Origin of the sequence: Microcoleus sp. A2-C3 (assembly GCF_036706065.1) — a bacterium.
GTDB lineage: Bacteria > Cyanobacteriota > Cyanobacteriia > Cyanobacteriales > Microcoleaceae > Microcoleus.
The window spans coordinates 26260-82125 of the sequence record NZ_JAUBVX010000013.1 but is presented as its reverse complement, the minus strand read 5'-3'; the positions used below and the strand labels follow the sequence as shown (position 1 = coordinate 82125).

The window sequence follows — 55866 nt, the reverse complement described above, 5'->3', positions numbered from 1 at the left end:
AGCAACACAAGCTTTTAAATTCAATTCCAGAGTCTCCGACGCGGGGAAAGTTTTCCTCAACGGTTCGATTTCGCGAGCAGGACAGCCCAACATTTCCATATAAGCTAGCGTCCATCCAATAGCTGCAATGTCTCCTACATAGCCTGATCCGGCGCAAAGGTGACAACCCAATTCGCCATCTGATCCGCACTCAGGACAAACCCAATTGCTGAGTTGTAAATTGAGTTGATTTGTGCGGGATGCTGATGCAATTGTTAAGGCTTTAATATGGTTTTGAACTACTTGTTTAAAACTTTGGTTGTGGTTGCTGCGGTGGTAGGAATTGTTGGGCTGCCCGATCGCACTTCCTGGCGGTTGGGGCGAAGCATGAGATGCTGTTTTGTTCTCAATTTTGACTCCAGATTCGCCCAGATTCGCCGTTAGCTGAATACCATAGTCTTTGGGTTCCGTAGTCTGAGAGTGGTTGAGTGCGCTGTTAGAATCGGGATCTGAAGTTGTAAAGGATGATTCTATGTTATCAGCAAAATCTTGCATCGAGAGGTGATGTTCGATCGCCAAAGACCAAGTTCTTTTATGCCGAAGATCGCCATATTTTCTGGCTTCGGCATCAGTAATGCCGATCGCCGCAGCCTCTTGGCGCAGCATATTGATTGAAGTCATTGTATCTGATATCATTAGTTTGTTTGCAGTTAATATACGATCGCTCGATCGACCTACAAATAAATTACCTTAAACATAGTAACCTAGGTTTCTGGAATTAGGACTATCAATGAATGCAATTTTTCCTGAGACAACGTTATCGGTGGGCGGACTAACATCATACCTGCAAGAGTTGCTGGAGGGCGATCGCCAACTGCGATCGGTTTGGCTAATCGGCGAGGTGTCCAACGTTTCCCAACACGCCAGCGGCTGCTTTTTCACTCTCTGCGATCCCGACAAAAGCGCTGCAATTCGCTGCGTGGTGTGGAATTCTCAGCGGCAAAAATTGGTGCAAATGCCCGTAAAAGGTGAGCAATTGCTGGTTTTCGGAAGCATCCGGGTGTACAAAAATCGCGGCGAGTACCAGTTGACAGTTGTGCAATCGCTACCGGCTGGGGAAGGATTGGAGGCTTTGCGGTTACAGCAATTGCGATCGCGCTTGGAAGCCGAGGGTTTCTTCGATCCCGCCAGAAAGCGCCCGATTCCCGCACACCCGCAAATTGTGGCGGTAGTGACATCGGATAGCGCTGCTGCGTGGGGGGACATTCAGCGCACTCTAGCGCAGAGATATCCGGGTTTGCGGGTGTTGCTGTCGCCGACTTTGGTGCAGGGAGATTTGGCTCCGGCTGCGATTGCTAGGGCGATCGCCCTGGTAGAATTGGACGGTAGGGCTGATGTGATAATTTTAGGACGGGGCGGCGGTTCTGCGGAAGATTTGGCTTGTTTTAATGATGAAAGAGTGGTAAGGGCGATCGCCAATTGTGCAATTCCAATTATTACAGGAATCGGACACGAAAGAGACGAATCTCTCGCCGATTTAGTAGCAGATCAACGAGCCCACACTCCGACAGCCGCAGCGGCCCAAGCTGTACCAATTTTAGCAGAGATTTACTCGGAACACCAGCAAAGAATGCTAAATTTAGCAAGTGTTGTAAAAGCCAGATTTCAGACAGAATCAGAGCATTTGCAACTGTTACAAAACCGACTAAAACGGTTGCCTGCGACCTCGCGAACTTTGCGGCAAAGAACTGGTAAACTGGAAATATTGCAAGAAAAGTTAGCAGCCCTAAATCCGGCGGCGGTTTTGGAAAGGGGTTATGCGGCGGTAATGCAAGCTGACGGTAGGATTGTCCGCCAAACTGACGGTTTAGAATTGGGAGAGGAGTTGACTGTGAGGTTGAGTCGGGGTGTGCTCAAGGTTAAGATTGTGGAAGTTTTGGATGCAGAATAAATGCTATGGTTAAGTCGAAGTTGCGCCAGTCTGACTGGAATTATGAGGAAACGGTCGATCGCATAGAAGCGATTATCGATCGGGTGGAATCTGGAGAATTGCCACTAGAGGAGGTTTTTGAGCAGTTTGCGGTGGCTGTCGAGTGTTTGCAGGAGTGCGAAGGTTTTCTGGCGCGGGGGAAGGATCAGATGGATTTGGCGATCGGGCTTTTAGCCCAGACACCCGATTTTTAATCCTTCTAATTTTAATCGCAACCACCCCAGAAACCTGGTTTTTTCCACAACCCTCGCTACAACCCAAAAACCCCGAAAAAACCCGGTTTCTTAGCCCCCACAACCACCCCAGAAACCTGGTTTTTTCCACAATCCTCGCTACAACCCAAAAACTCCGAAAAAACCCGGTTTCTTATCCCCCACAACCAACCCAGAAACCTGGTTTTTTCCACAACCCTCGCAACAACCCAAAAACCCCGAAAAAACCCGGTTTCTTATCCCCCACAACCACCCCAGAAACCTGGTTTTTTCCACAACCCTCGCAACCAACCCAAAAACTCCGAAAAAACCCGGTTTCTTATCCCCACCCACCAACTCAATGCAAACCCTGACAAATGAACCCCGACCAATAAATCAAATCAGCAAAAGTTCAATTGGTGCGGCTTGGATGATTAGCCCCAAGCTGCGCCGCAAAGCTTGGAATGTGGTAATTTGGATTGGCTGCATAGTTTGTGGGCGAGTGTCTGCTGTAGTCATCCCGGACGGTATATTATCACATTAGTGATTAACTGTTTGCCAAGTATTTTAAATGAAAAACCTTAGTTAGTTTACTCTGTTAATGGTATTTTATTCATCACTTAAAACTTATTCCTCCATTAGATACTAGAAAAAGTTCCTAGCATCCATCTAATTTAAATAATAATCATCATTATCGAGTACATCATTAAATAGTATAACCATCGAGTACATCATTAATACTATAACCATCGTAGTAAAAAAGCTGGCTTCTGTAAAACCACTCCTCGATTTTATTCGGAAAAAATTTATCGTAATCATAATAATCCTTTAACACTATAGAGTTACATCTGAAGATATCGGGATCAATAAAATCATTATCTTGTTCATCATCTTGTTCATCATCCGTATCAATTTTATTTATAGGCCTGGGATCAAGTAGAGATGTTAATACATTTATAAATGCAGAATCATAAATCTCTCCCAAATTGGCAGTTATTGTAACTTGACCGATACTTTTTCCAGCTATAAATTGACCATCTGAATTTATATTGCCACCGGTTGCACGCCAGATGATATTCCCAGGCATAATCAGAGCCCCTTGCTGATCAAATCCTCTAGCAGTAAAAGTTAAATTATGATTAAGCTTAAGTTGTACTTCTTTAGGATAAATTTCTAATCGTCTCAATACAGGAACTACAATAACTTCAACAGAAGCACTAATCTTAGCTGCATTAATAAATAGTTGACCCGCAAAGTCTAGAATCCGAGCGACAATCTTAAAGATGTTTTTCTGTAACCACGCTTCTATATCAAAACCAAGGATCTCGGTTTCTTCATTTGTAAAATCTGTTTCTGTATTTTCTGCTTGTTCTGTTTGTTGACCAGTGGTAAAATTACTTTTTATAAGCTCGACAGCCGACTTGAGGATGAAATTACTTGGGGTAGAATTAACAAATGAAAATACACGATATAAAAGCCTCATGTATATTCCCAAGATTAAGAGTTTAGCCCTTACCCCAGATGCCGATATTTCAGTAACATTAGCTGTTACCTTAAATGTACCTTTAGCATTGTGACCAGCAGTAAAATTACCGTTTTGGTCAATTTTGCCACCTGTTGTTTCCCAAGAGATTTTTCTAGTATCTATTCGATTGCCATATTGGTCTAAGCCTAGTGCTGTAAATTTTTGGCATTCATCAGGCTTGAGCTTTACTACTTTTTGAGGAGAAATCTCTAATCGTCTTAAAACAGGGAGCAACGTAACTTTAACTGATTGAGTAATGCGTTCGACTGTAGCATTAACCGTAACTTCACGCTTTTCATAACCTCCTATAAAAGTTCCATTGCCGTTAATTATTCCCCCTTGAGTACATTGCCAATATACTTGATGAATCTGTATTGGTTCATCTTGTTGATCAAATCCTATAACATCAAAAGTGAAACTTTCTTCAGGTTTAAGTGCTACTTCATTGGGAAAAATAGATAATTCTCTCAATACAGCAATCACTGTAATATCAGCAAAGGTACTGATATTGTATTCCGTGGAAGTAACAGTTACTCTAAACTTACCTTTAGCATTTATGTCAGCTATAAAATAGCCATTTTGGTCAATCGTACCACCTGTTGCTTGCCAAACTATCGGCCCAATTGCGATGTCACGATCCCACTCATCTAAACCCTGAAGCTGGAATTTTTGATGTTGTCCAGGCTCTATCTTTACTTCCTTTGGTGAAATTAATAATGTCGTTAGTTTTGGCGGTTCAACTACAGTGACATCGGCAGAAATACTGATTTCACCCAGAGTGGCAGTAACAGTTATTTTCTCTTCTTGATAACTAGCGCGGAACATTCCATTATTCAGAATTGACCCGCCCGTTGTACTCCAGGTTATTTGTCCAATATTTATGTTGTCACCATACTGATCCTCACCTTTTACTCGAAACTGAAAACTGTGCCCAAACTCTAATTGAGATGTTGAGGATGTAATAATTAGTTCTGCTAACTTCGGAGGTGCAATAATCCTAATTGGGATAACTCGACGAATTGAACTGACAGAAGCTATAATTGCAAAGTTATCTTGATTATTTCCAGCTACAAACTTGCCATTTTTGTCAATCGTTCCACCGCCACTACTTACTGACCAACTAATTTCTCCCGTTTGTATATTGTTACCATACTGATCGACTCCCTTAACTTGAAAATTAAATTTCTGACCAAACTCTAATTGAGGTCTTGAAGATATAATAATTAGTTCTGCTAGTCTCGGAGGTTCAATAATCGTAATTGGAATAACTCGAATAATTGAACCGACTGAAGCTATGATTTCAAATTCACCTTGCTTGCTTCCAGCTATAAAATTGCCATTTTGGTCAAGGCTTCCACCTCCGCTTACTTCCCATAATACAGTTTCCTGCATGGGATTACTGCGTTGATCTAAAACTTGTGCTGTGAATTTTTGCGTTTTACCAAACTCTAAAGTAATACTAGAAGGAGTAATATAAAGCTGAGTGATTATAGGATGCTCAATAATAGTAATATTGACAGAAGTATCAAAAATGCCTATCTTTGCTTTGACTTCAAATCTTCCTTCTATTTGACCTGCTGTAAATAAACCCTGTTCGATTTTACCGCCAGTAGTTTCCCAGGTAATATTTTGCTCGTTCAGGTTCATCTCTCTATTATTCTGGTCTAAACCTTTAACAGTAAAATGCTGCTCTTGACCACAAAATAGTCTTTGGAAAATTTCATAAATAACAATTTTGCTTAGTTTAGGATAAGAACATCCTTTAATAGCATGAAGTGGTTTTCCGGTTTTTGCCTCCAACAATGTTACCCAATCTTTACCTGCAACAGCCAGAGTTTTTCCATTAGAGCTCATTGCTACAGAGCTAATAAAACCAGGATCTTCTGGTAAATTATAGATGATTTTATTATAATTATCTCGCAAATCAAATATTTTAATGTTTTTGGAAAAGCCTACTACAAGTATATTTTGATTTACATGATAAGCTAGAGAATTAATTGATTGATTGTGAGAGTAAGTATTGGTGCATTCTAAATTTAGAAGAGGTAACGTAGACAAATCTTTATTATCTAATGCGCCAACAATAACTCTACCTAAAACCCAAGCCCCTACAGCTATAGGCCCTCCTAATGAAAATCCCGCTACAGTAGCTGCTACATCTACTAAACCTTTCCCCAAAACAGAAGCTGATTGATTTGAAGACACTTCTTCAGTTTTGGATTGCCAAAATTTGATAACCCCATCACGACTTCCACTAATTAAGGTTGTGTTGCCTGAAGTAATACTTAAAGATTGAATCCAAGCGGAATGTCCTTCAATACTGCGTATGAGTTGACCGCCCTCTAAATTCCATAATGTAATTTTATTATTAGTGCTTCCACAAGCGATAACTTTTCCATCATGGCTAATACATAAGCTCAAAACACAAAATAGTTCCTTTTCATTTTTTATGGTTTTACTTAGCTTGCCGGTATTTAACTCCCATATTTTGATGGTTTTATCTGCGCTACCGCTAACAATTTTGCCGTCAGCAGCGATAGCAACAGCAGTAATCCAACTAGAATGACCATTGAGCGTCCGAATAACCTGCCCTGTTTTTAAATTCCATACCTTAATAGTTTTATCTGCACCTCCGCTAACTAATATACTTCCACCCGGACTAATAGCCACAGACAACACCCAGTGCGAATGTCCTTCAATACTACGAATCAGTGCCCCTGTTTGCAAATCCCATACCCAAAATTTTTTCCAACTCCCTCCTACTAAAATAGTATTGCCTGGACTTATTGCTAGACACGTAATAACATCTGTTGGGCAAGTTGTTAAGTTTTCGGGTGTATTTTCCCTCAAATAAGAATTATCACCACGGAAAACTCTGTAGGCCAATTGTTTAACTCGATCGGAGTTATCTTTGATTGATTGTTCAATCAATAGTTCTAAACCTGGTTGACCATAATTGAGAGTTTTTGATAAAGCAGCGAGTCTTTCTTGCTCATTTTGACTAGATAACTGCTTCTTAACTTCTTCAATTCCTTTAGACATTTTATTTTTCTCCCAATTATTAAATTTCTGCTTTTTTGGTCGATCGCACTCAACAACATTATCTATCATTGTTCGGTGTGCGTCGCCATCCCAGAGTCCAAACAACAATGTCATTACGAGCTCGCGAAACAATCCCAGAATCCCGGCGATTGCTTCACTAAGAGCTCGCAATGACATATCGGACATATCGGTTGGGTGGGGGCGGGTTTACAAAATTATTCATTTTTACCGTAAATTGTTGGTAAACCCGCCCCTACCGCAAATCGCGGTTTGATGTCCAGTTTCTACAATTTGTCGATCGCCTTTTTAGCCTTGTCTGCGATATTTTTTACAGCATCTTTAGCATCTTCTGCTGCGTGGCGGGCGGCGGATTCCGCTTGTTTCGCCTTGCCTTCAGCCTGATCTTTTTTGTTCCCCGTGATGTTGCCGAAAATTTCCTGAGCCTTGCCTTCTACATTTTTGCCGATCGCCTTTGCTCTGTCTTCTGTACTCATAATAAGCTCCGCCGAGTAGTTGAAATTTACTGCTATCCTAACATTAGCTCAACAGCAATTCCTCGCTAACTTCACATTAATTTATGTTTGGTTTGTTTTTATCGGTTTTTAGTAGACCTCTTGCAAAATATTTGATCAAAAAACCGCAGATAATGGCAGATAAACACAGATGAACGCAGATAGTTTTAGGAATTCTCAAGATATCTAATACGATGCGTCAAACTGGCTTGATTATTCCAATTTACTCCGATAAAAACTGACGCACCCTACAGTTATTACTTCAAAGTCGCCGCAGCAACCTTAATCGGTTCCAGCAATTCCAATGGTATATGCAGCATATTCAATTGGGTACTTTCAACACCTTTCCTTTCATTTCTTTCTGGATCGGGGCCGTGATAATCGCTGCCACCAGTTACCAGCAAACCGTATTCAAGACACCAATCTTTCAACTTTTGAATTTGGCTGGAACTGTGGGTGGGATGGTATACTTCGATTCCCATTAATCCTGCATCTACTAATTCTTTTAAAACTTCCTCAACAGCGCCGCCGCGAAATAAATAAGGGTGCGCCCACACTGGTACTGCGCCGCAACTCTTGAGTAAATCTATGCCTTCGGCGATCGAGAATTTGTCGTAATGCACGTAGGCGGGGCCGTCCTCTCCCAGCCAGCGATCAAAGGCTTCCCGCGATGATTTTGCGTGACCAGCTTTTACAAGGGCAGAGGCAATGTGAGGCCTTCCCGGTGCCATTCCTGGGGATGTTGTTGGCAGTTCGATCGCGAATCCCAACGCTGCTAGTTTATCTACCATTTCTTGCGATCGCCTAAATCTTCCTTCTATGCGATCGTTCAAAGGAACGCGCAATTTATTTGCATCGGGATAAAAACCTAAAATGTGCAAAGATCGACCGTTGTGCACTGTACTGAGTTCGAGTCCGGGGACTATTTCGATACCGTGCAAAGCAGCGGCGGCGAAGGCTTCATCCCAACCAGACATCGTATCGTGATCCGTGACGGCCAAGGCGCGAACCCCCGAAGATGCGGCGGCTGCTACGAGTTCGGCTGGGGTGAGAGTACCGTCGGAATAAGTTGTGTGACAGTGGAGTTCTAGCATTGTTTTTCTGATTAACTATTTATCTACTTTGCGAACTCTATTAATCGCAGCTTCTCGCAATTTGGGAAGCACCAGCGATATTTCAATACTTGGGATATTCAGCAGAATTGGCATGATATCAATTCCGGTTGTATCGGAATGATTTAACCGCAGAGAACGCAGAGGACACAGAGAGAGAAGAAAGATGTATGATTCCGATGCTGACGGAATTGGCATGACTCAAACTTTGTTTTGTTTGACTGTCTTGTCTATCTGCAACCTCTGTTCCTATAAATGCTATCACAAAAACTGTACTGAAACTCCCCAACCTACCAAGTATATAATTGCCAGTCGCGCTGTCTTCGCTGCTGAAAGTGCGATCGCCCTTGACAGAGATATTCGGGCGATTCCCCACCGGATAGCTTTGCCGCGCGTGCTTTTTGCTGTGCCACTTGGCAAATTGGCTCAAATCAGCCTCTGCCACGGCTTAACTCAAAACGCCCTAAAGTCATACAGGAAAAACACTTGAGCGCTTTGGTTATTAAGATTTTTTCAGGTATAAACTGTGGAGGTTCGGATAGTGGCATTGTGCTTTCACCGCCATTGAGGATTTTTGTATAAATTAATAACATAACATTCAGGTACAGCGTATGAAATCCACACTTTGCTATCCCGAAACCTTTGTTCAATCTCAGGTAGATACTTTTGATAATAGTGCTATGGAATCTTGTATTTTGGCGGCTTGGATTGACTTAGTAGGAGGAGATTTTGAGAGTTTGGGAGGAGATGATTGGCTTAATTTGTGCGGCGACATTGACGACGGCGAAATTTACCGGGAATGGTTTTTGTGGCAAGACAGCGAAGTCACTCAAGAGTGGGAAGCTTTCGATCCAATTACTAATTATCGAGTGGTGGCACCTAGCCGAGGAATGCTGATTTCTCAAATCGACCAAATCGAAGATACCCGAAAAATTTAGTTGTTTACGAGAATGTTCAATCTTGATATTCAACTTTAATAATAATTCTGAAAACAAACTCGGTTTGTCTCAAATACCTTGGCTCGAACATGATACATCGCAAAACCGCGTTTTTCAGACCAAAACCATAGGTTGGGTTTCGTTACACGGCCCCAACCTACTAATTTATGTCGCTACAGACTTTGGTTTTTCTCGTTCTAATTTGCGCTGCTTCAAAGCTGCAAGATTTTGTTTAATCGTGTCGATCGCAAATCCATTCCCCTGCTGTTGGTATAATTCGCTAGCACGGATCAAATCTGCCACAGCCTCGCCATCCGATCGCAAATTCGCAAAAACCAAACCGCGATTGTGGTACGCTTCCGCCGTTGCAACCTCTTCTAAAGCGCTAGTAAATTTATCTTGAGCTTGGCGGTAATTTCCCGACTGATAAGCCTCAATTCCTTGTTGGAAATAAACCGCAGCTTTGCTACCGTTGTCAGTAGCTGGAAATTCTGGCGAGTTTAAAATTGGTTCTTTAAACAGTACAGAAATGCTGCCCTTGCCGAAGTAAGCCCAAGTCATTGTCCCCACGCCAATCCCCAGCGCAGCGACAACAATGACAGACAGAGCAATAAAATTGATGAGTTCCATAGAGAAATATTTGTTGTATTACAATATGATAAGATAGTTTTGACTTTTCGCCACGGTCATTAGTCATATACTAATGATTAAACAAAATTACTAATTCCTGATTACCAATTTACATGAGTTTCCAATACAGCGCCGCCCTTGTGACTTTAGCAGACATTGACAAAGAAGTTCTCGTTAAATTCTACACGAAATTTCTCGACATAGAACCGAATCCTTACATTCCCAATACTTATGCTGAATTTCAACTCCCCGGCTTACGACTCGGCATATTCAAACCCAAAGATTCCCACAAATCCGAATTTGCAAATCGAGCAAAAACAGGCATGAGTTTGTGTTTGGAAGTCAGCGATATCGAAAATGCGATCGCCCGAATCTGGGCTTTAGGATATCCGCCCGCCGGAGAAATTATCAAAGCCTCACACGGCTTAGAAATCTATGCCTTTGATCCCACCGGCAATCGGATAATTTTGCATCAACCGCATTAGAATATAGGATAATCGCGAATAATTCACGAACTCTCGATCTTCTATTTTCTTCCTTCGCGACAAGAATGCTGGCGCGCGGCGACAGCCTGACGGCTCTTTCATCGGTTCCTTCAAAACCCCTTCAACTATCTAATCAATTCAGCAAAGCTATAAAAACTGATAATTAATAATAACAAAGCAGTGAAATGAGTCCACTGAAATTGAGGTCGCGGGCCCATATATTCCCGCACCAAAATTGAAAAAGAAGAACCAATTATATAACTCAAAGACAGAGTTAAATACTGCCACTGCCATGTTACACTCCACAGCCCCAACAAAATCATCGCCAAAATCAACATCACCAACTCAACAAAGCGAGGCGGATTTTGCTGAGTAGACAGAATCACAGTGTTCAACCAATATTCCCAAGGTCTCATGTGTTAGCGATCGAGCTTTTGGATTTAGCCTTCCAGCTTAACCTACGATCGCCATTCAGTTTGTTGCAGCAAACACGCCAAAGCCTCCGCCGTCTCCACCTGCGGAAACTGCCCATAAAAGCGACTGACACTGTAAAAAGGGTGAGGAGTCTCCAGAATAATCGACTTATCGGCTATTTCCGCCAAAAAATCCATCAAATCTAGCGGGGCGACGGGCGCGCAAATCCACAAAGCCGCAGGTTGCTGCGACAGCAAAGCCTTCGCCGCCACAGCCACCGTCATCCCCGTAGCAATGCCATCGTCCACCAAAATCGCCAAAGCCCCCGCCGCGCTGACATTTGGTCGCCCCGAAGCCAAATCCGCTAACAGAGATTGAGCGCTATTTTCAGCCTGCTGGAGTGCTGATTTTTGCAAGCGTAAATTGTGCTGCTTTTGCTTTTGCCAGATCACCTGGCCATCAGCAGTTGCCGCCCCGATTGCCAATTCCAAATTATCTGGGCGAGTAATTTTCTTGGCGACAACCACATCCAAAGCACAACCCAAGCGGCGCGCGATCGGCACAGCAACCGGCAAACCCCCGCGTGGTAAGGCATAAACAATCGGTTTAATAGCTTCCTGTGCGCTTAAATTCAACTGACCGAGCTCGTCTTCAACTGCCTCGGCCAGTTTTTCGCCTGCATCGGCGCGATCGTCAAAAAACGGGTTAGACAACATATTCCTGCCTGTACGAGCTCAACCAAACAATTGGAGATTTGCGAGTGTTAATTTGGGATTGTGCGTAAAGCGTAGCTATCCCGTAGCGAATCCACAGCAGCGCATAGAAGCATCCAGTAAATCTCAGATCGCCCAGCGCCATCTAAACTATAAACTCTAGACTAAACAAAATCTCTCTAATTGTAAAATATATGTCCAGCGACTTGCAACTTAGCCTGTTTGACAGCAATCAAAGTGCCGCCTTCCAAAACGACTCAATCCCAGCAAATGCCAAAATTCCCATTCCCGCCGGCACTTATCAAAATATGGAACAAATCGGCGATCACTGCAACCGCTGTCACCGCTGCGAATTGGGTAACACCCGCACCCACGCCGTCATCGGGCGCGGCAATCCTCAAGCCTCAATTTTGATTGTGGGAGAAGCGCCCGGACAAAACGAAGATGAAACCGGATTACCATTCGTAGGGCGATCGGGCAAACTGTTAGATAAGATTTTAGAATCCGTAGAATTGAGTGCAGAAACCGACGTATTCATCGCCAACGTCATCAAATGTCGCCCACCCAAAAACCGCCCTCCCACAGCCAAAGAAATCGAAGCTTGCAAACCATACTTGCTCGAACAAATTCGCATTTTAGACCCCAAAATTATTTTATTAACCGGTGCAACAGCCCTCAAAGGATTGTTAAGCGACAAGCGGCCAATTAGTAAAATCCGAGGTCAATGGATAGAATGGGAAGGACGTTTGTGTATGCCAATTTTTCACCCATCATACTTATTGCGAAATCCCTCCCGCGAACCGGAGACACCAAAATGGTTTATGTGGCAAGATATGCAGGTAATCAAAGCTAAATTGGATGAATTTAAAACGGCAAGTTAATCAGTAATTACGCCTGATATCATTGCTGGTGAACCGCAACACTTGTAGGCGCGGGTTCACCAACAATCTCAGGCTGAAACGAATAATCTGATAAACCCGCCCCCACCCACGCGACAGAATTCTTGATATAAAACAGTGAATACTAGAGAAGTATTCACCAACAATATCAGGCTCAAACCAACAATTTATTACCGGATGACCAATATGAACTCAATCAATCCCACAACCCAAGAAACACTCTCTGAACCAGAAATTGATTTAATAGTTGAAATCGAAGCTAACAATGACTCAGCGTGGGAAACTCCCATTATTGTTCAAAAACCACCGACTTCTTTATCCATTCCCTCTGAACTTGCGATCAAAGCAGCTTTTTTAGCGGGATTGCATCAAGAAACAGATGTTGAGGCGTGGATTATTCGCCTAATTCGAGAACGACTAGAACTAGAAGAAGCAGCATATTTGGAAATCAAACAGAATTTGGCTAGAGAATTCAGTAGTTAAAGCGCCGTCTTATTTTCTCCTTGTGCACGACAATCTCGCAACCACAAACGAATCGCCTCAGCAATTGCGCTTTTCTCACTTTCTGGCGGCGACAACGCACGAACATCCGCCACTGTACCAAACCGAGAAACAATTTTTACTAATTCCCAGCCCTTCTCCGTTTTAGCTAAAAACAGCCAGTGATATTGCTGAATTTCAACTCGTTTCCCCTCGCGATACTGCCGTTCTAATGTAGTAATAAAAACTTGACTGGCATTTTCAGGAAGTGCTTCTTCAAAATTTAAAGGTAGCGGTTCAAACTCCGGGCGACCTGCTAAAATTATTTGACGCTGCACGTAATCGATCGCTCTAGAATTGTTAGGAGCAAAGCCCGATCGCGCAATTACACGGTTAGCATAACTCGGCAAATCTTGCAACAGCCGATCGACTAAAGCTTCCAAATCTGCCGGACAGGGCGATCGGGCTAACAAACCATACCGACTTGCGTTTATACTGCGATCGGCATTTGTGACAACATTAACAGCCAGAGTCGGACTTGCAACCGCAGATATTAGCAGATAAACACAGATGTACGCCGATGGAAGTTTACCTGTATTCATCCGTGTTTACCTGCGGTTTAACAAACATTCAAATTGTTATCCCAACTCTTCACAAATGCGCGCAAAAGCCGCCACCGGATCGTCGGAAGCTGTAATCGGCCGCCCAATTACCAGATAATCTGCACCTGCTTTAAATGCCGCTTTTGGAGTCATCGATCGTTTTTGATCGCCCCCCTCGGCCCATTTCGGACGCACACCGGGACAAACCAACACAAAATCATCCCCGCAACTCATTCTTAACTGTTCCACTTCTTGCGGAGAACAAACAGCACCAGCTAAACCACTTTCCTTAGCCAACAATGCCATGTGCAAAGCATATTCTGGCAACTCCAAAGGTATTTTCAACTCAAAAGCTAACTGTCGCGAATTCAAACTCGTTAACAGCGTAATTGCAATCAATTTAGGAGTCGGTTTATCAACCGCCACCGCCCCTTCTACCAAAGCTAACTGTGCCGCTTTCAGAGCATCTTTACCACAAGTAGAATGGATAGTCAATAAATCCACGTTGTACTTAGCCGCAGCACGACAAGCACCAGCCACAGTATTGGGGATATCGTGAAATTTCAAATCGAGAAAAATCCGCTTTTCCCGCTGTTTTAAAATTTCCAAAATCCCCGGCCCGGAACTCACAAACAGTTCCAAACCCACTTTCCAGAAAGATACTTGCGGGAGTTTGTCAAGAAGTGCGATCGCCTCTTCTTGACTCGAAACATCCAAAGCCACAATAATTCGATTATCAGCGTTCATCAGCGTTCATCTGCGGTTAAAAAAGATATTCAAGACACCAATCGCACAAACTTATTTTTGCCCACTTGCAAAACCTTACCGAATAAATCAGCAGGTGATTCAAACGTAAGATTAACATCAGAAACTTTGTCGCCCTCCAACTTCACCCCACCGCCCTGCATCAACTTCCGTGCATCACCGCTGCTCTTACAAAGCCCGCTAGCACTCAGAATATAAAACAACTTAGCCGGAAACTGCACGTTTGCCAAAGAAAACTCCGCCACAGCATCAGCCTGTCCCGCCGCACCTTTGATTAGCGCGATCGCATCTTGTTGCGCCCGATCGCCCGCTTCCTTCCCAAAATACTGACTTACCACATCCACAGCCAAAAGTTTCTGTTTTTCTCGCGGATTTTCCGGCAATTCATCAAGTGGCAAATCTGTCAATAGTTCAAAATACTGGGCGATCGAGCGATCGGCAATTTTCTCCAACTTAGAATACATCGTCAGCGGATCTTCAGACAAAGCTACATAATTATTCAAGGACTTCGACATCTTCTGCACGCCGTCAGTCCCGATCAAAATCGGCATCAGCAAACCAAACTGCGGTTTCATCCCAAAATGCCTCTGCAAATCTCTGCCCACCGCAATATTAAACTTTTGGTCAGTTCCGCCCAACTCCACATCGGTCTCCAAGGCCACGGAATCGTAACCCTGCATCAGCGGGTACAGAAACTCGTGCAGGAAAATCGCATTTTCCTGCTGCATCCTGTTATCAAATCCCTCTTTAGCGAGCATCTGCTGCACCGTCATCGTGCCTAGCAGTTCCAAAATTTTCGCCATGTCCAATTTTGACAACCACTCGGAGTTATAGCGAATTTCCAAACGTCCGGGCGTGTCAAAATCTAGAATCGGACGTAGTTGATCTAAATAAGTTTTGGCATTTTCCGCCACTTGTTCGGCTGTCAACTGGCTGCGCGTCTCCGATTTTCCAGTCGGATCGCCAATTCTTGCGGTAAAATCTCCGATGACCAGTACCGCTGTGTGACCGGCATCCTGAAAAGCTCTGAGCTTGCGGAAGCAAATGCTGTGTCCCAAGTGAATGTCCGCCCCTGTTGCGTCAATTCCCAGTTTGACTCGCAACGGGCGATCGACTTTTGCCAGCAGTTGGGCCAGATTTTCGTCAGGGTTGCTAGAATCAGGTCGATCGGGAAAAATCTCGCTGATGCCACGGTAAAGCGCTGAAAGGTTAGGAGTTATCATAGGGGAGCGATCGGAAACCATAAAACTCTAATATTTTGCCAAAGTGCAGCGGAATTAGTTAAACTCACTGATTGACACATAAACACACAACTATCAAGCTACCATAATCCCAAAGCTGACCGGCTTTCATTCGCTGAAAGCCTCCAGAGTTTCCATCTAAAATTAAAAGTCTTAAACCCCAAATCGAGTGAGGAAGTGAAATCCACGTGTCAACCAACGCAGTTCGCAAAAATACGGAAAACTCAGCCCCTGTATTCGAGTTTGTTCAGTCAGTCAGCAAAGTGACCGCCGGAACCATACTCAGCATGACAATGCTTGCCAGTTCCGTAGTCGCCGGCGGATTGGTTGGCTTAGCGATCAGCTTCCGCAATTTGCCAGATGTTCGCATCTTGCAAACCTACTCTCCCACCGAAACTACTCACATTTACGACATCAACGGCAAGCCCCTAGCCAGTATCCACGATGAAGCTAACCGGGATGTCGTACCTCTTGACAAAATCTCCCCGAACCTGAAACGGGCCGTAATGGCGATCGAAGATAGCAACTTCTTCACCCACAAAGGCATCAACCCCGGCGGGATAGCCAGAGCTCTCATAGTCAACCTAGAGAAAGGTAGAACCGTTGAAGGCGGCTCGACTATGACAATGCAGCTAGTCAAGAACCTGTTTCTATCTCCCCAGTCAAAATTTAGTCGCAAGATAGCTGAAGCGGTAATGTCTATCCGCTTGGAGCAAATTCTCAACAAAGACCAAATTCTGCAACTGTACCTGAATCAAATCTACTTAGGGCACAACTTGTACGGCGTAGAGACAGCCTCTCGAAGCTATTTCAACAAGTCAGCAGATAGTTTGAGCCTTGCGGAAGCAGCCATGCTCGCCGGCTTAATTTCCGCCCCCGAAGAATACAGTCCTTTTGTCAATTACAAATTGGCAAAAGAGCGGCAGGAAACTGTTTTAACCCGGATGAAGGATCTCAAATGGATTACGCCGGCGGAAGCGGATACCGCCCGATCGCAAAAAATTAAGCTTGGCAAAATCACCTCTTTTGGTGGCTCCCAAGTTCCTTACGTCACACAAGCCGTAGTCCAGGAACTGACACGGCGTTTTGGGCGAGATGCCGTACTCAAGGGAGGAATGCGCGTTCAAACGACGATCGACCTTAAAATGCAGCGCATAGCCGAAGAAACCGTCAAAACGTGGCACAATCGACTTTACAACCAAGGACTTTTTTACGATCGCGACCAAGGACAAATTGCCCTAGCAGCCGTCGATCCCCGCACCCACTTCGTCAAAGCAATGGTTGGCGGAGTCGATTACCAAAAGAGTGAATTCAACCGTGCCATTCAAGCACGCCGCCAGCCCGGATCTTCTTTTAAACCTTTTGTCTACTACGCTGCCTTTGCTAGCGGCAAATACACCCCCGACTCAATTGTCTACGACTCCCCAGTCGGCTACCGCGACGGCGACGGCTACTACTACCCTCAAAACTACGGCGGCGGATTCTCCGGCGCTGTCAGCATCCGCAGAGCCTTGGAATCATCCCTCAACGTTCCCGCCGTCAAACTCGGCCAAGAAGTCGGATTGAATAAAGTCATTGAAATTTGCCGGACACTCGGCATCAGAAGTCCGATGGAACCCGTGATTTCTTTGCCATTAGGTGCCGTTGACTTGACACCTTTAGAAATGGCCGGAGCTTTTGCTACCTTCGCCAACAACGGCTGGCATTCTGACACCACGTTTATCGTCCAAGTCACCGACAGCAGCGGCAACGTCTTGCTCGACAATACGCCCAAACCAAAACCAGTTCTCAACGCCTGGGCCGCAGCATCCGTCAACAGCGCCCTGCAAGGGGTAGTTAACAACGGAACGGCAAGGGCGGCCCAACTCGGCCGGCCGGCTGCTGGGAAAACAGGTACAACTTCCTCAGAACGCGATATTTGGTTTGTCGGTTACGTGCCGCAGTTGTCGGTTGCTGTCTGGATGGGCAACGACAATTACGCACCGATGAGCTACGGTGCTACCGGCGGTGGGATTGTTGCCCCTGTTTGGCGAGATTTTATGAGCCAAGCTTTGGAGGGAGTTCCCGTAGAAAGTTTTAAACCTGCGTCAGCTTTTGAGCGGCCTTAATTATTAGTCATGAGTCATGAGTCATGAGTCATTAGTCATTAGTCATTGGTCATTGGTCATTAGTCATTAGTCATTAGTTGAATTTTGACTGTTGACTAATGACTCAAAAACTAGGTCTATAAGCATTCTTCCTTCTTCCTTCTTCCTTCTTCCTTCTTCCTTCTTCCTTCTTCCTTCTTCCTTCTTCCTATGATTGTTTTTCCAGTTCAGATTTCATCCGTTCCAGCGTTGAGTTCATTTGCTCAAACATCTGCTGGGGCGTGATGCCAAATTGATTGAGCTGTGTTTTTAACTGCTCTACAGTCATCTGAGCCATGAAGTCCTCAGACAGCTCAAAGCGCTTCATAAAAATCCGGTAGCGGTCCATCATGGATTCCATCTGAGCGATGAACATTTTCTTGCCTTCGCGATCGAATTTGCCGTAATTGCCGCCTAGTGTGACGAGAGATTGATAGTCTTCAAACAACAGCTTGGCTTCTTGCTGAACAATTTCTGAATCAAAAAATCCCATAACTTTCCTACCTAATTTTTTAATATTGAATTGATTTTGATCTAGGCCGGCAATCCCGCTGCCTTTGGTAGTATTTTATCATTTGCCGGAGGAAGTCCCTACCCCTCAAGGCGCAAGAATCAGTAGAAATTTCCGTACAGGATAGTCGGAGAGGCGGAGAATGGGAGATGGGGAGATGGAGCATCTCATTTTTGCAAAAAGCATTTTTTGACAGTGGGAGCGTCCCTGCTCAGGAACTTTTTATCCGTCGCGAGCTTTGTAAATGACTAATGACTAATGACTAATGACTAATGACTAATGACTAATGACTAATGACTTCAAACTTGCCCAATACGTTCTAGTGGCCAAAACCTGACTACAGCACGGCCGATGATATTTTTCTTAGGTAAAAATCCCCACCTGCTGGAGTCGTTGCTATTGTTGCGGTTGTCTCCCATCACGAAGTATTGATTTTCCGGGACGACATAAGGCCCCCACTGATATTTAGGAGGTTCGGCAATATATTTTTCGACGATGGGTTTGTCGTTGAGGTAGACTAGACCTTTTTTAACAGCAACGGTTTGACCAGGCAAGCCAATTACCCGTTTGATAAATGCTTGGTCGGCGGTAAAGCCTTGTTCTTGCAACTGTTCCGGCGGGGCGAATACTACGATATCGCCAGTTTTTGGGGTTTCGAGGTAGTAGGAGATTTTTTCGACTACGACGCGATCGCCCACGCGCAAAGTTGGTATCATAGAATCTGAGGGTATGAAACGCGGTTCTGCCACCAACGCTCGAATCACTATTGCTAAACCCAAAGCAATAATTACTATCTGAATATTTTCTCGCTGCGACTTCCAGGCTTTCATCCACCAGGTTTCAGCCGGAATTTCTACTACTTCTGTACCCAAATTCTTTTTTTCAGATGTCATGAAAGTCCTCGCTATATAGTTGCCACTAATTATCTAATTGCCATTGAAGTAAGTCGCTCTAATTAAACGTAAAACTTTGTTTGGCTATTCAGAAACCCGTCAGGGAAGAGACGGGGATGCTACCCTACAGAAACCGAGTTGATCTGTCTTAGGTTTTTTTGAGACGAAAATACTTAGAAAAGTTGAGTGCATTCTGTTAATATTAACTCATAAAAAAGGTAGAGAATTTTAATTCTCTACCTTTTTTTATGTAAGGATTGTGAGTTATTTGCGATCGCGAGATTAGTTATTTCACAACTTTACTCCCGATGCGATCGCACGCCACTCAACCTTACTCAGCACCTTGGGGCAGCAATTCCCGCTTTTGACCTTGCAGCACCTTCACAACACCGGCTTCATCCACATCCACAACAGCGGTGTCACCGTCTTTGATGCGGCCAGAAAGGATTTCCTCAGCCAAACTGTCTTCCAACAACCGCATGATAGCGCGGCGCAGGGGTCGAGCTCCGTAGCTGGGGTTGTAGCCTTCTTCTACCAGCCTTTCTTTGAATTTCTCGGTCACTTCCATCGTGATTCCCTGTTCTGTCAAGCGGCCGAACACTTCTTTGAGCATGATGACGGCAATTTCCTTGACTTCTTCCTTATTCAACTGACGGAAGACGATAATTTCGTCAAGTCGGTTGAGGAATTCTGGGCGGAAGTAGTTCTTGAGTTCTTCGTTAACCAAAGAGCGAATGCGGTTGTAAGTAGCATCGGCTTGGTTGTCGCTGAACTCGAAGCCGAGGCCACCGCCACCTTTTTCAATCACCTTAGAACCGATGTTGGAAGTCATAATCAGCAGCGTATTTTTGAAATCTACGGTGCGACCTTTGGCATCGGTTAAGCGGCCGTCTTCCAATATTTGCAGGAGCATATTGAAGACATCGGGGTGGGCTTTTTCGATTTCGTCGAACAATACGACGGTGTAAGGACGGCGGCGGACTGCTTCTGTGAGTTGTCCGCCTTCGTTGTAGCCGACGTAGCCTGGAGGGGAACCGATTAGTTTGGAGACGGTGTGACGTTCCATGTATTCGGACATATCCAGTCGAATCATCGCGTCTTCGGAACCGAAGAAGTAGCCGGCTAGGGCTTTGGTCAATTCGGTTTTACCGACACCGGTGGGCCCGGAGAAGATGAAACTGGCGATCGGGCGATTGGGATTTTTCAACCCAACGCGAGCGCGACGAATGGCACGGGAAACGGCTTTCACTGCTTCTTCTTGGCCGATCAAACGCTGGTGCAAGGTATCTTCCATGTGCAGCAGCTTTTCGGACTCAGATTCAGTTAGTTTGTTAACCGGTACGCCCGTCCAGCTTGCGACGATTTGAGCGATATCTTCTTCGGTAACTACTGGCGATGGATCGGTGTCGCCACGGGCCGCCGAGTCGGTTTTTTTTGCTTGGGAAATCGCGCGAATTTCGGCTTTGATCGTCATTTCTCGATCGCGCAATTCGCCTGCTTTGTCAAAGTCTTGAGAACGCACCGCTTCGTCTTTATCTTTGAGGACTTTGCGGAGTTCTTTATCAAGTTCTTTGGCTGCGGGGGGAAGTTGGGAGTTGATCAAGCGGACTCTGGAACCAGCTTCATCTACCAAGTCAATAGCTTTGTCTGGGAGGAAGCGATCGGAGATGTAGCGGTGAGAGAGTTTGGCTGCGGCTTCCAAGGCCGTATCCAAGATTTTCAGCTTGTGGTGCTGTTCGTAGCGTTCCCGCAGACCGAACAGAATCTCGATCGTCTCATCAACGGTGGGTTCGCCGACCATCACGGGCTGGAAGCGTCGCTCTAGGGCGGCATCGCGCTCGATGTGCTTGCGGTACTCATCAAGGGTTGTAGCACCGATACACTGGAGTTCGCCTCTAGCCAAAGCTGGCTTGAGAATGTTGGCTGCGTCGATCGCGCCTTCCGCCGCACCAGCACCGATCAAAGTGTGCACTTCGTCAATCACCAAAATCACGTTACCCGCCGTGCGGATTTCGTCCATGATTTTTTTCAGGCGCTCTTCAAATTCGCCCCGGTATTTCGTACCAGCGACGAGCAGGCCGATGTCGAGGGTGACGACGCGCTTGTCTTCGAGGATGTCTGGGATGTCGTTGTTAGCGATGCGCTGGGCCAGGCCTTCGGCGATCGCAGTTTTACCGACTCCGGGTTCGCCGATCAGTACCGGGTTATTTTTGGTACGGCGACCGAGGATTTGAATTACCCGTTCGATTTCTTTTTGCCGACCGACTACGGGGTCAAGCTTACCATCGACCGCCATTTGAGTCAGGTTGGCTCCAAATTCGTCCAGGGTTGGGGTTTTGGTGCGAGCGCCGCCGCCAGTGGCTGCGACTTCTGCGGTTTCTCCCAGCATCCGAATCACTTGGGTGCGGACTTTCGACAAGTCTACTCCCAGATTTTCCAGGACTCTGGCCGCTACTCCTTCACCTTCGCGAATCAGGCCGAGCAGCAGGTGTTCGGTGCCGATATAGTTGTGTCCGAGTTGGCGAGCTTCTTCGAGGGACAGTTCTAGAACCCGCTTGGCGCGCGGGGTGAACGGAATTTCGACTGCTACGAAGCCCGAACCGCGCCCGATGATTTTTTCGACCTCAATCCGAGCATCTTTGAGGTTGACCCCCATTGATTTGAGGACTTTAGCCGCAACTCCGGTTCCTTCCCCGATCAGACCCAGGAGGATCTGTTCTGTCCCTACGAAGTTGTGACCCAGGCGGCGAGCTTCTTCCTGGGCCAGCATGATTACTTTTATTGCTTTTTCTGTGAAGCGTTCAAACATGATTTATTCCCACCTGCTATATGCCCGTTTTGAGGTCACGCTCGCACAACGAGCGTTTTTGTTCGAGTTTTAACTCGTGATGCTAATTCTAGCGCGACACTCCCACCGCTCTGCCGCACTCGGCTGCGGTTGCAGATTCCAGGCTCATGTTGCAGGGTGGCTTTCAACTGGGAAGACCCAAATGGTGGCTGACCTACAACCTCCCCTAGACTGCCAGAAGATTGCTCTTCTCGGCCTGTGCCCAACCTACGACTACGTATTGATGGATTCTAGCACAATGTTTTTTGCGATCGAGCGCGATCGTAAATTCATACATCGAGAAGTGTGTAGAGGTTGCTTCACGAGAGTTATGTGTTACGGGCGCGATCGAGCTTTTCGATGTTAATCCATTGCGCGATCGCAGGGGAGGTCAAAAACCAGGTTTTTGCAGAAAATCTTCGCTGTAGCCATCAAATTAATTGAAAAACCCGGTTTCTTTGGTCAGGAGTGCGTCCGGTGTAATTGTCACGCGCTTGGCTTAGCTCTCAAGTAGCATTCCTCAACTTTGAGGATTTAAAATTCACAGCGGTCTCTACAAAACCGAATCAAAATCAAGCCTAAAAGATTGTCGGGAAGTCTAGTTCCGAAGCCCACAGACTCCACAAATGAGCTGCACCCAAGCCCAAAAAGGCCAACAATGAGGCGAAGGGGGAGGCGTTCTATTGTACAGGAGGAGATTCGTTGGTTGTTTCTAAAGTAGACCTCTTGCAAAAATCCGAAAATACCCTGAAACCATCTGCGTCAATCTGTGTTTATCTGCCCGATATCTGCGGTTGCTCTATGACTTGAAGATTTTTGCAAGAGGTCTAGTCACAACCCCATCGCCTCCAATAGTTCCATTTCGCAAGAATAAAAAAAATGCCTTGGGATCTGCGAACATAAATCCGTCATTTCCAGAAATAACTTGGAAACCAAATTGAGTGGGAATTCCGTTCTCGAAAGCCAAAACAGGAGCGTCAGGGAATTCGTCAAGATCACTGGCCGTATAGGTAACAGGAGTTAAACCTGGGGAGCATCTCAGTTTTGCATTTCTAGTGCGAGCGTCCCCGCTCGCTCCTACCTACAATACGCGAGCGGGGACGCTCGCACTATAATAAAAAAATGCTTTTTGCAAAACTGAGATGCTCCCCATTCTGCGGACTAAAGTCCACACTACGAACCAATCTTATTGCGATCAATCGACCGGACACGAGATCGCGTTTGATTGACTGGACTTGAGGTTAAAAGCTGCACAAAATCATATTCAAAACGGCCAAAGGTCGATCGCCCGCTATCATTTATTCCGCCGCAGCCGATCGCAAATTTGCACTTTCTCAACCGCCAAATATTGCTGAAATTCCTGTTTTTCCATGCCACTGCGCCACATCACCAGAGCATCTTCTCCCGTGTCTTCGTAGTATCGTTTGCGCCTTCCTGCTTCTTGAAATCCAAATTTTTCGTACAGCGCCACTGCTGCTAAATTGGACGATCGCACTTCTAAAGTTGCCCGTTCTAATTGTCTGTCACAAGCCGATTTGAGCAAGGCCCAAAGCAGAGCTTGTCCCAAGCCCCGACCTTGAAAGCGCGGATCGATCGCCAAAATGGTAATGTGAGCTTCTTCTAAAATTGCCCACAAACAACCCAAGCCGATCAGCGTTTGGGTTGCTTCTATGGGCGGTGCCCCGGTGTTCGCCCGGTTTTGAGGGGAGAAAATATCAAAAGGATCGAGTGCGCTATCCAATTTTTCTGAGGCGCAGTCTGCTGTTTCCCATGTCCACAAACCAAATAAATCGCTGTTAGGACTGCCTAACTCGCGCCTGTAGCCTTCGATCGTCCAAAGTCCGCCAAAACAAAGGCGATCGAGCTCGACCGCACTGTTGAGGTGTTCGGCGGCGATCTGTTTAATTTCTAGAAAACGCACGGCAGTAAATTGTACACTAGAAAATAAAGTAGCGATTAGTTTTTTTTGCTATTGTCGAGTAATTGCTAATCAGTCTCTAAACATTAGTCTACAGCAGCGACTGTTCGCTGCCGGCTAAGGACTTCTGAAAAATGAATAATCACCAAGGATAGTTATTGCGCCGATGGTATCAACTCAATCTCTCAGGGTGGAATCTGGACTTCAGTACCTGTCTGAGTCTCAAGAGGCCCTCTCAAGTCGATCGCCCAATCAAGAACTTTTACCGCTGACAGCCCGCGTTAACAGCCGAGATCGGCTGGAAATCGGAGGCTGCGAAGTGACTGCTTTGGTGGAGCAATTTGGCTCGCCACTGTACATTTTAGACGAAGAAACGCTGCGGGCGGCTTGCACCCAGTACCGGGATGCTTTTGCACGTTACTATCCGGGCGAAACTCAAGTGCTCTATGCTTCTAAAGCTTGGAGTTGTTTGGCGGTTTGCGCGATCGCAGCTTCGGAAGGTTTAGGAATAGATGTAGTATCGGCCGGCGAAATCCATACTGCACTGCAAGCCGGCGTTACCCCTGACAAAATCTATTTCCACGGTAACAACAAGTCCCGCGAGGAATTACAGCTAGCTGTCGAAAGCGGCTGCACTACCGTAGCCGACAATTGGCAGGATTTAGAGACTCTTTCTGAGTTGGGGAAATTGGGTGTCACCAGTAAAACCGGTGGGCCGATACGAATTATGGTGCGGTTTACTCCGGGAATTGAGTGTCACACCCACGAGTATATTCAAACCGGCCAAATCGACAGTAAATTTGGCTTCGATCCCAATTCGCTCGATCGAGTATTTAAGTTCATCAGCGAACAGCCGTCATTATATTGTGTGGGAGTGCACGCTCACATCGGCTCTCAGATTTTTGAACTGCAACCCCACGACGACTTAGCCGAGGTCATAATTCAGGCCTTGACAAAAGCACAAAGTTATGATTTGCCTGCCACAGAAATTAATATTGGCGGTGGGTTGGGCATTCGCTATACTGAGACGGACGATCCTCCTAGCATTGATGATTGGGCTCGGACAATTTGCACCGCAGTGGTAGCAGCTTGCGAGCGGCAGCAATTGCCATTACCCAAATTACTTTGCGAACCGGGGCGATCGCTCGTCGGTACAGCCTGCGTTACAGCTTACACCGTAGGTTCTAAAAAAGTAATTCCGGGAATGCGGACGTATTTAGCCGTGGATGGGGGAATGTCGGACAATCCGCGTCCTATTACCTATCAATCAGTGTATCGAATCCTCGCAGCCGGCAAAATGCGCGATCCCTTAACGGAAACAGTGACAATTGCTGGGAAACACTGCGAGTCAGGCGATGTTCTGATTAAAGATGCTAAATTGCCAGAGTGTCAGGCCGGAGATATTCTCGCAGTTACGGCTACAGGAGCATACAATTACAGTATGTCTTCTAACTACAATCGAGTACCCCGACCGGCAGCGGTTTTAGTGAAAAATGGGGAAGTTAACACGATTTTACAGCGGGAAACTTACCAGGATTTGCTGAGGCTCGATCGCCTTCCAGAGCGACTCGGAACTCAAAAGTAAGAAGTAAAAATAAAAAGTAAAGAGTAAAAAGTAAGATAATTCATTTTGATTTCTTGATGGTTGTCTTTTAACTTTTTACTTTTGGCTTGTTTAGTCACGCGATTGGAATAACAACTGTTCATGGTTCACGGGTTCGAGTGCATCACGGTTCGCGGTTCACAGGCGGTAGCGTTCGATGAACCATGAACAATCAACAATCTGGCTATAACTTTGGCCTCGTTGAGTCCTTATTGGTTCAGGCGATCGATATTGGACTGGTATTTACGCTTGCGTATTTGGTGCTCGTCATCGTCGGGGAGCGCCGGACGCTGTGGATGGTACGGGGATTTATTATTTTGATGCTGGCGACGGCACTGAGCAACTGGGCTGGATTGAGGCTGTTACACGTTGCCCTCAACAGCTTGGTGACAGGTTCTGCTGTGGCAATGGCGGTAATATTGCAGTCGGAGTTTCGCCGATTTCTGGAACAATTAGGGCGGGGGGAAATTAGACAATTGTTTGGACGCGATCGCCGACCAACTCCCGCACCGGACAGCGTAATAGATGAAATTGTGGACGCAGTAAAAGAACTTTCGCAAAACCGCACGGGCGCTTTATTAATTGTAGAAACAGATTCTCCGATCGACGATCGGGATTTTTCAGTGCCCGGAGTCAAGCTAAATGCTGAAATCTCTAAGGAATTGTTGCAGACAATCTTTCAGCCGCAAACTTTGCTACACGATGGTGCCGTTTTGATTCGAGCTTCGCGGATCGTGTCGGCGGGGGTAATTTTGCCTTTGTCCGATCGCAGCGCGTCGCGACAGTTGGGAACCCGCCACCGGGCGGCGATGGGGATTACCGAACGGGTGCAAGCTTGCGTGTGCGTCGTGGTGTCCGAGGAAACGGGTTCGATTTCTCTGGCGCAGATGGGAATGTTAAATCGACCTTTGACTAGCAGCAAACTTAAGGAATTGCTGGAAGCAAAGCTGTTTCCGTCGGAGGGAGAAAGAGTTGTGGCTCCAATTCCGATCGGCAATTTCGGACGGCAGATAGGATTGAAGGGAGTGACACTGTTAAAGCGGATACTGCGCCGTTAGTCGGGTAATCGGGAGAAACCATGAGTCAAGGAATTTGCTTGGAAAAGCTGCCTGCGGATCTACAACAAGAACTACTGCCTAAGCACATAGCAGTGATTATGGATGGTAACGGGCGCTGGGCTAAGAATAAGGGGTTGCCGCGGATTGCGGGACACCGCCGGGGGGCTAGCGCCCTGAAGGAATTGTTGCGCTGCTGCAAAGATTGGGGGATTCCAGCTTTAACGGCCTATGCTTTTTCGACGGAGAATTGGGGGCGGCCGGCCGGAGAGGTGGATTTTTTGATGAGTTTGTTTGAGGGGAAGCTGCGACAAGAATTGCGGGAGATGGTGGACGAGGATGTGCAAATTCAATTTATGGGGAATTTGGAGGCTTTGCCAAGGTCTTTGCAGGCGGAAATCGAGCGTTCTGTGACGGCAACTCAGGACAATCGGGGGATTTTGTTTCGGGTGGCGACGAATTATGGCGGCCGCCAGGAGATTGTACAGGCTTGTCGGGCGATCGCCACTCAGGTACAAGAAGGCAAGTTGCAGCCGGAGGAGATTGATGAGGTTTTATTTAAACGCTATTTGTATACTGCTGATGTTTGCGATCCGGATTTGCTGATTCGGACGAGTGGGGAAATGCGGTTGAGCAATTTCTTGCTGTGGCAAATGGCTTATGCGGAAATTTACATTACTGAGACGCTGTGGCCGGATTTTGATCGATCGGAGTTTCACCGCGCTTTGTCTGATTACCAGCAACGCACCCGCAGATTTGGCAAAGTCTAACGATTTTGGATTTTGGATTTTGGATTTTAGATTAATTTTTCAGTTGCCAATTAGGTTGATTCTGAACTGTATTCCTCAATCTAAAATCTAAAATCGCCAATCTAAAATCAAATTAGGGGCCTGAGAAAACGGCATCTTCAATGTCGTGACGCGAGAGAGAGTATTTGAAGGCTCGCTGAATGTCTTTACCGTCGCCCCCCCCGTCAATGTAGCGGACGGTGATTTGGTCGATATCGAGTAAGAGTTCTGCTTTCCAGGTAGGTCGATCGATCTGCCAGCAGTGGAGTTCTTGCCGGTCTTGCTCGCAGCCGCGACTGATTAGCCACTGCTCGATTTCCGGGAGTGGATGGCTGTATAAAGGAGTATCAGCGGAAGGAAGAGTCATAGGATTTTATAGAAGAAGGAAGAAGGAAGAAGGAAGAAGGAAGAAGGAAGAAGGAAGAAGGAAGAGGGAAGTATATGTGGGGCGATGCACACCGCACCCAGAGGCTTATGAGTGCGTCGTCAAACCAATTTTTGCAGTCAACACTGTTTAATTGCCGCGAATTAAGCCGATCGCGATCGCCAGTACCAAACATCCGACTAAAGTAGTTCCCATGATAAACAGGGCGAATATTTCTCCTGGGGAAAGAGGGCGATCCGTGGGGTCTAGGTAAACCGAGTTAGAAATTTTTTCACGCGATCGAGAAACCGGAGTGTTGAAGCCTGGGGGCGACTGAATCACGTTCACGCGAGAGTAGCCTATTTTGAGGTCGTAGGCGAGGCGGCGTTCTGGGTTGCTGAGAGTGGCGTAGGCGTTGTTTAGCTGCTGAAATTTGGCCGTGGCGACGGAGGGCGGCAGGTCGGTGGTATCGGGATGGTAGAGTTTGCTCAGTTCCCGGTACGATCGCCGAATTTCGATCGCGGAGGCTGAAGGATGGAGCCCTAACAAGCCGTAATGACCGGAACCCAAGGGGGTTTTTCCTGAGATTTTTTGACTTTTGTTTTTCGCAGTTACCTGGTTAGGATTCACCTCAGCGCCTCTAGGCTTGTTATGAATATTTTTCGATCATTTTAGCCTAAATTTGGGGGCAACGCCTGTGTCGATCGCAAATTCCGCACATCCTCCAGCGTCAGCCCTGTGGTTTGGCTGATGGTTTCGTCATCGAGGCGTGAAAGTAGCTGTCGGGCGATCGTCAGCTTCTGTTCTCGCTTTCCTTCCTCTCGTCCTTCCTCTATTCCTGCTTCCCTTCCTTCCTCAGTTGCTTTCATAATCGCCCCCTGTTGGTCATAAATAAACTGTTCTCTTCTGTCCAAATCTGCCACTTCCTCGCGGCTTAACTTGGATTGATTCGCAATATTAAAAGCTTCCTGTATTTCGGGTATGCTATCCATTGCTTCTGGGATTGATGTGAGACTTCTGGCATTTTTCATGAAATAAATCCATTTATCTGCTAAGGTTTCAAGTTCCTCCTCTCCTTTAGTAAACTTGGGCAACTCTACAAACACTAAATCCAGGTCATTTTCGGGATAAGTAAAGTTTTTATTGACTTCCTTGAATACAAATCTCGAAATCCATTCTTCGCTGTTAGCAAACATTTCAAAATCCGTAATTGTTAAAGCAATCACTGGCTTCAGCAATCGATATCCTTGTGCTGCTTCCAATTGAAAAGCATAGGTTTTTGCTGCATTGTACAAAACTCGTTTGCCAAAAGACTGGACGTTGAGCACTTGCATTTCAATGATGACTAAAGTGCCGTCTTTGAGTTTGGCTTTCACATCCAGATAACTATCTTTTAAGCCTTCAAGTTTGGGCGGCAGATTTGGGTTGATAATTTCTAAGTCTTCGATGGTAGAATTGCCTTCATAAATTAAGGCGTTGAGAAAGCTAATCAGAATATCTTTGCTTTCTGATGAACCGAAGATTTTTTTGAAGGCGTAATCGGTTTTTGGGTTGATAAATATCATGGCTGTATATTTAGGTTTTTGGCTATTAGTTTTGTGACGGAGTAGGGGATTTGAGAGCTGTCAAACTGCTTATTTTGTTTCCGACAAAGGCTTGACATCTTGTGGCAAATGTGCATTAGCGATCGCCAATTCAGACTCTTCGCTGCTCTGTTCGCCGTCAATGGGAAGCTGGCAAGAAATTAGTTCTGTGACAATCCGATCGCCCAGAACATCTTCCCAATCCTGCAACTGCTCTCTGGCTGCGAGCGGGGAATTGACAGCGACATCTACGCCCATTTGGTGCAGGTTAAGGCTGTGAGTGGTCGATCGGCGGTTGACAAACTCCACCAACCAAACGCTCAATCCGACTGCAGCCATCAAAGGCAACACAATCCTGTAATCGCGGGTTAATTCAAACATCAACAAAATGGCTGTCAGCGGTGCTTTGGCGCTACCGGCGAGGATGGCGGCCATTCCCACCATTGCGTAGGCAGCAGGGCCTGCAACTCGATCGCTCATTGCCGGGATCATTTCCAAAAAGATGCCGTAAGCCGAACCCAGACAAGCTCCCAAAAACATCGCCGGAGCGAATATCCCCCCCACCAAACCGCTGCCGAGGCTGATTGCTGTCACCGCCAGTTTGACCAATAGCAGCAGCAACAGCAAAGGTAAGGAAAATTTCACATCTTGCAGCATCGCTTCCACTGTTTCGTAGCCTACACCCAAAACTTGAGGAAATTGCAGGGCGACTAAACCGACAATCGCGCCGCCGAGGATCGGATGAAACGGGCGGGGCAGTCGTCCGAGCCAACTAAATCCTCGGGTTTTTCCTTGAAAACAGCGATCGGTAAATTGAATTGCTTCTGTATAAGCTAGGCACACAAAGCTCGCCAAAAGTCCCAATCCCATGTACAGTGGCAGTTCTAGGGGGCTGCGGACATCGTAGACAGGCAAAGCAAAAGCCGGCTGAGCTCCCAAACAAATTTGAGCGATCAGCGCCGAAACTACGGCAGAGAGCAAGACAACGCTGACTGACGAAGTGGCAAAGGTGCTACCGAGCACGACTTCTAAGGCAAAAAAGACTCCGGCGATGGGAGAGTTAAACCCGGCGGATAAACCTGCTGCTGCTCCCGCGCCGAGGAGCAAGCGCTGCCGTTCTGGGGAGAGCTGCAAGACTTGAGCTAGCAGCATTCCGAAGTTGGCGCCGATTTCAACGCTGGGGGCTTCCGGCCCGAGGGATGCGCCGGTGCCGAGGGATACTGAGGCGGCCACCATTTTGGTGATGGGTTTGAGGGGGGAGAGTTCTTGCAGCCCGCGGGTGGCTGCAATTAACGATGACATATTCGGGCCAAAATCCCGAAACCGCCAGCGCATCAGCCCGATGATGACTCCGCCCAAGGTAGGAATGCAGGCTAGCGTCCAAGGGCCTTTCGAGGCGATCGCGCCCATGAAGTCTTCCAGCATCAGGCTGTGGATGAAGTGGATGAGATAGTGAAATGTGACGACGCCTGCGCCCGTAACTCCCCCAATGACTAGGGAGAGGATGAGCAGGAGGGTTTCGGGGCTAAGGTGCAGGCGGTTGAACAGCGGGCTGAGGCGGGAGGATTCGGGAGTTTCTGCGGTTGGATCAGGTGGCGGCAGATCCACAGGAGGGGTGGCTGTCATTTAACGGTTAATTCTTCTTTGAGAAGTTAGATAAATATTACATTTTATTTCTTATTCTCATTTTGAGTGATTTTAGGGGAATTGACAAGCTATGCGATTTTAGATTTTGGATTTTAGATTGAAGAATTGAAGAATTGGGAATGAATGATGAATCTGGTGTTTGAGAGCGCGAGCATATAGTTGTGTTTTTTGGGGGAATGATGTTAATTAAGATGTATTTTATGGCTGATTGTTTGGAACAGATGAGGGGTTTAAATGACAAATTAAGAAACTCAGTAGATTCGATATTATTGTATGCTCACTATATTGAAAAATTGAAGACTTTTAGATTTATTCCACGATACGGTTTTTGAATTCACACGGAAAACCGCAGATGTTGGCGGATTAACGGGGATGAACGCAGATGCAATTTCAGATATTTTTGATTTTGGCAAGATGTTTATTGCATTAGAATCTAAAATCTAAAATCACTTGATTGGTTGTTGCGCGGCCGAAATTCTGGGTCTGGGTTTGGCGATCAATATTAGCGGATCGCCGATGGTGGCGACTTTCCAGGGAGGGGATTCTAGCTGACGGGCTGCGATTAAAAAAGGCGCGCCTCGTTTTAGGCGATCGACCATTATTTTAGGTGGAAGAAATGCAGATAACAAAGGTTCGTCAACGCTACCAACATATGCGTAAGCGCCATTGTCCAACCACCTGCCGGCAACGGTATTTGCATCATCTGGAGCGGATGCTGACCAACTATGAATCATGTGAATTGCTGCGGGAAATTGCAGTTTTGGTATGTCTTCAACTACAGCATCGCCGTTACCGACTTGAAATGATTTTGGATAGCCTTTGGAATTCATCAATATTAAGTCAAATGTCCACGGTTTTGATGCTAAACTACGCCACTTTTGCAGGCTAGCTTCTGGTTGCTGCACTAATTCGACATTCAAGCCTATGCTTTTTAGTTCGCTAGCGGCTGACTCCATTTCATATTTTGCCCAATTTCCTTCTTTGGGGTAACTGTCATAAAGCATGGCTGTTTCGCTATCGAGAAATATGGCACACATGGCTTGATAGATCGATCGCACTTCTTCGCCATAAATCCAGCCGGCGGCGGCCCACCGTTCGCCGTTGGGATGCCTTCCCAAACCGTCGGTAACAGCCCATTGTTCGTCTTTGTTTTTGGGGGATTGATATTTTACTGCTAGTTGGCGTACAATGGTGATTGTGTCGATCGGGTCTCCGAGTTGAGAGTAAAAATATCCGGTGGATTCGACGGCTTTTGTAACCGCTGCTTGCAGATTTTTCCACTGTGCATCATTGAGGTTATCGTTGGGTTTTCCGAAGTTACCTTCGAGAAATACTAAAGGTTGGCCGCGGGCGGCTGCTAAGGCAACTGCTGCTGTACGTGCGGGGTCGTTTTCTGAAGTGATTACTACTCCTGGGGGTTCCCAGCCTAGTGAGTTCCATTTTGCTTTTAAGGTTTGAGCATCCGTGGCATTCCAGGCTGCTGCTGCGCTGTTGAGCATTAATTGTTGGAGTTTTTGACCTTTTGGGAGTTGCTGTTTGATGCTCGGCAAACGGACGATTTCTTCGGGTTGGAAGCGCTCCAAAAACATCGGCGTGTATTTTTTGTCTTCGATGAGAATGGGCCAGTTTCCTTTGAGATTCCATTTTTGGATTGCTGCTAAGAATGTGGCTTCGTCTGGTACTAAAACTATGCGATTAACTGTTGGGATGTTGTCGCGGAGGATGTTGACTCGGAGGCCTGTTTGTACTGGCCAGGGTTCTTGTTTTGCTGAGGCGGGGAGTTGAAAGGATTTTTTGAAAAGGCGATCGCACCCGACACCGATTATTGCTAAGCTTGCAATCAGGGCGATCGTCAGGAATTTAAGTTTTAAGTTTTTTTTCATAAGGCAAAAGAAGATCGGGACAAAACTCGATCGCCAACACTAGAAATTATGCGTATATTTTTATACAAATAGCAGATTTTAGAGCTATGACACAAGGAAAGATTGTCAGTGCGATCGGGATTATGACTGTTTGGGCGATCGGCTTAGCAACTACAAGTTTAATAATTTTCGCAGCCAATGGTTCCTCAGTCAAGCATCAAGTCCGACAATTGCTTGTAGCGAGAGAATGCCGGGGGTGCAATGGTCATTAGTCATTGGTCATCAGTCATTAGTCAGAGGAAAGGGCGATCGCGCCTGCAACCTTCATTTCCCGTTATCTGGTGAGGAAATGAAGGCGTGAGGTGCTATCGCTAGTAGTTTGGTATATTGTTGGCGATCGAACTCATGGAGCAAATCAGATTTTACAAACGCGCAGGCTGCTGCGATAGCTCAACTCTTGAGCGGCTGCAAACAACATTCGCAATGTACTAAGGTCTTTTGTCAGTCCGCTCCAAGCGAATGTTAGGCTACTTGTAATCTACAATTAGCCAAAAATGCCTACAACTGCACTGGTAATCTCTATAATTACTTCTCCAGGAATAGATAAGTCTGGACTACTTAGACCCACGTCATGCCAGTTGGGATCGCCTTGAGCAACCTCTACCCACATATTAGGTTTGTAGAAAAGCTGTTTACCCGACAGGTTAGTTCTAGTAACAGCAATCCAGGACAAGTACCAAGCGTCATAGCTCACATCATCATTTATATGTGCTGGCTCATGCTTTACACGCATTGACAGTTTGGCAACTTCACCTGAACCTCCATCGACTCGATAGACGTTCAGATTACCTCTCTCACGATCATCTCCAGGATTATCTAATGTCTTCCAGTTAGATTGTGAGCCATCGGAGTAGATAAGTTGTACATCAACATCAAAATCTGTCCCCCCCTTTTTTACGTCTCCCGTTCGGATAGCGATTATAAGGTCTGCCATAATTTAATAGCCTCTCTTGAATTTGATCAGTGTTCAAACACAAAGCCGTATTCTTTTCGATTGATACACATCTGATAAGCAGGTCGCCTACATATAGCCTGAACTACTTGTTCTCTGGCTTAATTCAAAGAATAAACCATCCCGATCGCCCTGTCGGTGAGAAAAAGTAACAGACTTTTGTAACGCTTTGTAAATTCGTAAATTAACGTGATATTAAATCCGGGTTTACTACACCCTTGATGATTAGTCGCTAATTTCTCCCCTTCTCTCCCTCTTAAGCGATAAAGGGGGTTTTTAACCCGGATTTGGTATCAGTCGGTAATCCAGCTACCGGAGCAACTAGCATCTACCTAAGAGCGTATATCACACCACTCACATTTCCAAACTGGCTTTACTTTAATTGAGGTAAAGTGAACGAAAGTACAAAATTTGATTGATTGTTAATTCCTGCGTTAATAGAACCTATATTTTTCTCTAAAGCTTTTCTCACAATATCTTGAGTAATTCCAAGTTTAGAAGCTATCAAAGGGGTGCTTTTATCAATTGCAAACTGTCGTACATTCAATCCATTGAAATTACTCAATTCCTTGGTTAGTTTAGGCGCAAGTGAAGGGCCAACATATCTACCTGCCAAACTAATTAGTTCAGCATACCATCTTGCCTCTAATCCTTCTATTTTAGGCGCTCCTATATTGCTGACTATAGTTTGGTTATTTTTGACTTGAATACCAAACAACTGCGTTACCCGCCCACTTACGGAAATCCAAGGGCTGTAGTGTTTCTTACCTGTGATAGGGTTCTTGACAAGCAGTTCTCTGTGTTCTACTTGGAGTATCCCACTCACTTGCAATTTGTCTCCTACTACATTGCAGTTTGTACCCTTTAATGTGAATCGATTAAAGGCTGTATCTTTCAAACGCTGCTCATTAACTTTCAGGGCTTGTGTCAAGACTGCTTCCATCAAATCCTTTGGTATAAATAATTGAGCTACATTGCCCTCAATCTTTAAACCAGGCTCAAAATTTGGAAAATTAACTGCTACTGCCTTTGGCTCTTGATAGCTAACAGTTTCTACAACCATTCCAAAACTCAATACAGCCAACGTTAATCCCGTTATTAGTTGTTTCTTCATAATCTTATTTTCTCACAATCGGCAGTTGAACTATGAACAGCTTTTGATCTGCCTTAATTCAAAGAATAAACTACCCCGATCGCCCTGCCGGTGAGAAAAAGTGACAGGGTTTTGTAAACTTACGTAAATTCCCTTAATCAATTTGAGATTTGAGATACTTCGGCAACGCTCAGCACAAGTTTGAGATTCTGGAATTAACCTCATCCCAAATCCTGATTCAATACCCCCTTTATTTATTAGTAGGTAAAGGCAGAATTCGTTCGTATAAATGCGGTTTCAACCGCCGAGTATAAAAGGGACTACCTTGCGGTTAATTTAATGAATTTGTTTTCTATCCTGAAAAACAACCCCCCTTCAGAATATTCGGTAAATATACTGAATAGGTCAAATGACAATTTATGAAAGCACAAGAGGCGATCGCCCTAATCGACATTTTGTTGCAATCCGCCAATAAAAAGCAAAAGCTCAATGACATTCAATCCCTCGTCTTTCTGGAAACTTGGGAAGGACATACTTATCAAGAAATAGCCGATCGCTTACTTTACGAACACGATTATATTAAACAAGTCGGTGCGCATTTGTGGCAAATTATCTCTAAAATCATCGGTGAAAAAGTCTCAAAGCAAAATCTTCAAGCAGTCTTGCGCCGCTACGAGCATAGCAGCGTACCAGATCACTGCATCCAAGATTGGGGAGAAGCGATCGATATTTCCTCTTTTTATAACCGCATACAGGAATTGGAAACATTAGAAACTTGGATTAGCGGCAATTCTACCCGTGCGATCGGTATTTTTGGCATTGGCGGTATCGGCAAAACTTCTTTGTCTGTCAAACTCGCTCAGCAAATTCAATCTCAATTTGAATTTGTGATTTGGCGCAGTTTGCAGCAAGCACCAACCTTAGATGTTATTCTCAGCAATATTTTACCGATTTTAACTAATTCATCGGCGACAACAAATAACTCTATTTCTGCTCTAATGGAACAGTGGCGGCAAAAACGCTGTGTGTTAATTCTCGACAACTTGGAGTCGATTTTGCAAGGGGGAAATCGCAGCGGACAATATCAACAAGGCTATGAAGATTACGGATTGTTAATTGCGCGCATTGCTGACGAATCGCACCAAAGTTGTTTGATTTTAACCGGGCGAGAACAACCGGGCGGGTTCGCTGTGCGATCGGGCGAAAATTTGCCCGTGCGATCGCTCAAACTCTTCGGAGTTTCACCGCCTGTATGCAAACAAATCCTCGCCGATAAAGGATTAAAGGCAACGCTACTACAAAGTAGAGATATTGTCAATTACTTTGGCGGCAATCCCCTGGCGATCAAAATTGCAGCCACGACTATTCAAACACTTTTTGGCGGTGATATTCAGAGATTTTTATTGCAAGGAAATACTGTTTTTAGCGATTTGTGGGATTTGCTCGATCGCCAGTTCGATCGCCTATCTCCCCTCCAACAACAAATCATGTACTGGTTGGCCATGAATCAAGAAGCAGCGACTCCTGCGAGGCTAAAAGCTGAAATTTTGCCCAAAGTTTCAGGACGCGACCTGATGGAAGCATTGGAGGCGCTGGCCGCGCGATCGCTCATCGAAGATCGGCGATCGCTCAATGACAGCGCACCAACAACTTTAATGCTACAGCCTGCGATCGTCGAATATATCATAGAACGCTTGATTCAAACCGCAATCTAAAACTTTTAATAAATTCCGGGAATTAGTTTTTTTACTCGCTGGCGATATTCTGAATAGTCGGGATATTTTTCACTCAACCAGGTTTCTTCACGATTGGCTTTGATATCAAAAAATATCAGTAAAATTGCAGTTGCTATTAAGTGCGATATGCTCATTTGAAAAATTGTCCAACCAAAAGCCGCTAAAATTAAGCCGCTGTATAATGGATGCCGCACTATGCTGTAAATTCCTGTTTGGATTAATTCTCCGTTTTCTATGGGATAGGGTAAAGGTGTGAGGTTTTTTCCTAAGTCTATCAATCCTTTGACGATTAAAATTAATGCACCCAAACCGAGCATAACTGCCAGAAACCAGGTAACATAAATTAATTGAGTTGATTGTATTTTGAATCCCGGCAGTTGATAAACTGGTAAGATGGCAAATCCTGCTAGTAATGCTCCTTGAAGCAATACTAAATATTCGCCGCGGCTGTTGTGGCGCAAGCCTTCGCGGGTAAAACCCCAGTCAGTTAATAGTTGTTTCATAGTAAGAAGGAAGAAGGAAGAAGGAAGAAGGAAGAGGGAAGAAGGAAGAAGGAAGAAGGAAGAAGGAAGAGGGAAGAAGGAAGAAGGAAGAAGGAAGAACAGGAATCAATACGGTTTAGCTAGTTGTTTTGACGCAAGCTTTCACGGGTGAAACCCCAATCAGTTAAGATTTTCATGGTAATAGGAAAGTTCGGCAACGGATTGTTTAGCGGATTTAACGGATAGATTTTGAGGTTCGAGGGAAATGAATTTTAGGTTGGGTAGACTGAAGTAATACCCAACCTAGGGCGAACAATGAACAGTCAACAGTCAACAATGAACAGTCAACAGTCAACAGTCAACAGTCAACAGTCAACAGTCAACAGTCAACAGTCAACAAATCTATTCTAGCCAGGGACGTGTCATTAGTTCTAGTTGGTTGACTTCATCTTGGCTTAAAGTCCAGCCTAATGCGCCTGCGTTTTCTTCGGCTTGTTTTGCGGTTTTGGCGCCGGGAATGGGGATGACTCCGTTTTGGGCTATTAACCAGTTTAGGGCAACTTGGGCGGGCGTGCGATCGCGCTTTCTCCCCATTTTCCGCAAGGTGGACATGACTAATTCGATTTTCTCAATCCCGGCTTTACTGAAGCGGGAGTCCATTTTGCGGGCTCCTGTCGGTTGTTCTTGGGTTGTGTATTTGCCTGTCAGCAATCCTTGGGCTAAGGGGCTGTAGGCTAAAATCGTTACTCCCAATTCGCGGGCTGCACGCACAATTCCTTGTTTTTCTACTTGCCGCGATAGCAATGAGTAACGGACTTGATTTGTTGCTAGGGGAACTCCTCTGGCTGCTAATGTTTTGTGGGCTTCGCGCATCTGTTCTTCTGAATAGTTGCTGACTCCTACTGCTTGAATTCTGCCTTGCTTGACTTCATCTGCTAAGGCGTTCATCAAGGTTTCTTGACTTAGTAAAAAACTGAATGGCCAGTGTACTTGATAGAGGGTTATTTGTTCTACTTGCAAGCGTTTTAAGCTGGCACTCAAGGCGTCGGAAACTGATTTTCCGGTAATCCGCCAAGGTACGGGGCCGAATTTGGTGGCTATTTGTACGGGTTGGCTGGTTTTTTTGATAAATTGTCCCAGCAATTCTTCTGACAAGCCGTTACCGTAGACTTCGGCTGTGTCGAAAAAGTTGACTCCGCTGTCTAGGGATGTTTTGAATGCTGCTTCTACTTCGGCGGGGCCGTAATTGCTGCCGTAGTTCCAAAATAGTTTGTCGCCCCACGCCCAAGTTCCGACGCACAGGGGAATGACGGCTGGGCCGTTTTGTCCTAGGGTAATGGTTGTCACGGTTTGTAAATCCACAATTCTTTATTGTCTATTATTTTTATAGGAATAATCGCTTTTGAGCTTCTAGCTGGAGGAGGAAAAGCGGCTGGTGGCGATATAAGCTGTTGTGCATCCCTATTCTGTATGGTGATTGAGGGGGAGAGGGGGAGAGGGGGAGAGGGGGAGAGGGGGAGAGGGGGAGAAATTTTTTTGATCGATCGTCAAAATATACAATTTCAATGCAACACAGCTTATCGTACCATTTTAGATTTTAGATTTTTCGACTTCGCTCAAAACAAGTTTTAGATTTTAGATTTTAGATTGGGAATAAATAATTGTGTCTGGGTTGGCAGCAGTACAGTTGCATTATTTTTTTAACTGGTATCAGTTAGGATGAATGAGTCATGCTGTGTTTATTTTGAATAGTTATGTCGATCGACCGTTTGCCAGATTCTACATTAACAGATTCCGCGACTGCGGCCCAAAAGCGGGTTAACCTGCTGACTATGTTCCGGCTGGGTTTGTTTCAGATGGGGCTGGGCATGATGTCGATTTTGACGCTGGGCGTGCTCAATCGCGTGATGATTAAGGAGTTGGCGATTCCGGCTACTGTGGTGGCGGGTACTCTGGCGATGCACCAGTTTGTCGCCCCAGCTAGGGTGTGGTTCGGGCAAATGTCGGATGCTAAGCCTTTGTTTGGGCATCACCGCACGGGTTACGTGTGGGTAGGAAGCGTTTTGTTTGTAATTTCGGCTTTTTTGGCGGTGCAGGTGATGTGGCGCTTGGGCGCTAGTTTGGAGGCGGTGGGATGGACGAATCCTACTTACGGTTGGGTGGGTTTGTTGGGTTTGATTTTTGCAGTTTACGGTATCGCGATTTGTTCGAGCTCGACTCCTTTTGCTGCTTTGTTGGTGGATGTTTCCGATGAGGAGGATCGATCGAAGTTGGTGGGTGTTGTCTGGTCGATGCTGATGGTTGGTATTATTATCGGGGCGATTGTCAGCAGCAGTTTGCTGAAGCAGATTGATGGGGATGTGCCGCGAGAAGTTTTGCAGGCTTCAATTAATGGTTTGTTTGTCAAAGTACCGGCGGTGGTTTTGCTGTTGGTGGGGATTGCGACTTTTGGAGTTGAGAAAAAGTATTCGCGTTACGGGGCGCGATCGCTCGCAGTGAATCGAGAAGATAAAATTACTTTGGGAAGTGCGCTGCGGATTTTGACTGCTAGCCGTCAAACCGGTTTGTTTTTTACCTTCCTGCTAGTAATGACGATTTGTTTGTTTATGCAGGATGCGGTTTTGGAACCCTACGGCGGGGAAATTTTTAAGATGCCGATTTCGGAAACTACGCGGTTAAATGCTATTTATGGTACTGGTGTGCTTTTGGGTTTGGGAACCACTGGTTTTTTTATTGTGCCGCGCATCGGCAAGCAAAATACGATTAGATTGGGTTGTTTGTCGGTGGCGGCTTGTTTTGGTTTGATTATTTTATCGGGATTTACTGGTAATCCAATTGTGTTTAAGTCGGCTTTAATGTGCTTCGGATTAGCTTCAGGAATTACGACGACGGGCGCGCTGAGTTTGATGTTGGATTTGACTGCTGCGGAAACGGCTGGGACTTTCATTGGCGCTTGGGGTTTGTCGCAAGCGATGGCGCGGGGTGTGGCGACGGTTAGCGGCGGTGCTATTTTGGATTTTGGCAGGAGTTTGTTTGGAGTGCCGATGTTGGCTTACGGGTTGGTTTTTGCTGTGCCGGCGGTGGGTATGATTTTTGCTGTGTATCTGTTGAGTCGGGTGGATGTTGCTGAGTTTCAGGATAATGCTAAAAGTGCGATCGCCACTATTCTTGAAAATGAATTAGACTAAGGTTTAGTCATTAGTCAGTAGTCATTAGTCATTAGTCATTAGTCATTAGTCATTGGGAATGGGTAATTCGATAATTCTCTCCCCCTCTCCCCAACCTCTCCCTTAATTGTTAGTGAAATGAAAGATTTTTGGAACTCTATTTTAACTTTTTCTCAAACTACTGTCAAGACAATCGGACAGCAGTTTTTGAAAGATTTCGGTTCTGCACAAGCGGATGAAAAGGATGATGGCACTTTGGTTACGCAATCTGACAATTGGGCGGATGCAGAGATTAGAAGTGCGATCGCATTTGCTTTCCCCAATCACGGAATATTGAGCGAGGAAGGAGAACACGTTTTCCCTGATACTGAATGGTGTTGGGTTGTCGATCCTCTGGATGCTACCACTAATTTTGCTCGCGGAATTCCGATTTGGGGGATTTCTTTGGGTTTGTTGTATCGCGGAACTCCGGTTTTTGGTTGTGTGCATTTACCACTGCTGAATCAAACTTTTCACGGTTTTTATGCAGAGGATTTGGCGGGCGATAATGTATTGACAAATATGCCTCAAGGTGCATTTTTAAATGGTAAGCAGATTCGCCCAAGTGCTGATAAAATGAGCGGAAATCATATTTTTAATTTGTGTTCCCGCAGTGTGGGAATTGGGCCTCATCTTCCGAGTAAAATTCGGATGTTGGGTATGGCTAGTTACAATTTTTTGATGGTGGCTTCTGGTGCGGCTATGGGAGGGGTGGAAGCAACTCCGAAAATTTGGGATATTGCCGGGAGTTGGGTAATTGTGAAGGCTGCTGGTGCAGTTTGGCTACCGCTGGAGTCCCAGGCAATTTTTCCGCTGGAAGTGGGGAAGAATTACGGGAGGGTTTCTTTTCCCACTTTGGTGATGAATCGGCAGGAGTTGGTGTCGGTGTTTTTGCCGTTTGTTGAGGCTTGGAAGAAGAAAAAAATGGGCTAATTTGCGTGAAGCGAAGCTATCCTGTAGGGAATCGCACAATTATCAAATAAAACTGCATGGCAGGTATGACGGAGGAGTCTCCCACGCCTGCCGTGCGGTTTGTAACAAATATAACCGACCGATGACCGATGGTTAAATTATGCTTGCTGTTGTCTATTTCTGCCAATCTGCGATCGGGTGGTTTTCTTTAGGTCTATCGGGTGATGCGGTACTGGTAAAATTTATGGTAATCTTTTTGCGACTTCAGGGATTCACCAGACGGATAATTTTCTAAGTGCGAGGCTAAAGCGCGGCTGCTGGTTTTTGCTACCGCTGCTTCTGCGGTTGTCAGTAATACAGGTGCTGAGTTTGGATATCCGGTGAATGTCATGTTAATTTGGGGGTGAGAATAACAAGCAATCAACTATAATTATAGCAATTTTAGGACGCGATTCCCGCTCTGGATAGCCCTGTCGCGCCTACTTAATGCAGCCAGTAAAATAACAGATTATAGGATTGGGACACAACAATGTTGTGTCCCAATTGCCCAATCAATTTATCGCCTTATGCGATTAATTTAGACAGGATATTCGACAACTTAGCACCGAGATTCTCAACAGACTCCTGCTGTTTGGGATCTTTCATCGTACCGTCAGCATTAAATGCTTCAAAAGCTTGAGAAATTGCTTTCTGATCCGGGAGGACAAACACGTTAATATTCCCCAGGATCGATCGCAAATGCACCAATCCCCGCAAACCACCAAGTCCGCCTGGGGAAGCGCTCATAATTACCGCTACTTTGCCCGTAAATGCCACCAATCCCGGTTCACCCGGTGCTGGGCGCGATACCCAGTCGATCGCATTTTTCAACACAGCCGTAATCGAACTGTTATACTCAGGGGAAGCTATCAAAAACCCGTCATGAGCTACCATCAACTCCTTTAACTTCCGGGCATTTTCTGGGATTCCCTTGGCTTCCAAATCTTCGTCAAATATTGGCAATGGCAAATCGCGCAAATCTACATAAGTAACTTCCGCGCCCGCCGCCCTAGCCCCAGCCGCCGCAACTTTTACCAGCAGTTTGTTGTAGGATGCTTCGCGGGTACTTCCGGCAAATGCAAGTATTTTTGGTCTGTTTATCATTGACTTTTCCCGATTATTGCTTGCGAGTAAAATTGTACTATTCCGAGTGCTTCCAAACAAAGTCAGCAATGGGTTTGTCTGCGGACAAAGGAGTATCTGTGGGCGAACTGAATACAACGGATCGCATTTTCACCTTCCCGACTCCCAAACGTCTCTCGACACGGCTGGGAATTCCGTAACCGAACATAATATGTCCTGTCCCCGCCAACACCACAACTTGATAATCGGGGTTAGCTTTGACAAATTTAGCTATACTTTCCGCCATAGTTTCGTCCCACAAAACTTGAGCTTGCAAAAATCTTTCAAAGGCTGTACTATTTCCCTGTGCTGCCTTTTGGTGCTGCTGGTAAACTTCGAGCAGCATTTGTCGATATTCGGCGTTGTCGGTGCGAATTTCGGAAATTGGCGGAATGTGCTGTTTGTCCTCTGCTGTGAGGCTTTCTAGACCTTGAGTGGCAACTTTTCTCGTGACTTCTGACGGGGTATTTAAGGCGAGGACTGGCAGTTGTTTTAATGCGGCAAACTGCAACAATGGGGCGTAATATTCCCAGGGAAAGCGCCATCTGCGATCGTACTCTGTTTGCTCGACTAATTGCTGTTCTGTCAGTTTACCAGCTAAGTAGTTGTCGATCGCACTTTGGAACGGACGCTGAAACATCTCCATTGCGATCGCAATTTTCGGATTTTGCCGCTGCATTTCTCGAATAATTTTCAGTTGAGCCTGGTGGTCTGCCGCTCTATCGTGAGTTTCTCCCAGATACACAATTTTCGCCTTCACCAACTGTTGCAGAATCTCTTGGTTAGTGTAAGTTTGCTGCGGTTGAGGCTTCACAGTCGGTTCTGCTGTCGCTATCACATTGCTACACAGCAGGAAAATGCTCAGCGATAAAACACACAGTTTGATGAGTTTGGTTGTTTTCATAAAAATATTATGCCTGTTTCTCGCAGCAGCAGCCACAGCCGAACTTTAGGATTTTAGCTGGGCATCCACAAAGCTCGATGCTTCATTTAACTTCACAATTATTCGCAATTATCTACGCCCCTAGAGGGTTGTCTTCCCTCTTCCTTTTTCCTTCTTCCCTCTTCCTTCTTCCCTCTTCCTTCTTCATTCTTTTGTAAAGTTTAGTTGCAGGTGCTTGCGCTTCTAGAAAAAGGTGCTAAATTAATAATATGAAGCAAACAAAAAGCTTCTCCGACAGATACAATATCTAGATATCACAGCGAAGTTCAAAATAGAATCAAAGGAGTAAAACGCTGTATAATCTCACATCTGTCCCATTAAAAACCAATAGCAGCACCCACCAACAAAGCTGATACTTCCTCAACTAATTAGAGGGGAGCAATGCAACTGAATCCGAGGATTATTGCAACTCCGCATCGAAGTTTTAAAAAGAGGAAATCACTCGGTACATATGGCTGGGTGCTGTTGTTGTTAACAGTAATTTAGGGCGGTTGAAGGTGTTTTGAGAGGTGGAGGCAGAGCCTCTAGATAGCCATTACCAGGCAGAGCCTGGTAGCTAGAAACAGCAAAATTACTGAAAAATTGTCTCGTCTTCCTTTCGCCACGCAGGATCTACGATACAAATAAATATTAGCGGTTATGTGCCACAGTTGTAAATAAACTGCTTGGCGTTGGGCGGAATGTAAACCGCATCTCCGACTTGCACCAATTGAGTCTCATCATCGATGTGCATTTCCCCAACGCCGCTGAGGATATAGTAAACTTCAGAAGTTGTCAGGGTGTGCAGCGCAGAAGTTTGTCCCGGTGGCAAAGTGGCGTGGGCCAAACTGTAACGCAAATCCACAGCTTGTTTGTCTGGATGCAGCAATTCTCGCAGTTGAGTACCGTCGCCAGCAATAAACTCGTCACAGTCATTTAGCTTTTGAATGAGCATTCTTTCCACACTCCTGAAAATCTCTTGAGCACAACTTAATTTTAATTGAAATAGCGAGAGATGTTAAGAAATGTTTAAAGCGGCGATCGATTTTTTAACCGTAAGTTCCCGATTGCGATCGATAATCAGGACAGTCGATCGCACTTTCAGATAAAGCTATGGTAGGCTGAACGGGACACTTGAGATGGTAATCGCCGGTAAAAAACACGCAGTTAGCACAAGGGATTTGGTGCATCCGCTGAGCTCGACGCACGGAATCGCCTATAGCACGCCCGATACTCAAACACACCATAAAAACTAAACCCCAGGCACAGACAAAACACAGCGGGACTAAAACAGGCTGTATTGTCTTAAGCAAAAAGTACAGCATAGCAACAAAATTTAGGGTAGAAGTCGCATATACATTAGAGTAATGGCATGGGCGGGCGATCGACCAAAAAGTTTAAAATCATTTACAGTGCGATCGAGAAACCGGGCAATTATGGGATGATAGAGAACCGTCGTTAAATAAAATTAGAGGAAATCAGTTATGTCACTGCGATTAGGCGATACAGTTCCCAACTTTACCCAAGCCTCGTCTAAAGGCGAAATCAACTTCTACGACTGGGCTGGCGATAGCTGGGTCGTATTGTTTTCCCACCCGAAAGACTATACTCCAGTGTGCACCACCGAACTCGGTGCAGTCGCCCGTCTCAAGTCTGAATTTGAAAAGCGTGGCGTGAAAACCATTGCCCTCAGCGTCGATGATGTGGATTCTCACATGGGTTGGATTAAAGATATTGAGGAAACTCAAAAAGTTACTCTCAACTATCCAATTTTAGCAGATGGCGATCGTAAAGTCTCCGACATTTACGACATGATCCATCCCAACTCGCTAAACAACTTAACAATTCGCACAGTTTTTGTAATTGACCCCGACAAGAAATTGCGTTTGAGCATTACTTATCCAGCGAGCACTGGTCGGAATTTCAATGAAATTCTGCGAGTAATTGATTCCCTGCAACTTACTGACAAATACAGCGTTGCGACTCCAGTTGATTGGAAAGATGGCGACGATTGCGTCATTGTACCTTCGATTACCGACCCCGCAGAGTTGGCAGAGAAATTTCCTAAAGGTTACACGCCGATTAAGCCTTATTTGCGGATGACTCCTCAGCCGAATAAATAGGTTTAATTTACAAACAGGTTCGTAGTCATGACTTTAGTCCTTAAGCCCCATGTTTTAGGACTAAAGTCATCACTAAAAACAGGCAAATTATGCAATTGTGTCGCAACTATTTAGATTTGAGAGAAATCAATTATGTTGACATCAAAAATCGTGTTGCAAATACCGCCAAAATTGCAAATGACAGACGACGAGTTTTTCGAGTTATGTCAAATCAATAGTGAATTACGCATTGAACGCAACAAATCTGGAGAACTGCTAATTATGTCCCCTACTGGCGGAACAACAGGAAATCGCAGTGGTAGCGTCTTTGGAGAGTTGTATATTTGGTCTCGACAAGATGGAACCGGTCTTTGTTTTGACTCCAGTACGGGATTTAAGCTTTCAATGGGTGACAAGTCTCCAGATGCCTCGTGGATTAAACTGGAACGGTGGAATACTTTATCTCAAGAACAGCAAGATAAATTTGCTCCGATTTGCCCAGATTTTGTAGTAGAACTCAGGTCTGCTTCTGACAATCTCAAGCCATTGCAAGAAAAGATGCAAGAATATATGAGAGAACCGGGAGTACAGTTAGGCTGGTTAATTGACCGCAAAAATCGCAGAGTTTATATTTACCGTCCGGGTTTACCAGAGGAATGTTTAGAGAATCCCGCGACAGTTAGCGGTGACCCAGTTTTGCCGGGATTTGTGCTAAATATGAGTAAAATTTGGTAGAAATGCTAGCAATAAATATCAACTTATGCTCAGAATTAATAGAATACAAACATTCAAAAAATATGGATATCAAAAACGGCTTTATCGGCACAATCGGCAACACGCCGCTAATTCGGTTAAATAGCTTCAGCGATGAAACAGGCTGCGAAATTCTCGGCAAAGCAGAGTTTCTCAATCCCGGCGGTTCCGTTAAAGATAGGGCCGCACTTTACATCATCCAAGATGCCGAAGAAAAAGGCTTGTTAAAACCTGGTGGCACCGTTGTAGAAGGCACTGCTGGCAATACAGGCATCGGCTTAGCACATATTTGCAACGCCAAAGGTTACAAATGTTTGATTGTGATTCCCGATACTCAATCCCAAGAAAAAATCGATGCTTTAAAAACCTTGGGCGCGGAAGTTCGGACAGTTCCCGCTGTTCCTTATAAAGACCCGAATAATTATGTTAAATTGTCGGGAAAATTAGCAGCCGAAATGGACAATGCAGTTTGGGCAAATCAGTTTGACAATTTAGCCAATCGCCAAGCTCATTTCGAGACAACCGGCCCGGAAATTTGGGAACAAACCGAGGGAAAAATTGATGCTTGGGTAGCTGCGACTGGTACGGGCGGGACTTTTGCGGGTGTAGCAATGTTTTTGAAATCAAAAAATCTCGCAATTAAAGCTGTTTTGGCAGACCCGATGGGTAGCGGGCTTTACAGTTATTTCAAAACTGGGGAAATTAAGACAGAAGGTAGTTCGATTACTGAGGGAATTGGTACCAGCCGCATCACTGGGAATATGGAGAATGCCCCGGTAGATGATGCTATCCAAATTGATGATGCTGAAGCTGTCCGCGTGGTTTACCAATTGTTGAGGAAAGAAGGGCTGTTTATGGGCGGTTCTGTGGGAATTAATGTGGGGGCGGCGGTGGCTTTAGCGAAGCAAATTGGGCCGGGACATACGATTGTTACGGTACTCTGCGACGGCGGGGCTAGGTATCAGTCGCGTTTGTTCGATCGCCAATGGCTGGCCTCAAAAGGTTTATCATCTGATTAATCATGATTTGTGGGATGGGCTTCTAGCCCGTCCAAAATCCGCAACACTTTTTCTACAATTTTGGCATATATGGCCGCACCTATTCCCATGATAAAAAAATAGCATATATGTAGCAGAATGTCAAGTAAAAAAACATGAAAATCACAGAATCTTCTAGGCGAGTTCTTGTTTGCCAAAACCGCACTTGTCGCAAGCAAGGTGCTGCAAAGGTATTAGCAGCGTTTGAGAAATTGTCCCCCTCAGAAGTTGAAGTTGTTGCTAGCAGTTGTTTGGGACAGTGCGGCAACGGGCCGATGGTGTTGGTGCTGCCAGAAGAGGTTTGGTACAGTGGAGTTTGTGCTGAGGAAGTTGCGGCAATTACCGAGCAACATTTGCGGGGAGAAAAGCGGGTAGAGGCGATGCTTTATCGCAAGTTTCACGGGCTTTCTCGGTAGCCATAACCCGGTGTTTAAGCAATTGGTATTTATTAATTAAAAATAATAAAATTGGTTTGTAGTGAGGACTGTAGTCCTTCATGAATGCGGATTAAAGTCCTCACTACGAACCTTGGGACTAGATATCTGAGTGCTAGTTTTGCAGTCGCGCTTTTTTGCCGTGTACTTGAATGCGTTTGTCGGTTTTTTGTTTCTTCACCCAAGAGAGAAATTTCTGGAGTTGGGGGTCATTTTTGAGCTTTTCTAGGGTGTTGAGCTCTTGGGCGAGGTGTTTGTTGTCGAAGAGAGTGTGAATTTGGCGGTGACAAGCTGAGCAAATGTCGATCGTCGGGCTGGGATCTTCGTTTTTCCGCTTGGTGTTTTGTTTGGGGATGAGGTGGTGGGCGGTTAATGCTTCCATTTGTCGATCGCACAATTCGCACTGCATAATTTTCTCAATGCTGTTTGATAGGCAATTGCTTCTTTTAATTTAGCGTAGTTTAGGGCGATCGGCTTTCAGAAAGTGAGTAAAGGTCGATCGCACTTCGCAAACAATAAAAAACCCCCAACGGGGGGCGTCTTAATTTCTGGTGGGGCAGGCCGAAAAGCCTGCCCGCTAAGTAGAAAAACCTACAGGTTCAAATCACGTACAGCAGTACAAACAAAACAATCCAAATCACATCGACAAAGTGCCAGTAAATCTCAGTCGCTTCGATGCCGAAGTGGTGTTCGCTAGAATAGTGACCTTCCACGCGCGATCGCCAAACTACCCCCGACATCAGCAGCACTCCAAATGTAACGTGCAAGCCGTGAAAAGCAGTCAAAACGTAAAAGCAACTGGCGTACAAATTAGTTGTCAGGCCAAACTCTAAATGAGTGTATTCGTAAACCTGACCGCACAAGAAAACGACGCCCATTAGGATAGTTGCGATCAACCAATTCCTCATACCCGCCACATCGTTCTTTTTGATTGCAGTATCAGCATTGTGAATCACAAAACTGCTAGCAATCAGAATTACCGTGTTAATTCCTGGCAGCAATAACTCTCGCGCGGGTGTTCCTTCGGGTGGCCACATGGGGGCCATCGCCCGATAAATCAAATACGCGGCAAACATACCCATAAATATCATGCCTTCAGATCCCAAGAATACAAGTACGCCTAGGATTCGGTGGTCGGGATGTTCTTCGCCGTGGGCTTCTATTTCGGCGCTGTGGTGGTAATTAAGAGCTGTTTTTGCTGGATCGATCGCTGGAATTTGTTGCATAATAAATTGCTAGTTGGTAATGGAAAGAAGGAAGAAGGAAGAGGGAAGAAGGAAGAAGGAAGAGGGAAGAGGGAAGAGATACAAAAAATTATCCGTATATCGCTGCTGTGCTGTCATCAGTCATTAGTCCAAAGTTGTGATATTGCAATGAGCAATAACTAATGACTAATGACTAATGACTAATGACTCATGACTAATGACTACTCGTCATCTTGACTTTCATCTGCTGGAGAATCAACGTTGATTTCTGATTCAGGATCGACCAAAGTTGCAGTACCGCCGAAGAAAGTGGAAGCTTGAGCTTCTGCGATCGGAATACCGCGTTTCTGGCCGCTGGCGCTGGCGATCGCATTTTCCCTCAACTTCAGCCTGAGACGTTCCCCAGTGTTCTGAATTTTTTCCATGCCGTAATCGTAAGGCCCGGTTGCCAATACTGGCACTCCTTCAAAATTTTCGATTGGTGGTGGCGAAGTCGTCATCCATTCCAAACTCAAAGCTTCCCAAGGATTATCACCTGCTTTCGGGCCGTACCTCCAACTCCAAATCACGTTAACGATAAACGGGATTGTAGAGACTGCCAGCATATAAGCGCCGATCGTACAAATGACATTAATCGTGGTAAATTTCGGGTCGTACATTGCCACCCGCCGGGGCATTCCTTGCATCCCCAAAGCGTGCATCGGCAAGAAAGTTACAGTAAAGCCCACATAGGTTAAAACAAAGTGAACTCTACCCCAAAATTCGTTAAGCATCCGCCCAGTCATTTTGGGGAACCAGTGGTAAAAAGCAGCGTAAATTCCAAACACTGAGCCGCCAAACAGCACGTAGTGTAAGTGAGCGACGATAAAATAAGTATCGTGAACGTGAATGTCGAAAGGTACCGAAGCTACCATGATCCCGGTGATGCCACCGAGGACGAATGTTGAGATAAAACCCATCCCAAATAGCATGGCGCTAACTAGGCGGAGTTTGCCTCCCCAAATAGTGGCCAACCAGCTAAATATTTTAATCCCAGTGGGCACGGCGATGATCATAGTTGTGATCATGAAAAACATCCGCAGCCAGCCAGGAGTGCCGCTGGTGAACATATGGTGCGCCCACACGATTAAGCCCAAAAAGCTGATCGCGAGACTGGAATAGGCGATCGCCAAATAACCAAAAATTGGCTTGCGCGAATGCACTGGCAAAACTTCTGAAATCACCCCAAAAAAGGGCATGATCATAATGTAAACTGCCGGGTGCGAATAAAACCAGAATAAATGCTGGTAGACGATGGGATCGCCGTTACCTGTGGGATTAAAAAATGCCGTTCCAGCTAACAAGTCAAACGACAGCAAAATCAAAGCTGCGGCTAACACTGGAGTAGCAATTAAAGTCAGCGCTGCCGTCGCAATCATTGCCCAGCAAAACAAAGGCATTTCATTGAGACTCATGCTCGGAACCCGCATCGTGAAGATGGTAACGGCAAAATTCACCGCCCCCAAAATCGAAGAAGTTCCGAGGATCAAAACGCTGAGAATCCAGATTTCTTCTCCGGCTTGAGCAGTAACTAAGCTCAAAGGCGGATAGGAAGTCCAACCCGCCTGCGGAGCTCCCACTAAAAAACTGCTCAACAGCAATATGCCACCTACTGGAATTAACCAAAAGGCAACCGCATTCAGCCTGGGAAATGCCATGTCTTTTGCCCCAATCATTAAGGGGATCAAAAAGTTAGCAAATCCGGCTCCGGCTGGTACTATCCACAGGAAGATCATCACCGTGGCGTGAACAGTAAATAAACTGTTGTAGAGTTCGGGGGTGACAAAATCGGATTCGGGTGTGGCGAGTTCGGTTCGCACTATTGTCGCCATCACGCCGCCGATTAGATAGAAACAAAATGTTGTTACCAGGTATTGAATACCGATTACTTTGTGATCGGTACTAAAACCGAAGTAATCTCGCCAATGTCTGTCGGCGGGTGCTGTTCCGCGAGCATCTATGTTGGCAGTTTCTTGGAACTGTGCTTGTGTCATAGTTATTAGTCATTAGTTATTAGTCATTAGTTATTAGCTCAGGATGAAATATCCATTGCCAAGAACTAATGACTATTTTTTGTGATGAGTTGGATGAAGTTGTTCTAGACTTTCGGAATTAATTTTTATTTCCCTGACGTAGGGAGCTAAGAATTCCCCGTCTGACATTTTTTCTGTATTGATGGCAACTGCTTGCTCTAAGTTGAGAGTGCTAGCAACTTGCTGTTCTTTCAGCCAACTGTCAAAGTCTTCGGGTGTGTGAACGAATGCTACAGCTTTCATTGCTCCGTGATATGCGCCGCACAATTCAGCACAAACAACTCGGTATTCGCCGACTTTGTTTGGTATAAATCTTAGTTCGCTTGTTCGTCCAGGAATTACATCTTGTTTGAGCCGAAATTCGGGGATCCAAAATGCGTGCAGCACGTCTTGAGCTGCAAGATTTAGCTGTACGTCGCGGTTGGCTGGCATATGCAGTTCACCGGAACTAACGCCACTTTCTGGATAGCTAAAAATCCAGGCATACTGCAAACCCATGACATTTACTACTAAGTCTGCTGGTTTGTTTTCGTTTTCTGGGGCAGCGCCTACGCCTAGGGCAATTTGTTTTTGTGGCTGAATTTGAGGGGCGTTTTGTGGTGTATCTGAGAGTGTAGCTGCGATCGCGCTTCCGCGCATATTAGAGTGCGATTGCATGGTGCCGTGATCGTGATTGCCCATCGGATCTAGGCCACCCATTGAGTTGTAAATCTCAAAACTGTAGACTCCGATACCTAAAATAATCACCGCTGGTAGGGCTGTCCAAAGAATTTCTAAGGGAAAGTTATCATGCCAAGGCGGCCCATCTGTGTTGTCTCCTTCACGACGGCGATATTTAATTGCAGCAACGATCAGCACTCCGTGGACTAGGATAAATAATCCTATGGAGATGGTCATCATTGTGTTGAATAGTCCGTCTATCTGGGATGCTTGAGCCGAGGCGGCGATCGGCATTAAGCCATGATTCTGCCCGTACCAGAGACTGATCAGAGTCACTCCGATGCCGGCGAGCATGGTGAGGATGGAACTTGGAATGTTCACGCTGGTACCTTATAGTAGCGACACTTCTTCGCTTGAACAATTAGGGAAGCGCCTCTGGGTTGTCAATTTTTAATTGTAGGTTGACATTTTGAGGGCAATCCCTATCTTAACGCTTACTTAAGGCTTCGTATGTTTGGGCGATCGCTTGTTCGCATTGATACGGTTTAGGTCACTTGACAAAAATCAGTAAAAATGGTAATAAATTGGTTTTTTTGGCTACTAAATTTGAGATTGTTTCTCAAACACCATTAAATGCTGCTGTGGCAACATCTCTTTTGTCTCTTTCCATACTAAACCAACGGCGGCCATTTCTTTTTTAACCTGCTTCTGTGTCATTTTGTGCAAGCCTTTAATGGGAATCAGCGGATTTTCGCCCCGATACTCGATCGATACCGTGCGGCCTCCGGGTTTGAGGGCTTTGACAATTCCTTGCATCATTTCTCTGGGATATGCAAATTCGTGATAAGCATCGACCATTACAACTAAATCGACGCTATTTTCCGGCAAATTCGGATTGTCAATACTTCCCAACACAGGCTCAACGTTAGCAATATTTTTTTCTTGTTTATTCAACTCAATAAAATTAATCATCTCCGGCTGCACGTCAACTGCTAAAACCTTGCCGTCTGGAACTAAGGGAGCGATGCGAAAGCTAAAATATCCAGTTCCGGCTCCAATGTCTGCTACAATATCTGTGGGTTTTAAATCAAGATTGTTCACTAATCGAGCTGATTTTTCTTCCATGCCGCGAGAGGGTCTTTCTAGCCAACCAGCGCCTTGATAGCCCATGACTTGGGCAATTTCTCTACCCATGTAAAATTTACCAATTCCGTCGGGATTGTGGATTGTTCGCTGCTGATAAATGGTGTCGTTGTTGCCACTCAATGCTTGTGCAGCGCAGGCATTGAGCGGCAACAGGCAAAGAATTGTCAGGATGATTACTGTTAATGGTTTAATTGATTGTGCAGTCTTTTTCACAATATTTCTGATTTTGTATTTGGTATTTGAATGTTTGCTTGCGATCGGGTGCAAAATCTTTAATTATCATCAAACTCTGCGATTTCTTTGTTCCTCGCAATGACATGATGGGGTTTATTGATCTCCATCTAATTCTGACCAACTTTAATTGACGGCGGATGATAATAATTTGATTGTACCAGCATTTGCATCGATTTCGACTTCTTTGCCGATCGGCAAAGTGAACTTATCCCGAATGTGTCCCACCATCGAACCGTACCAAGCGGGAATATTTAAGGGGCGAATGTGATCCGTCAAGACTTGAGTTAAGGTTAGGGACTCTTGCAGTTTTTCAGCCTCGCACTTAGTACACTGTCCGAAAATAAAACCAGATATTTTATCGAGAATCCCAGCTAACTTGAGCTGCGTCAACATTCTATCGATGCGATAAACCTCTTCGCTAACTTCCTCAATAAACAAAATACTCTTTTCCCACTCCGGCAAATAAGCCGAACCCACCAATGCTGCTATTACTGATAAATTGCCGCCGATTAGTTTCCCCCTAGCTGTGCCGCGCCGGATTGTTTCAATGGGCATAGTTTTGGAGTTTTGCATGGTCAAAGAACCTCCGTCAAACAAAACTTTCTTGACGTAATCTATTGTAAAAGGACTCCAACTTGATACACCTAAAGGGCCGTGAAAAGTAACTATATTAGTTTTAGCATGAATTGCCAATAATAGCGCAGTAATATCGCTGAATCCCATAATGATTTTGGGATTGTTGCGGATCATATTGTAATCCAAAAGCGGCAAGATCCGACCGCAGCCCCAGCCGCCCATCCCGGTAAAAATAGCTTGCACTGAGTCGTCGGCAAAGGCTGCGTTGACATCGGCGGCGCGATCGGCATCTTTGCCTGCTAAATAGCCGTAGCGGTCGTAAAAATGCTCTCCCAGCTTGATTTTTAAGCCCAGGTTATCCAGAACTTTAAAAAATGGCTGCACTTCTTTTTCGTAGTTGAAGGCGGCGGGATTGATTAAGGCTACGGTATCGCCAACTTGTAGGCGGCGCGGCTCGATCGCACTTTTGGTAAATAGGTTAGTTTGGGCGATGGGCAAAAGCTGAGTACCAATAGCAGTCAGGCCAAAAGTTTTCAACAGATAGCGGCGGGGGAGAGGCATAAATGTTAGGTAATTTGTGCTATAATTTTATAACAAAACTTCCGCCAGATCAGTTAAATTTGCCAGTTTCCAATGAAAACAGCCAGTAAAATCTCAGCTAAAAAATCCTGGGTTCAAGCTTTTGCCCTTCCTGCTGCCGAGTTTCCGCTAACTCAGCTATCAGTTAAAACTGGTAAAATTCCAGACGGATTGCGTGGCACTCTTTACCGCAATGGGCCGGCACGTTTTGAACGCGGTGGCATTCCTGTGGGACACTGGTTTGATGGAGATGGTGCAATTTTGGCGGTGAATTTTACGGATGTTGGTGCTACTGCTGTTTATCGCTACGTACAGACGGCGGGATATCAAGCTGAAGAAAAAGCTGATAAATTTCTCTATACTAATTACGGCATGACTGCACCGGGGCCTGCGTTGTTACGGTGGACTAAACCTGTTAAAAATGCTGCGAATACTTCTGTGTTAGCTTTGCCCGATCGCCTTTTGGCATTATGGGAAGGCGGCGCGCCTCACAGCCTCGATTTGGCAACTCTGGAAACTCACGGAATCGACAATTTAGGCAATTTAGATAGTAAATTTGCTTATTCAGCTCATTGTAAGCGCGATCCGATTACTGGGAATATTTTTAACTTTGGAATTACCCCAGGTTTGAAAGCTAAGTTGAATGTTTATAAGAGTGATTATACAGGAAAAATTGTTAAAAAATCAACAGTTACTTTAGATGGAATACCGCTGTTGCACGATTTTGTACTTGCTGGCAAGTATCTGATATTTTTTGTGCCACCAGTGCGACTAAATCTAGCGCCAGTGTTAGCAGGAATTGGCAGTTATGGCGACTCCTTTGAGTGGAAGCCGGAGTTAGGGACTCAGATCTTAGTTTTTGACTCAGAAACTCTTGATTTAGTTAGTCGTGGCGAAACCGATGCTTGGTTTCAGTGGCATTTTGCTAATGGTTTTGTCACCGAAAATGGTGAAGTTGCAGTTGATTTTGTCCGCTATGCTGACTTGCAAACTAATCAGCGACTTAAGGAGGTGGCGACAGGTGAAACTCACACCGATGCGGAGGGTACTCTTTGCCGAGTGCATCTCAATCCTTTGACTGGGAAAGTGACACAAATAGCAGAATTGTTGGATCAACCTTGCGAATTTCCGATCGTACCTGCTGCCGAAATAGGGCAAGCTTCACGATATATTTATCTGGCAATGTATCGGGCTGATGTTGATATTGTAGCGGAACGTTATGGTGCGATCGCCCGTTTGGACACACAAAATGGCAATCTCACAATTGCCGACTGCGGCGAAAATCGCTATCCCGCAGAGCCCATCTACGTTCCAGATATTTCATCGGAGAAAGGTTGGATTTTGACAGTTGTTTACGACGGCAATTCTGATAGCAGCGAAGTCTGCATATTTGACAGCGACGGACTTTCTCGCCCCCCTATTTGTCAGCTAGAATTGCCCGGTGTCATACCTTTGAGCTTTCACGGCACTTGGAAATCTGCCGTCTGAGAAGATTGTAAAGAAGTGTTGCGCAAGATTTATTAAAAATTGTTGCCACTTTAGCTTCTAGTTGTTAAGGTGTGTGTAGACAGAAAGTTCTCATATCTAGGAGGTGTGGAATTGACAATCTGTATTGCTCAATTATCCTGTGCCAATTCAGGCGAATCCCCGGCGAATATTCTCGGCGAATGAATTCGCGGCTACACAAGCAAAGTCTGCCTCCGCAGACTCAAGAAACAACAATCCCGGCGAATGAATTCGCGGCTACACAAGCAAAGCCTGCCTCCGCAGATTCAAGAAACAACAATCCCGGCGAATGAATTCGCGGCTACACAAGCAAAGCCTGCCTCCGCAGACTCAAGAAACAACA

General features: G+C 45.5%; 58 protein-coding genes (1 of these 58 only partly in view). 23 read left to right on the top strand and 35 right to left on the bottom strand.

Annotated elements, in window-relative coordinates:
• Positions 1–660 carry the 5' portion of a hypothetical protein gene (locus tag QUB66_RS09925; protein ID WP_265237406.1) on the bottom strand. The gene continues 69 nt to the left of window position 1, outside the view, so only the first 660 of its 729 coding nucleotides appear in the window; its start codon is at positions 658–660; its stop codon lies beyond the left edge, outside the window.
• A 109-nt stretch (positions 661–769) separates the two neighbouring features.
• Here QUB66_RS09925 and xseA point away from each other — a divergent pair, with 109 nt between their 5' ends.
• Together xseA and xseB are read left to right on the top strand one after the other, a co-directional pair.
• On the top strand, positions 770–1930 hold the full coding sequence (gene xseA, locus QUB66_RS09920; RefSeq protein ID WP_332967460.1) for an exodeoxyribonuclease VII large subunit: 1161 nt from the start codon (positions 770–772) through the stop codon (positions 1928–1930).
• 5 nt (positions 1931–1935) lie between these two features.
• Positions 1936–2163: an exodeoxyribonuclease VII small subunit gene (gene xseB / locus QUB66_RS09915; RefSeq protein ID WP_265237410.1), complete on the top strand. Its 228-nt coding sequence runs from the start codon at positions 1936–1938 to the stop codon at positions 2161–2163.
• A 393-nt stretch (positions 2164–2556) separates the two neighbouring features.
• Here the strand turns inward: xseB and QUB66_RS09910 are convergent, their stop codons facing one another.
• From QUB66_RS09910 to QUB66_RS09895, 4 genes are all read right to left on the bottom strand, one after another.
• Entirely contained in the window at positions 2557–2679 is a 123-nt protein-coding gene (locus tag QUB66_RS09910) for a hypothetical protein (RefSeq protein WP_332967459.1), read from the bottom strand.
• 187 nt (positions 2680–2866) lie between these two features.
• A complete protein-coding gene (locus QUB66_RS09905) occupies positions 2867–6727 on the bottom strand; it encodes a WD40 repeat domain-containing protein (protein WP_332971231.1) in 3861 nt (1286 codons plus the stop codon).
• A gap of 284 nt (positions 6728–7011) precedes the next feature.
• Complete coding sequence (locus QUB66_RS09900; RefSeq protein WP_265237414.1) at positions 7012–7221, bottom strand: CsbD family protein; 210 nt, start codon at positions 7219–7221, stop codon at positions 7012–7014.
• A 275-nt stretch (positions 7222–7496) separates the two neighbouring features.
• Complete coding sequence (locus tag QUB66_RS09895; protein WP_332967456.1) at positions 7497–8333, bottom strand: PHP domain-containing protein; 837 nt, start codon at positions 8331–8333, stop codon at positions 7497–7499.
• 184 nt (positions 8334–8517) lie between these two features.
• On the opposite strand from QUB66_RS09895, the gene QUB66_RS09890 reads away from it, so the two are divergent.
• Both QUB66_RS09890 and QUB66_RS09885 read left to right on the top strand, forming a co-directional pair.
• Positions 8518–8841, top strand: a complete 324-nt coding sequence (locus tag QUB66_RS09890; protein ID WP_332967455.1) for a hypothetical protein — start codon at positions 8518–8520, stop codon at positions 8839–8841.
• Positions 8842–8962: 121 nt separating this feature from the next.
• Complete coding sequence (locus QUB66_RS09885) at positions 8963–9289, top strand: hypothetical protein (protein ID WP_332967454.1); 327 nt, start codon at positions 8963–8965, stop codon at positions 9287–9289.
• A gap of 165 nt (positions 9290–9454) precedes the next feature.
• Here the strand turns inward: QUB66_RS09885 and QUB66_RS09880 are convergent, their stop codons facing one another.
• A complete protein-coding gene (locus QUB66_RS09880) occupies positions 9455–9919 on the bottom strand; it encodes a hypothetical protein (RefSeq protein WP_332967453.1) in 465 nt (154 codons plus the stop codon).
• Positions 9920–10032: 113 nt separating this feature from the next.
• Between QUB66_RS09880 and QUB66_RS09875 the strand changes: the two genes are divergently transcribed.
• Entirely contained in the window at positions 10033–10404 is a 372-nt protein-coding gene (locus QUB66_RS09875) for a VOC family protein (RefSeq protein ID WP_332967452.1), read from the top strand.
• A 125-nt stretch (positions 10405–10529) separates the two neighbouring features.
• Here QUB66_RS09875 and QUB66_RS09870 read toward each other — a convergent pair whose 3' ends face one another.
• Together QUB66_RS09870 and QUB66_RS09865 are read right to left on the bottom strand one after the other, a co-directional pair.
• Positions 10530–10790 (bottom strand): hypothetical protein, encoded by a 261-nt coding sequence (locus QUB66_RS09870; protein WP_332967501.1) that lies wholly within the window; start codon positions 10788–10790, stop codon positions 10530–10532.
• Between the two features lie 72 nt (positions 10791–10862).
• Positions 10863–11534, bottom strand: coding sequence for a phosphoribosyltransferase (locus QUB66_RS09865; protein WP_332967451.1), 672 nt, complete (start codon positions 11532–11534; stop codon positions 10863–10865).
• 191 nt (positions 11535–11725) lie between these two features.
• Here QUB66_RS09865 and QUB66_RS09860 point away from each other — a divergent pair, with 191 nt between their 5' ends.
• Together QUB66_RS09860 and QUB66_RS09855 are read left to right on the top strand one after the other, a co-directional pair.
• The gene (locus QUB66_RS09860; protein ID WP_265237428.1) at positions 11726–12412 is read left to right on the top strand and encodes a uracil-DNA glycosylase; all 687 of its coding nucleotides are present in this window, start codon (positions 11726–11728) and stop codon (positions 12410–12412) included.
• Positions 12413–12616: 204 nt separating this feature from the next.
• Positions 12617–12913: a hypothetical protein gene (locus tag QUB66_RS09855; protein ID WP_332967449.1), complete on the top strand. Its 297-nt coding sequence runs from the start codon at positions 12617–12619 to the stop codon at positions 12911–12913.
• On the opposite strand, the gene QUB66_RS09850 is transcribed toward QUB66_RS09855, so the two are convergent.
• From QUB66_RS09850 to tyrS, 3 genes are read right to left on the bottom strand one after another with little or no spacing between them, the layout of a single operon-like run.
• Entirely contained in the window at positions 12910–13512 is a 603-nt protein-coding gene (locus QUB66_RS09850; RefSeq protein ID WP_265237431.1) for a hypothetical protein, read from the bottom strand. The two genes, QUB66_RS09855 and QUB66_RS09850, sit on opposite strands and share 4 nt — an antisense overlap.
• 36 nt (positions 13513–13548) lie before the next feature.
• A complete protein-coding gene (gene pyrF / locus QUB66_RS09845) occupies positions 13549–14259 on the bottom strand; it encodes an orotidine-5'-phosphate decarboxylase (protein WP_332967447.1) in 711 nt (236 codons plus the stop codon).
• A gap of 29 nt (positions 14260–14288) precedes the next feature.
• Entirely contained in the window at positions 14289–15500 is a 1212-nt protein-coding gene (tyrS, locus tag QUB66_RS09840; protein ID WP_332967446.1) for a tyrosine--tRNA ligase, read from the bottom strand.
• Positions 15501–15706: 206 nt separating this feature from the next.
• Here tyrS and QUB66_RS09835 point away from each other — a divergent pair, with 206 nt between their 5' ends.
• The gene (locus QUB66_RS09835; RefSeq protein ID WP_265237434.1) at positions 15707–17626 is read left to right on the top strand and encodes a transglycosylase domain-containing protein; all 1920 of its coding nucleotides are present in this window, start codon (positions 15707–15709) and stop codon (positions 17624–17626) included.
• A gap of 187 nt (positions 17627–17813) precedes the next feature.
• Here the strand turns inward: QUB66_RS09835 and QUB66_RS09830 are convergent, their stop codons facing one another.
• The 3 genes from QUB66_RS09830 to QUB66_RS09820 all read right to left on the bottom strand — a co-directional run bounded on the left by QUB66_RS09830 (position 17814) and on the right by QUB66_RS09820 (position 21857).
• Entirely contained in the window at positions 17814–18137 is a 324-nt protein-coding gene (locus tag QUB66_RS09830) for a DUF1825 family protein (RefSeq protein ID WP_265237435.1), read from the bottom strand.
• A 317-nt stretch (positions 18138–18454) separates the two neighbouring features.
• Positions 18455–19048, bottom strand: coding sequence for a signal peptidase I (lepB, locus tag QUB66_RS09825; RefSeq protein WP_265237437.1), 594 nt, complete (start codon positions 19046–19048; stop codon positions 18455–18457).
• A 331-nt stretch (positions 19049–19379) separates the two neighbouring features.
• Positions 19380–21857 (bottom strand): ATP-dependent Clp protease ATP-binding subunit, encoded by a 2478-nt coding sequence (locus tag QUB66_RS09820; protein WP_265237439.1) that lies wholly within the window; start codon positions 21855–21857, stop codon positions 19380–19382.
• Positions 21858–22038: 181 nt separating this feature from the next.
• On the opposite strand from QUB66_RS09820, the gene QUB66_RS09815 reads away from it, so the two are divergent.
• A complete protein-coding gene (locus QUB66_RS09815) occupies positions 22039–22242 on the top strand; it encodes a hypothetical protein (RefSeq protein ID WP_332967444.1) in 204 nt (67 codons plus the stop codon).
• A 927-nt stretch (positions 22243–23169) separates the two neighbouring features.
• Here the strand turns inward: QUB66_RS09815 and rimI are convergent.
• The gene (gene rimI / locus QUB66_RS09810; RefSeq protein WP_332967442.1) at positions 23170–23796 is read right to left on the bottom strand and encodes a ribosomal protein S18-alanine N-acetyltransferase; all 627 of its coding nucleotides are present in this window, start codon (positions 23794–23796) and stop codon (positions 23170–23172) included.
• A gap of 163 nt (positions 23797–23959) precedes the next feature.
• Here rimI and lysA point away from each other — a divergent pair, with 163 nt between their 5' ends.
• The 3 genes from lysA to QUB66_RS09795 all read left to right on the top strand — a co-directional run bounded on the left by lysA (position 23960) and on the right by QUB66_RS09795 (position 27221).
• Complete coding sequence (lysA, locus tag QUB66_RS09805) at positions 23960–25378, top strand: diaminopimelate decarboxylase (protein WP_332967440.1); 1419 nt, start codon at positions 23960–23962, stop codon at positions 25376–25378.
• A 182-nt stretch (positions 25379–25560) separates the two neighbouring features.
• The gene (gene cdaA / locus QUB66_RS09800; protein WP_332967438.1) at positions 25561–26454 is read left to right on the top strand and encodes a diadenylate cyclase CdaA; all 894 of its coding nucleotides are present in this window, start codon (positions 25561–25563) and stop codon (positions 26452–26454) included.
• Positions 26455–26474: 20 nt separating this feature from the next.
• Entirely contained in the window at positions 26475–27221 is a 747-nt protein-coding gene (locus tag QUB66_RS09795) for an isoprenyl transferase (RefSeq protein WP_332967437.1), read from the top strand.
• 112 nt (positions 27222–27333) lie between these two features.
• Here QUB66_RS09795 and QUB66_RS09790 read toward each other — a convergent pair whose 3' ends face one another.
• From QUB66_RS09790 to QUB66_RS09765, 5 genes are all read right to left on the bottom strand, one after another.
• On the bottom strand, positions 27334–27606 hold the full coding sequence (locus QUB66_RS09790) for a DUF3143 domain-containing protein (RefSeq protein ID WP_265237450.1): 273 nt from the start codon (positions 27604–27606) through the stop codon (positions 27334–27336).
• 147 nt (positions 27607–27753) lie between these two features.
• Positions 27754–28233 (bottom strand): J domain-containing protein, encoded by a 480-nt coding sequence (locus QUB66_RS09780; RefSeq protein ID WP_321161628.1) that lies wholly within the window; start codon positions 28231–28233, stop codon positions 27754–27756.
• 41 nt (positions 28234–28274) lie between these two features.
• On the bottom strand, positions 28275–29168 hold the full coding sequence (locus QUB66_RS09775) for an Rpn family recombination-promoting nuclease/putative transposase (RefSeq protein WP_265237451.1): 894 nt from the start codon (positions 29166–29168) through the stop codon (positions 28275–28277).
• Positions 29169–29237: 69 nt separating this feature from the next.
• Positions 29238–30812, bottom strand: a complete 1575-nt coding sequence (locus QUB66_RS09770) for a chloride channel protein (protein WP_332967435.1) — start codon at positions 30810–30812, stop codon at positions 29238–29240.
• Between the two features lie 467 nt (positions 30813–31279).
• Positions 31280–32716, bottom strand: coding sequence for a hypothetical protein (locus tag QUB66_RS09765; RefSeq protein WP_332967434.1), 1437 nt, complete (start codon positions 32714–32716; stop codon positions 31280–31282).
• 86 nt (positions 32717–32802) lie between these two features.
• Between QUB66_RS09765 and QUB66_RS09760 the strand changes: the two genes are divergently transcribed.
• Positions 32803–32967 carry a hypothetical protein gene (locus QUB66_RS09760; RefSeq protein ID WP_265237457.1) on the top strand — a complete coding sequence of 55 codons (165 nt, stop codon included), beginning with the start codon at positions 32803–32805 and terminating at the stop codon, positions 32965–32967.
• Between the two features lie 272 nt (positions 32968–33239).
• Here the strand turns inward: QUB66_RS09760 and QUB66_RS09755 are convergent, their stop codons facing one another.
• Entirely contained in the window at positions 33240–33689 is a 450-nt protein-coding gene (locus QUB66_RS09755; protein WP_332967433.1) for a PLAT/LH2 domain-containing protein, read from the bottom strand.
• 391 nt (positions 33690–34080) lie between these two features.
• The gene (locus QUB66_RS09750) at positions 34081–34821 is read right to left on the bottom strand and encodes a hypothetical protein (RefSeq protein WP_332967431.1); all 741 of its coding nucleotides are present in this window, start codon (positions 34819–34821) and stop codon (positions 34081–34083) included.
• A gap of 398 nt (positions 34822–35219) precedes the next feature.
• Between QUB66_RS09750 and QUB66_RS09745 the strand changes: the two genes are divergently transcribed.
• A complete protein-coding gene (locus tag QUB66_RS09745; protein ID WP_332967430.1) occupies positions 35220–36515 on the top strand; it encodes an NB-ARC domain-containing protein in 1296 nt (431 codons plus the stop codon).
• A gap of 5 nt (positions 36516–36520) precedes the next feature.
• Here the strand turns inward: QUB66_RS09745 and QUB66_RS09740 are convergent, their stop codons facing one another.
• A complete protein-coding gene (locus QUB66_RS09740) occupies positions 36521–37039 on the bottom strand; it encodes a methyltransferase family protein (RefSeq protein ID WP_332967428.1) in 519 nt (172 codons plus the stop codon).
• Between QUB66_RS09740 and QUB66_RS09735 the strand changes: the two genes are divergently transcribed.
• A complete protein-coding gene (locus QUB66_RS09735) occupies positions 37031–37162 on the top strand; it encodes a hypothetical protein (protein WP_332967425.1) in 132 nt (43 codons plus the stop codon). The two genes, QUB66_RS09740 and QUB66_RS09735, sit on opposite strands and share 9 nt — an antisense overlap.
• A 258-nt stretch (positions 37163–37420) precedes the next feature.
• Here the strand turns inward: QUB66_RS09735 and QUB66_RS09730 are convergent, their stop codons facing one another.
• Positions 37421–38365, bottom strand: a complete 945-nt coding sequence (locus QUB66_RS09730) for an aldo/keto reductase (protein WP_265237469.1) — start codon at positions 38363–38365, stop codon at positions 37421–37423.
• A gap of 407 nt (positions 38366–38772) precedes the next feature.
• On the opposite strand from QUB66_RS09730, the gene QUB66_RS09725 reads away from it, so the two are divergent.
• Together QUB66_RS09725 and QUB66_RS09720 are read left to right on the top strand one after the other, a co-directional pair.
• Positions 38773–40206, top strand: a complete 1434-nt coding sequence (locus tag QUB66_RS09725; RefSeq protein ID WP_332967424.1) for a BCD family MFS transporter — start codon at positions 38773–38775, stop codon at positions 40204–40206.
• Between the two features lie 117 nt (positions 40207–40323).
• Positions 40324–41157 carry an inositol monophosphatase family protein gene (locus QUB66_RS09720; RefSeq protein ID WP_332967422.1) on the top strand — a complete coding sequence of 278 codons (834 nt, stop codon included), beginning with the start codon at positions 40324–40326 and terminating at the stop codon, positions 41155–41157.
• 193 nt (positions 41158–41350) lie between these two features.
• Here QUB66_RS09720 and QUB66_RS09715 read toward each other — a convergent pair whose 3' ends face one another.
• From QUB66_RS09715 to QUB66_RS09695, 5 genes are all read right to left on the bottom strand, one after another.
• Entirely contained in the window at positions 41351–41527 is a 177-nt protein-coding gene (locus tag QUB66_RS09715) for a hypothetical protein (RefSeq protein WP_332967421.1), read from the bottom strand.
• Positions 41528–41700: 173 nt separating this feature from the next.
• Positions 41701–42279, bottom strand: a complete 579-nt coding sequence (locus tag QUB66_RS09710) for an NADPH-dependent FMN reductase (protein WP_332967419.1) — start codon at positions 42277–42279, stop codon at positions 41701–41703.
• A gap of 37 nt (positions 42280–42316) precedes the next feature.
• Positions 42317–43201 (bottom strand): ChaN family lipoprotein, encoded by an 885-nt coding sequence (locus tag QUB66_RS09705; protein WP_332967418.1) that lies wholly within the window; start codon positions 43199–43201, stop codon positions 42317–42319.
• A gap of 676 nt (positions 43202–43877) precedes the next feature.
• Positions 43878–44174, bottom strand: coding sequence for a cupin domain-containing protein (locus QUB66_RS09700; RefSeq protein WP_265234990.1), 297 nt, complete (start codon positions 44172–44174; stop codon positions 43878–43880).
• Between the two features lie 94 nt (positions 44175–44268).
• On the bottom strand, positions 44269–44544 hold the full coding sequence (locus QUB66_RS09695) for a hypothetical protein (RefSeq protein ID WP_265234989.1): 276 nt from the start codon (positions 44542–44544) through the stop codon (positions 44269–44271).
• A 159-nt stretch (positions 44545–44703) separates the two neighbouring features.
• Here QUB66_RS09695 and QUB66_RS09690 point away from each other — a divergent pair, with 159 nt between their 5' ends.
• From QUB66_RS09690 to QUB66_RS09675, 4 genes are all read left to right on the top strand, one after another.
• Complete coding sequence (locus QUB66_RS09690) at positions 44704–45342, top strand: peroxiredoxin (protein ID WP_265234988.1); 639 nt, start codon at positions 44704–44706, stop codon at positions 45340–45342.
• A 132-nt stretch (positions 45343–45474) separates the two neighbouring features.
• Complete coding sequence (locus QUB66_RS09685; RefSeq protein ID WP_265234987.1) at positions 45475–46056, top strand: Uma2 family endonuclease; 582 nt, start codon at positions 45475–45477, stop codon at positions 46054–46056.
• 62 nt (positions 46057–46118) lie between these two features.
• A complete protein-coding gene (locus tag QUB66_RS09680; protein WP_265234986.1) occupies positions 46119–47093 on the top strand; it encodes a cysteine synthase A in 975 nt (324 codons plus the stop codon).
• A gap of 134 nt (positions 47094–47227) precedes the next feature.
• On the top strand, positions 47228–47527 hold the full coding sequence (locus tag QUB66_RS09675) for a (2Fe-2S) ferredoxin domain-containing protein (protein WP_265234985.1): 300 nt from the start codon (positions 47228–47230) through the stop codon (positions 47525–47527).
• A 133-nt stretch (positions 47528–47660) separates the two neighbouring features.
• Here QUB66_RS09675 and QUB66_RS09670 read toward each other — a convergent pair whose 3' ends face one another.
• A complete protein-coding gene (locus QUB66_RS09670; RefSeq protein ID WP_332967415.1) occupies positions 47661–47954 on the bottom strand; it encodes an HNH endonuclease in 294 nt (97 codons plus the stop codon).
• A gap of 190 nt (positions 47955–48144) precedes the next feature.
• Positions 48145–48771 (bottom strand): cytochrome c oxidase subunit 3, encoded by a 627-nt coding sequence (locus tag QUB66_RS09665; RefSeq protein WP_265234983.1) that lies wholly within the window; start codon positions 48769–48771, stop codon positions 48145–48147.
• A gap of 6 nt (positions 48772–48777) precedes the next feature.
• Here QUB66_RS09665 and QUB66_RS09660 point away from each other — a divergent pair, with 6 nt between their 5' ends.
• A complete protein-coding gene (locus QUB66_RS09660) occupies positions 48778–48933 on the top strand; it encodes a hypothetical protein (protein ID WP_265234982.1) in 156 nt (51 codons plus the stop codon).
• A gap of 38 nt (positions 48934–48971) precedes the next feature.
• On the opposite strand, the gene ctaD is transcribed toward QUB66_RS09660, so the two are convergent.
• The 4 genes from ctaD to QUB66_RS09640 all read right to left on the bottom strand — a co-directional run bounded on the left by ctaD (position 48972) and on the right by QUB66_RS09640 (position 53999).
• The gene (gene ctaD / locus QUB66_RS09655) at positions 48972–50783 is read right to left on the bottom strand and encodes a cytochrome c oxidase subunit I (protein WP_265234981.1); all 1812 of its coding nucleotides are present in this window, start codon (positions 50781–50783) and stop codon (positions 48972–48974) included.
• Positions 50784–50855: 72 nt separating this feature from the next.
• Positions 50856–51863, bottom strand: coding sequence for a cytochrome c oxidase subunit II (locus QUB66_RS09650; protein ID WP_265234980.1), 1008 nt, complete (start codon positions 51861–51863; stop codon positions 50856–50858).
• Positions 51864–52082: 219 nt separating this feature from the next.
• A complete protein-coding gene (locus tag QUB66_RS09645) occupies positions 52083–52841 on the bottom strand; it encodes a class I SAM-dependent methyltransferase (RefSeq protein ID WP_332967412.1) in 759 nt (252 codons plus the stop codon).
• A gap of 144 nt (positions 52842–52985) precedes the next feature.
• A complete protein-coding gene (locus tag QUB66_RS09640; RefSeq protein WP_332967410.1) occupies positions 52986–53999 on the bottom strand; it encodes a S66 peptidase family protein in 1014 nt (337 codons plus the stop codon).
• Positions 54000–54071: 72 nt separating this feature from the next.
• On the opposite strand from QUB66_RS09640, the gene QUB66_RS09635 reads away from it, so the two are divergent.
• Positions 54072–55505 (top strand): carotenoid oxygenase family protein, encoded by a 1434-nt coding sequence (locus tag QUB66_RS09635; RefSeq protein ID WP_265234977.1) that lies wholly within the window; start codon positions 54072–54074, stop codon positions 55503–55505.
• Positions 55506–55866 lie beyond the last annotated feature (361 nt).

What these genes read in the sequence shown, in the direction of transcription:
- xseB (WP_265237410.1), top strand. Translation starts at nt 1,936, where the DNA reads ATGGTTAAGTCGAAGTTGCGCCAGTCTGACTGGAATTATGAGGAAACG.
- QUB66_RS09865 (WP_332967451.1), bottom strand. Translation starts at nt 11,534, where the DNA reads ATGTTGTCTAACCCGTTTTTTGACGATCGCGCCGATGCAGGCGAAAAA.
- QUB66_RS09860 (WP_265237428.1), top strand. Translation starts at nt 11,726, where the DNA reads ATGTCCAGCGACTTGCAACTTAGCCTGTTTGACAGCAATCAAAGTGCC.
- QUB66_RS09695 (WP_265234989.1), bottom strand. Translation starts at nt 44,544, where the DNA reads ATGCTGTACTTTTTGCTTAAGACAATACAGCCTGTTTTAGTCCCGCTG.
- QUB66_RS09770 (WP_332967435.1), bottom strand. Translation starts at nt 30,812, where the DNA reads ATGACAGCCACCCCTCCTGTGGATCTGCCGCCACCTGATCCAACCGCA.
- tyrS (WP_332967446.1), bottom strand. Translation starts at nt 15,500, where the DNA reads ATGATAACTCCTAACCTTTCAGCGCTTTACCGTGGCATCAGCGAGATT.
- lepB (WP_265237437.1), bottom strand. Translation starts at nt 19,048, where the DNA reads ATGACATCTGAAAAAAAGAATTTGGGTACAGAAGTAGTAGAAATTCCG.
- QUB66_RS09855 (WP_332967449.1), top strand. Translation starts at nt 12,617, where the DNA reads ATGAACTCAATCAATCCCACAACCCAAGAAACACTCTCTGAACCAGAA.
- QUB66_RS09790 (WP_265237450.1), bottom strand. Translation starts at nt 27,606, where the DNA reads ATGACTCTTCCTTCCGCTGATACTCCTTTATACAGCCATCCACTCCCG.
- QUB66_RS09760 (WP_265237457.1), top strand. Translation starts at nt 32,803, where the DNA reads ATGACACAAGGAAAGATTGTCAGTGCGATCGGGATTATGACTGTTTGG.
- QUB66_RS09890 (WP_332967455.1), top strand. Translation starts at nt 8,518, where the DNA reads ATGTATGATTCCGATGCTGACGGAATTGGCATGACTCAAACTTTGTTT.
- QUB66_RS09850 (WP_265237431.1), bottom strand. Translation starts at nt 13,512, where the DNA reads ATGAATACAGGTAAACTTCCATCGGCGTACATCTGTGTTTATCTGCTA.
- QUB66_RS09775 (WP_265237451.1), bottom strand. Translation starts at nt 29,168, where the DNA reads ATGATATTTATCAACCCAAAAACCGATTACGCCTTCAAAAAAATCTTC.
- QUB66_RS09700 (WP_265234990.1), bottom strand. Translation starts at nt 44,174, where the DNA reads ATGCTCATTCAAAAGCTAAATGACTGTGACGAGTTTATTGCTGGCGAC.
- QUB66_RS09830 (WP_265237435.1), bottom strand. Translation starts at nt 18,137, where the DNA reads ATGGGATTTTTTGATTCAGAAATTGTTCAGCAAGAAGCCAAGCTGTTG.
- QUB66_RS09885 (WP_332967454.1), top strand. Translation starts at nt 8,963, where the DNA reads ATGAAATCCACACTTTGCTATCCCGAAACCTTTGTTCAATCTCAGGTA.
- QUB66_RS09820 (WP_265237439.1), bottom strand. Translation starts at nt 21,857, where the DNA reads ATGTTTGAACGCTTCACAGAAAAAGCAATAAAAGTAATCATGCTGGCC.
- QUB66_RS09895 (WP_332967456.1), bottom strand. Translation starts at nt 8,333, where the DNA reads ATGCTAGAACTCCACTGTCACACAACTTATTCCGACGGTACTCTCACC.
- QUB66_RS09720 (WP_332967422.1), top strand. Translation starts at nt 40,324, where the DNA reads ATGAAAGATTTTTGGAACTCTATTTTAACTTTTTCTCAAACTACTGTC.
- QUB66_RS09685 (WP_265234987.1), top strand. Translation starts at nt 45,475, where the DNA reads ATGTTGACATCAAAAATCGTGTTGCAAATACCGCCAAAATTGCAAATG.
- QUB66_RS09900 (WP_265237414.1), bottom strand. Translation starts at nt 7,221, where the DNA reads ATGAGTACAGAAGACAGAGCAAAGGCGATCGGCAAAAATGTAGAAGGC.
- QUB66_RS09745 (WP_332967430.1), top strand. Translation starts at nt 35,220, where the DNA reads ATGAAAGCACAAGAGGCGATCGCCCTAATCGACATTTTGTTGCAATCC.
- ctaD (WP_265234981.1), bottom strand. Translation starts at nt 50,783, where the DNA reads ATGACACAAGCACAGTTCCAAGAAACTGCCAACATAGATGCTCGCGGA.
- QUB66_RS09690 (WP_265234988.1), top strand. Translation starts at nt 44,704, where the DNA reads ATGTCACTGCGATTAGGCGATACAGTTCCCAACTTTACCCAAGCCTCG.
- QUB66_RS09680 (WP_265234986.1), top strand. Translation starts at nt 46,119, where the DNA reads ATGGATATCAAAAACGGCTTTATCGGCACAATCGGCAACACGCCGCTA.
- QUB66_RS09675 (WP_265234985.1), top strand. Translation starts at nt 47,228, where the DNA reads ATGAAAATCACAGAATCTTCTAGGCGAGTTCTTGTTTGCCAAAACCGC.
- QUB66_RS09635 (WP_265234977.1), top strand. Translation starts at nt 54,072, where the DNA reads ATGAAAACAGCCAGTAAAATCTCAGCTAAAAAATCCTGGGTTCAAGCT.
- QUB66_RS09910 (WP_332967459.1), bottom strand. Translation starts at nt 2,679, where the DNA reads ATGACTACAGCAGACACTCGCCCACAAACTATGCAGCCAATCCAAATT.
- xseA (WP_332967460.1), top strand. Translation starts at nt 770, where the DNA reads ATGAATGCAATTTTTCCTGAGACAACGTTATCGGTGGGCGGACTAACA.
- QUB66_RS09880 (WP_332967453.1), bottom strand. Translation starts at nt 9,919, where the DNA reads ATGGAACTCATCAATTTTATTGCTCTGTCTGTCATTGTTGTCGCTGCG.
- QUB66_RS09765 (WP_332967434.1), bottom strand. Translation starts at nt 32,716, where the DNA reads ATGAAAAAAAACTTAAAACTTAAATTCCTGACGATCGCCCTGATTGCA.
- QUB66_RS09670 (WP_332967415.1), bottom strand. Translation starts at nt 47,954, where the DNA reads ATGCAGTGCGAATTGTGCGATCGACAAATGGAAGCATTAACCGCCCAC.
- QUB66_RS09815 (WP_332967444.1), top strand. Translation starts at nt 22,039, where the DNA reads ATGGTGGCTGACCTACAACCTCCCCTAGACTGCCAGAAGATTGCTCTT.
- QUB66_RS09740 (WP_332967428.1), bottom strand. Translation starts at nt 37,039, where the DNA reads ATGAAACAACTATTAACTGACTGGGGTTTTACCCGCGAAGGCTTGCGC.
- QUB66_RS09750 (WP_332967431.1), bottom strand. Translation starts at nt 34,821, where the DNA reads ATGAAGAAACAACTAATAACGGGATTAACGTTGGCTGTATTGAGTTTT.
- QUB66_RS09640 (WP_332967410.1), bottom strand. Translation starts at nt 53,999, where the DNA reads ATGCCTCTCCCCCGCCGCTATCTGTTGAAAACTTTTGGCCTGACTGCT.
- QUB66_RS09710 (WP_332967419.1), bottom strand. Translation starts at nt 42,279, where the DNA reads ATGATAAACAGACCAAAAATACTTGCATTTGCCGGAAGTACCCGCGAA.
- QUB66_RS09725 (WP_332967424.1), top strand. Translation starts at nt 38,773, where the DNA reads ATGTCGATCGACCGTTTGCCAGATTCTACATTAACAGATTCCGCGACT.
- lysA (WP_332967440.1), top strand. Translation starts at nt 23,960, where the DNA reads ATGGTATCAACTCAATCTCTCAGGGTGGAATCTGGACTTCAGTACCTG.
- cdaA (WP_332967438.1), top strand. Translation starts at nt 25,561, where the DNA reads ATGAACAATCAACAATCTGGCTATAACTTTGGCCTCGTTGAGTCCTTA.
- QUB66_RS09665 (WP_265234983.1), bottom strand. Translation starts at nt 48,771, where the DNA reads ATGCAACAAATTCCAGCGATCGATCCAGCAAAAACAGCTCTTAATTAC.
- pyrF (WP_332967447.1), bottom strand. Translation starts at nt 14,259, where the DNA reads ATGAACGCTGATAATCGAATTATTGTGGCTTTGGATGTTTCGAGTCAA.
- QUB66_RS09905 (WP_332971231.1), bottom strand. Translation starts at nt 6,727, where the DNA reads ATGTCTAAAGGAATTGAAGAAGTTAAGAAGCAGTTATCTAGTCAAAAT.
- QUB66_RS09755 (WP_332967433.1), bottom strand. Translation starts at nt 33,689, where the DNA reads ATGGCAGACCTTATAATCGCTATCCGAACGGGAGACGTAAAAAAGGGG.
- QUB66_RS09715 (WP_332967421.1), bottom strand. Translation starts at nt 41,527, where the DNA reads ATGACATTCACCGGATATCCAAACTCAGCACCTGTATTACTGACAACC.
- QUB66_RS09875 (WP_332967452.1), top strand. Translation starts at nt 10,033, where the DNA reads ATGAGTTTCCAATACAGCGCCGCCCTTGTGACTTTAGCAGACATTGAC.
- QUB66_RS09705 (WP_332967418.1), bottom strand. Translation starts at nt 43,201, where the DNA reads ATGAAAACAACCAAACTCATCAAACTGTGTGTTTTATCGCTGAGCATT.
- QUB66_RS09795 (WP_332967437.1), top strand. Translation starts at nt 26,475, where the DNA reads ATGAGTCAAGGAATTTGCTTGGAAAAGCTGCCTGCGGATCTACAACAA.